This is a genomic window from Helicobacter zhangjianzhongii, assembly GCF_030249855.1.
Taxonomy (GTDB): Bacteria; Campylobacterota; Campylobacteria; order Campylobacterales; family Helicobacteraceae; genus Helicobacter_B; species Helicobacter_B zhangjianzhongii.
The window spans coordinates 115344-173014 of the sequence record NZ_JANURN010000005.1 but is presented as its reverse complement, the minus strand read 5'-3'; the positions used below and the strand labels follow the sequence as shown (position 1 = coordinate 173014).

Sequence of the window (57671 nt, the reverse complement as noted above, 5' to 3'; positions counted from 1 at the left end):
GCTTAAATCCACCTTTGTGATAGTGCCGCCTGTGATTTGGTGATCCTGATAGCCACTAGATCCGCCATTATGCTTACCTTGATAGAATGTCCCACTAGTGATATTTAGGTTGGTAATCTCACCTACAAGCTGATGTGTTTTACCACCGCTAAGATTGAAGTCTGTTATTGTTATATTGTCAAAAACTTGCGTGTCGCTATTCTCACCGATTTGATTCAGCGTGGTGATGTTTAGCTTGTTGCTACCGCCTTTTAAATGCAGTAGGCTGGCTGTATGATTTAGAGTGTTTATAGTATTGGTTCCGCTTTGGGCTACAATCTCTAGTCGAAGTTTCCCTTCAATATTTGCCGTCCCTATGGTGGAGTTATTAAGACGGACATTACCCCACAGCCTACTTGCATCTATACCTACACCTTCTGTGCCAGCCCTAAAGCTCTCTAAAGTAACTCGGTCTAGTATTAGGGTTTTGCTCCAACCGCCATCTGTAGCAAACCTTGCCGAGTCCCCTTGACAAGATTTTTCATTACCTTTGGGGTCAATTACAAAGTTACCACCACTTGCATAGACATCGCAGTTAGCTTTTGTTACATCACCACTAAATAGATACCACCGAGCGTGGAGATCTGTCAAAGTTAAGCACGAGATACAAGCGATAGATAAAGCAACCTTTTGAGAGAATCTAGTAGAAGCATTTAGAGAGAGATTATTTACCCCCCCCCCCCCAGTTTGTGCGGGGTAGTGTTATGAGTAGCTGTTTGCATAGTATCTCCTTGGATAAAAATAGTCAAAATATGAGAGCCACATTGTAGCCAAAATCAAAAAAAAAAAAACGGCTTTTTATAATTAGACTAAATATTTACACATTGTTTGCGGAAGTTTGTAAAGGGTGTGTAAAAAATATGTCGTGCTTGTAAATATAGAGTAAAGTGGATTCTAGGGAGTATTTAGGAAGTGGGTAGAATTGTAGCAGAGATTGCCCAAGAGAGTTGCAGCCTCTCTTGGCGTAGCCTACTTTTCACAAAGGAGGTTACGATGAGTAAGATTTACCAGAAAATCTTAGTCGGCATTATACTGCTATGTATAGTAGTAGTCAAGTGCTACTAGGATAATCCATAGCCTACCTTGAAAAAGCCTTTGGTCGTTAAGGGGGTGGGCTAGTCTTACTCTACTCTCTTACTTAACGCGTGCTTCACTCTTGTTTGATTTATTCAAAATCGCTTGTTTTCTAAAGAAACTTCGCTTCGCTTGTTTTCTAAAGAAACTTCGCTTCGCTTGTTTTCTAAAGAAACTTCGCTTCGCTTGTTTTCTAAAGAAACTTCGCTTCGCTTGTTTTCTAAAGAAACTTCGCTTCGCTTGTTTTCTAAAGAAACTTCGCTTCGCTTGTTTTGGATTGCCACGCTTTGTCTTGCGCCAAAGCTCGCAATGACTATAAAAAGGGCATTATGTGAAAAAGTGGATTCTAGGGTAAAAGCCCATTTTGTAGCTAAAGGATTCTAGGATTAAAGTTAGTTTTAGAGTAAAACGATTCTAAGGATTGCGGTGGGGCTGTGGGAGCTTTGCAAAAATTGGGGAAGGTTAGCGACCTTGGCGGTCGTGCCTTTCACAAAACAAGCGACACCGCTCGGCGTAGCCGATGTTTCTTTAGAAATCCCCAAAATCTACGAAATTGCTCGCCCAAGACTGAATCGCTAGCAAGTAATCCCACTCAAAAGGCAGGGGCATAGCCCCCACGCCTTAGCGTTTAACATTTAGCCTAAATCTTAACCCAAAGAGCTTGAAATTTAGATACAATGCGAACCTAAGGCGTTTGCTATGTTTTTTCATAACAAAGCCTTTGTGAATTGGGATAGCCCCCTATCTTGGGGGCGTTGTATTATAACACTCTCTCTCAAACTCTGCTACGACTTTGCTACAAATCTGCTTGATTCTTGTGTTTTACTCTTGGCTTTGTGTTGGATAGCGTTTCTTATGCTTTTGTGTATGAATTACTAAAGAAGCTGCGCTTTGCCGCGCCGACTTCATCGGCTCGCAATGACAGAGTGGGGCATTAGTGCTAGAATCCACTTTTTGAAAAAAGGCTAGGATCTGCGTTGTGGCTTTGGCAGCTATCTTTAAGTATCTTTGGTGGATTTTCTGGCTTGGGCTAGGATATTGAGCAGCTCCACGCCAAGTGAGAAAAACATCGCGAAATACACATAGCCTCGCGGGATCTCAAAGTGGAGTCCATCTGCAAGCAGCACAATGCCAACAATTAGCAAAAACGCTAGGGCTAGAATCTTAAGCGTGGGGTAGGTGTCAATAAACTTTGAAATAACTTCAGCAGCAAACATCATCACTAGCACCGCGATGATAATAGCTAGGATCATCACCTCCAAATGCTCTGCCATACCCACAGCCGTGATGACAGAATCTAGCGAAAACACAATATCAATAATCCCAATTTGTGCGATCGTGATCATAAAGCCTGCGTGGCGAGGCTTTATCGCTTGTGTCTCTTGCGCGTGTGTGATGTGATTGTGAATCTCTTGCACGCTTTTATACATTAAAAATATCCCCCCAGCAATCAGCACAATATCGCGCCCAGAGATAGCTAGCCCAAATAGGCTAAACAGCGGCGTTGTAAGCTTGGTGATCCAAAAGAGTGCGCCAAGCAAAGCTATGCGCGTGATAAGCGCAAAGCCTAGCCCTAGAATCCTACCTTTGCGCTGCTGCTCTTTGGGCAGTCTTGCGACTAAAATGGCAAGGAAGATGAGATTATCCACCCCTAGCACGATTTCTAGCACCACAAGTGTTGCAAGAGAGATCCACGCCTGCGGATCGCTTAAAAACGCCATTATAGCCAGCCCTTTTTCTTAAAATACCAAATAGGGATCACGGTGGATACAATCATCACAATAATCACCATAGGATAGCCAAACTCCCACTCAAGCTCGGGCATATACTTGAAATTCATACCATAAATCGTGCCTACAAGTGTGGGGGGCATCATCGCCATAGTCGCCACGGTAAAAAGCTTTATGATTTTGTTTTGCTCGATATTGACGCGGCTGGCAAAGAGACTTTGGGTATTATCAAGCATATTGAGATTGACAGTGGTAAATTCTACAAGCGAGTTTAAGTCCTTTAGCACGATACTTAGGTCCTTTTTGATCTCGGGATCGACTTTGTAGCTCTTAAGCAATGCCGTGATCGCGCGCCTTTTATCAAAGAGTGAGTCTCGCACGCTTAGATTAAACTCCTGCAAGTTTGAGAGCTTGGCGAGCTGGGCGGTGTGATCGCTGGCTTCTTCATCAAAGACCGCTTTGCGAAGTAGCTTGGTAAGCTGGGCTGCACCCTCTAGCATATCGGCATCTTGTTCCACGCGCACTTCAAAAATCTTGCTTAAAATATCATAACCATCTTCAAAGCTTCTAGGGCTTAGTAGCACGCTCTGCTGGATCTCGCCAAAGACCTTAAAATCCGCATAGCGAATGGTAAAAAGTATGCCCTGGAAGAGGATAAAAGTAACGGTCTCATTCTGCAGATCCATACTCGCACTACGCATAAGGAAGTAAGTATTGATAGTGATACTCTGCGTATCCTCAAAATATCGCGCAGACTGCTCGATCTCCTCTCGCTCTTCTTTAGTGGGTATGTCAAGGGTGTAGGTCTGGGCGATGTGAGAGACCTCCGCGGTGCTTGGGTGGAGCAGATCTATCCATAGCACCTCTTGTGGGAGATCTAAACTATCTGTGCTGCTAATATCTTTCCTACAAACTCCGCCACCTTGTTTGAAAAATACATTCATCATCGCTTGCTCCTATCATCGCTCTAGAATCCTATTTTTTATCAAGCACTTCAAATGCTGGGAGGATCTTGCCCTCTAAAAGCTCGAGACTCGCTCCGCCACCTGTGGAAATAAAGCTCATATTATCTCTCTCGCCTGCACGCTCGATCGCATCGGCTGTATCGCCACCACCAATCAAGCTAAAGGCATAGGTATCTGCGATGGCGTGGGCGAGATTAAATGTCCCGCGTGAAAATTGCGAGATCTCATAGATCCCTAGCGGTCCGTTCCAAATGATTGTCTGTGAGCTTTGGATCACCTCGCTAAAAAGCTTTGTCGTAGCAGGTCCCATATCTACTGCCATATAGCCGCTTGGGACATCTTGGGCGGGGGTGATTTTGATATTTGTATGCGTAGCAATATCATCTGTGCTGACAACATCGACAGGCAGATAGATTTTCACGCCCTTTTGCGCGGCTTTTTGCAAGATATTGCGCGCTTCATCGATAAGCTCAACTTCCACAAGAGACTTTGCCATATCAAAGCCTAGAGAGGCTAAAAATGTATTGCTCATAGCACCGCCGATGATGATTTTATCTACCACATCAAGGATATTTGAGAGCAGCTCTAGCTTGGAGCTTACCTTGCTCCCACCTACGATAAGTAGCACAGGCTTTAGCGGATTAGCCAAAGCTTTGGCAAAGGAGTCGATCTCCTTTTTTAGTAGCAGTCCTGCGACTTTCTGCCCTACAAATTCCGCGATCCCGTGTGTGCTAGCGTGCGCTCTGTGGCTTGTCCCAAAGGCGTCATTGACATAGACATCGCACAAAGACGCGAGCTTTTTGCTTAGCTCTTTAGCATTTTGCTCCTCTTCTTTATAAAATCGTATATTTTCTAGTAGGATAATGCTGCCTTTAGGCGCGCTCTCTTGCAGATCTTTGACCGCTTCAATAGAATCTGCAAACATCACACTTGTCTCTAGCAATCTCTCTAAGCGTTTGATAATATGCTTGAGTGAGAATTCTGGCTGCACACCCTTAGGGCGTCCTAGGTGGCTTACAAGCACGATAGATTTTGGTTCATTGTCGATGCAGTAGTTGATCGTAGGCAGGGCTTCGCGGATACGCGTATCATCGCTAATATCACAATCCTCGTCCATTGGGACATTAAAATCCACGCGGATTAGGATATGCTTATTGCTTAGATCTATATCTCGCAAAGTTTTTACCTGCTGCATAAAGCTAATTCCAGCGACTTGCTTCATTTTTGCTCCTTAAATAATGTAATTTTATAAATAATTAAGCCGCGCATTGTAACACAAAAAGCCTTAAGATTGTTTGCGCAAGATTAGGGCGCATTCTAAGTGGTGTGTATGTGGAAATTGATCAAAAAGCGCGACATTTTCTATGCTATGTGTTTGCAAAAGCACTTGCAAATCTTTCAGTAAGCTAGCAGGATTGCACGAGATATAGATGATAGAAGAAAAGCCCGCGATAAATGCCAGCATTGCCTCATCGCCCACCCCGCTCCTTGGCGGATCGATAAGAATATGCGAGAAGCTAAAAGCCCTTATATCAACCCTCTTTAAGCGGAAAAACTCTCGCTCAAAGCGCAATGCGCTCATAGTCTCTGCCCCGCTTAAGCGCACACTTGTGATATTACTAATGCCATTTAGTGCCGCATTTTGCGCGATATGTGCGCTAGCTTTTTTCACTACTTCTGTTACTAGCACCTTATCAAAGCACTCTGCCAAAGCGATAGAGAAATTCCCATCGCCTCCATACATCTCTAGCAAGTCTTCACGCTCGTGGGAGGAGATAGCGTGCTTGACAAAAGAGAGCATACAGGCATTCATATAGGCATTTGGCTGGCAGAATTGCCCCTCTTTGCGCAGATATGTGTAGGGCTTATCGCACACTTGCACGACATCAGTGGCATAGTCTCTTATCTGCTCGCCTTGTGGCGTGATACAAAGCCGCTCATTTTTACTACGAGCAATCAGGCTAATGCGCCCTAGTCGCGCTTGCGTCTCTTTGCTCTTAGAGAGATCGCGCCTAAGCGCAAGAAGCAGATCAAGTGCTGCTTGCTCAAAGGCAAGATCCAAATGCTTGTGGTAGATTAGACTTATCACGACATCACTATGCTGGTGCGTATCTTTGACTATGGTGTGTAAGAGTGCGGAGTGGCTAGCGATTAGCACACTGGATTCTAGAGTGCTAGATTTGGGCGGTAATGCCCCTAGTGTGCTAAAGCGCGAGCCTAGCACTTCTATGGCATAGAGTTTGTGGCTTAGGACCGATACGCGCTCAAGTAGTGGCAATAATGCGTGCAAGACATCTTGCAAAGCAGGTAAGAGAATGGGGCAGTGAGCAATGGGGATATGCGTGTTTTTGCTTTTTGCACTCATTGATAAAAAAAGCTTAGGCAAGCTAGTAGAATCTAGCCCAAAAGAATCCGCCAAATCCCTAGAATCCTCACTTGTAGATTTTATATTAGGAGCTTTTTTATAGATACGAAACTCCCCCCTAGATCGATACCCAGAATCTGGCGAAGCATAGATATGTAGCGCGCTCTCTTGTAGTTTTGCCCCAAGTCGCTCATATATATCTTGCACTTTTTTCTCTAAGCTGTGATTAGCTTCACACCCACCACACACACCCACCACAGGACAAACCATAGACCACCTATATCAACAATTTTGCGATCAAGCCCAGAATCCACTAAGCCAAAGCGCAATGATACATTAAGCTTGGTATTGTGTAAAGACTATGGCGCGGGATTTGTATGGATCTAGCCTAGTGGGGCAAAGGCTAGCGAGATGGTGATAGGATCTGTCTTTGCACTAGAATCCACTTTTTCACTTACGGCTGTTGCATTGTCATTGCGAGCGGATTTATCCGCGTGGCAATCCACCTCCGCGCTAGAATCCACTTTTTTACATTGTGTGGATTCTAGGCTTGCTTTGAAGCTCCATTGCTTATGCTGCCACTCTTTTTCTAGCTTTTTTGTCCGCTCGCATTGTGGGTAGATAAGCACCACGCGGACATTTTTAGACTCTAGGCGATATTTGCTCGCATACGCCCACATTTGATAGAGATCACTCTGTGAGATTCCGTATTGTTTCTCATCAGTGCTGCTATTTGGGATTTTCCACTTGGTATCAGCGATGATGATCGCTGCGCCTTTCTTAGCGCGCATTATAATATCAGGCATTAAGCAAAAAATCTTTTTACCCCCTTCATCGCATAGGAGATATTTGCTGCTCTCTTGGGTTGTTATGCGCAAGTCTTTGTCGGCGCATTGTTTGAGCCAAAAACTCACAAAAGATTCAAATAATTTTTCCATTGGGAAGACAAATGCCACTGCCTTGTCGCTACCGCTATATGGGCTAAACGCCCGCTGCTCTAGGAATACTCTGCACCATAAAAGGATTGTCTCATATTCTTTGGCGCGGCTCATCGTAGCAGAGTGCGTGAAATCGCGCTGGATATTCTCACTCGGGCTAATATCGGCGAAAATAAAGCGCATAGTATCAAGCCGCGATCGTGTGCTAGGGTGCAGGCTTAGGCAGGCTAGGAGGCGCAGGGTGGATTGTATCAGGCGGTTTGGGGCGATGTCTTGCGTGTATTCATCGCTGCTGGTGTAAAACCGCTCTTTGTGGATAAAATTTTGCGCGATGTGGTCTTTGAACTCTAGCTTGCCTTTGAGAAACGCCCTATTTTGCGCGATATAGAGATAATCACTCTTTAGTCCCGCTCGCACTAATCGCTCGCACTCATCGATAAACATACGCACATAAATTTCTAGCAGAGGGAGGCGGAGCGTGTGGAGATCGGCTAGGTGATTGTGCTTAAAGGGCGTGTCTTTCAGCGTGGCAAGGCAGTTGAGTAAAATCGCTTTGGCGTGGCAAATAGCGCATAGGTGTTGCATAGGTGTTGGGAGGGTTTGCGGTGTTGTTTGTGTGGCGGTGGCTTGGTCTGTGGCTTGGGCGGTTTTAGCGGCGTTTTTCGTAGTTTTTGCGGTGATATGCTCGCTAAACTTGCTAAACGCTTCAAAAATCTTTTCCCTTTCAAAGCGGTATGTATGCTTGCACTGCATTTCCCTAGAATCCACTTTTTGATCGCGATCCACTTCCGCGCTAGAATCCACTTTTTTACATTGTGTGATACACTCTGCCGCAAAGGTCTTGGGCAAGATCTCTACACAAAAGCCGCTTTTAGTCTGGATCGTGCCGACATAGTTTTTGGCTTTGAGTGTGCTTGGCGTGTGGAATCCTAGGCAATTTTTGTCATACGAGGCGAAGTCCTTTAGCTCGTTAAAAATCTTTTGCGCTGTGGCTTTGGTGTCTTTGACCTTGCTAGAATCCAACGCTTGCTTTATCTCTAAAGCCCCGAAGCTTTGATACTCAGCGATATATAATGTCGGCATAGGTGAGCCTTAGCTAGATTGCGTGTCTTTATACATCGTTTGAAAAGTGTCCATACTCCACTCGCTAGAATCTGTGATTTTCCATATTTGCTTTTCACGATCCACAAAATCATCGCTTAAAGAAATTTTCACATCATTCATTGTTTGAGACTTTAGCATTCCATTATCATTTAGCACCACATTTATCTTGGCATAATCATCATAGAAATACTCTTGTAAAAGCGGCAGGATTTTATGCTTAAACACAGCTTGCAAGTCATTAAGATTTGTTGCGCCTATGAAAAATGCGTGTCCTATGCTCCGCTCCCTATCAAGCAAAAATTCTATGCGATTATTCATCGCTTCTAGCAGCTTTTGCAGATTTATGCCATCGCAATTTGTAGATAGCTTGCTAGAATCTGGCAGCATTTCTATAAACTCAAATCGCCTACGCAGCGCAGTATCAAGCAGGGCGATACTTCTATCAGCAGTATTCATCGTGCCGATGATGTAGAGATTGTTTGGCACACTAAAAGACTCTTGGCTATAGGGTAGCTTCACTTCAAGGGCTTCATCATTGCCCTTGCGTTTGCTAGGCTCAAGCAAGGTGATAAGCTCGCCTAGAATCTTAGAAATATTCCCGCGATTGATTTCATCGATGATTAGGATATAGGGCTTTAAGCGATTGTCAAAAGTGGATTCTAGGGTAGGGATTGTGCTAACTTGATAATGTGTTTTCTCAAATTCAGCGATAGATTCATAAAGTGTGAAATAATATCCAGCATTGCCGTGTCTATGGGACTTTGACTCATAGCTTGGCTTAATATCATTCCAATCTTTTATCTCGCCACTTTTAAACTTCTCATAATCTCTTTTGATAACTTTTTGCGTAAGTCTTTGCATAACGCCAGAATCTTTATTAGTCCCTATCATAATTGAGCTAAAATCTCCATTTTGCAAACGATGGACACCCTGTATTTTCATTTTCGTAGTCCATTCTTTAGGCTCAAATTTCGGCTCTTTGCCTTCCTTTAGCTCATCTTCTACATAGACTGCATACTGCTCCAACAAATCATCAAGCTCTATTTCCCGCTTGACTTCACTACTATCTTTTTGAGATTTTTCATAGTTTTCATTCGCCTTTTTACACATACTTTTAAAGATTCCATCTTTAATTTCATATTCCATTTTCTCACTTATTTGACTCTCATCATTTTCGCCACTAAGTCGCGGTCTAATCCCCTCTACAAAATCCTCATAGCCATAGCTTTGGTGGAATGTTACAAAGCCGATTTGTCCTTGCTCCATACACTCATTAAACAATGCCTTTTTCTCATCTCGCTCCTGTGGGATAGAGTCTATCTCGCCACGCTCGCATAAAATCTCCAATGCCTTATCAATCGTGTGATAAGTTTTGCCTGTGCCGGGAGGTCCATAAAGGATTTGATTAAGCGGTATATCGTATGTAGGTTTTGTGTCTAAAATATTTCCCCACATAATTGCTAAAAGCTTTTGTGGGTAGCCTTGTTTAGTAATATCTGTTAAAGTTTTTATCGGTAATTGTTTGACATTGTCATCTTTGAAAATATCCCGATCAAAATCAATATCCCACTTCCCACTACAAGTCCAATCCACTTTCCTAAAAGAAGCAAATTCATCATCAATGCTTTCATCATAAAAATAATCGCTCACCACCTTACCATAGCCTAATAATGTATTCAAGCCAGTTACAGCGATAATAATATCCCCCTTGTTAATCGTATTACACATATCCCAATTTGCAGGTTTGTCATTTAATCTTAGGCTACCATTTTTTGTTGGATACAGCTCATTAAGCTTAGATTCTATCTCCTCGGCAACTTTATATTGTCGTAAATCTCCTAGCTTGCTCCAGCCAATCCCCATAAGCCCACGCTCAAGCATAAGCTCCCATTTTGAGCCTTGCTCTCCGGGCTTATAGAGCCACACTCGCTTGCCTTGTAGAAAGTGTTTGCTTGCTTCTTGCTGCGCTGTCTTAAGGCTCTCTGGGTAGTTTAGGATAAAATCCACATATCGCTTTTCTTTGATAGATCCAACGCCGCCTTGAGGGTGAGCCATTCCAATAGAATTCATATCCGCAAGGGGTATTCGCGGATCAAAAAACTTCACCAATTCAATTTCAATCTTATTATCATCAATACTGACAATTTGCGTTTGTGCGGTAATGCACTTCTCTGGTGCAGTGAGATATAAAAAAGCAATATCGCCTATTTTCATACCATTTGCTTTGTCCCAAGTTGTTCGCTTATGCTGTTCTAGCTCGGCTATATTCTTTCGGCTTATATCGCTTGAAGCAAAAATCCAATATCTCTTATCCATTCCACACTCCTTTGTCAATGTGAGCTTACGCCCCATAAATGCCACATTGTAGCGTTTTTTTTTTCAAGTCAAGGGGGTGGCGCGGATAAAGAGTAGATAAAAGCGGCGTAGAAAGTAGCCCAAAGGAGCAGTGTAGAAAAGCCTAGCCTAGGCTTTGGAGCATTGCATTAAAGGCTTGCTTAAACGCATTTAGCCCATCAGCAAAGAGCTTTGCCTGTAAGGATTCTAGCGAGCTGCCATTGCAATCTAGGGCAGAGATAGCGCGTAAGGCTTCTTTCCTATCAAGCCAGGGGATCACACGCGCGCTAGGTGTCTGCAAAAAGGCTTGGATAGTGGCTAAAGGCGCGGTATTGACACTATGAGGGGCGATGAGATTGGTGATATAGTAGTCTTTGGCTAGTCCCGGGAGCTTCGCGCCTGTGGAGGCAAAGAGAGGGCGGATCCTAGGGTTTTCTAGCTCATTTATCGCGCCATAGCACACCATAGCATTGAGTATGCCAAGCTCTGGTTGCAGCGGCTCTGCTGGAGTGATAGCAGAGTCAAAGCGCGAGACAAAGACACTAATCACCGCGCGGGCATTGCTCTTGGCATTTTTATCCAAAATCTTCGCACACTGCGCGGCTTGCTTTTCAGAAAAGACCAAAGTCGCATTGACATTGATCCCCTCTCTAAAAAGTGCGCCCATCACTTCATAGCCTGCTTGCGTGGCAGGGACTTTGATCATCACATTTTCATAGCCTATACTCTCATACAATCGCCTCCCTTCTTCTATACTAGCCTTTGCATCATCACTTAGCGTAGGGTCGATCTCAATGCTGATATAGCCATAGTCCCTATCGGCTTCATAGAGTCCTAAAAGTGCTTGGGCAGCGAGCTTAATGTCCTCTATAGCTAGGGCTTCATAAATGTCTTTTGGGCAGAGATTGGGGGTAGATCGTAGCTGCTCTAGCTGGGCGGCGTATGCGCTAGAGTGCAAAATCGCGTTAGCAAAAATGCTAGGATTGCTCGTAGCCCCGACAAAATGCGCTTCTTGTATATGCGCACTAAAGTCTTGCTGCAAGAATCCACGCTCGATAAAATCACACCACAGGCTAAAATCTTTGACATTTGCTTTCATACAAATCCTTGAAATGGTATAAAATGCCGATAATTTTAGCAAATTAAGCCCTTTTACAACACATTTTTTTTATAATGCGCGCTTTTAGCTGCTTCTAGGTCGCCTTGGGCTAGATAGGCTAGAATCCACTTTTCTAATGTAAGCCATAAGGAAGACTATGCGGATTTTTACCACGATGTTTAAAAGGGCGGCTTGCGTGCTATGCTGTCTTTGCGCCCTAGCCTATGCGCGATCTACACCTACGCCCACAGCACAAGCACTCACAGCAAGCAAGCAAGATCCCCTAGGACAGAGTGCTACCACACTTTTACCCACGATGACACCAGAATCCAATCTCACGCAAAACTCCTTTTTCACCCATCGCTACACGACACGCTTTGATAAGCCTAATGAGATTAAAGTAATGGGACTTTATGGAGAGTCCAGCGTAAATGCCGCTGCTTCTAGGTATAGCGGAGGGGCTATCGCTTATGATGGTATCATCGATAGATACCCACTTGGGGCGTTTGTGGGCTATGCGTATGGGCAGAGTCTCTCCCCGGCTCTTGCCTCCACGCAGCTCCTAACACTTGGGATTTTTAGCGATGTATTTATTGAAAATCACCATATACAAGCATTTGCCGCACAAGGATTCCAAGCTTCATACACAAATAAGAGTGAGCAGAGCCTAGCTTCTAGGCTAGATGATTGGATCTTTGCAAGCTCGACAAACGCGCTACTATCCTATGGCTATGTGTTTGTGCTAGGATCTAGCAGCTTTCTAGAGACTTATGCGCGTTATAATCTCCACGCACTCTTCCCCATAAGCTCACAAGGCTCTGTTATGTCGCCTTATATGCTACGGACAAATATCGATCTAGGCGTGCTTTTTACGCAGTTTTTGGGGAGACATATTACACTTTCACTTGCTCCGGCATTTCGCCAAGATGTTGGGGTGATAGGGGTTGATAGACTAGCGCGTCCGCTTGTGGCTAGCCCAAATGGTGAGCTTATCATCGCCCTGCCTGATAGTAAATACCACAGCTATGGGCTGCTATCTCTAGGGCTAGAGTGGCGTGCCACGCAGGCTTGCACAATAGCCCTTAAAGCCCACGGGATCTACACAAACTCCGCATATTTATATAGTGGGAATCTAGGTGTTAGGATATTGTTTTAACGCATTTTAAGGAGCATATATGGAAGAATTTGACTACTATGAGATTCTAGAGATAGAGCGCACAAATGATAAAGAAGTCATCAAAAAGGCTTACCGCAAGCTAGCCCTAAAATACCACCCCGATCGAAATCCAGATGACAAGAGTGCTGAAGAGCGATTTAAGCAGATCAATGAAGCCTATGAGATTCTAAGCGATGATGAGAAGCGGCAAATCTATGACCGCTATGGTAAAGATGGGCTAGAGCGGCAGGGCAAGGGCTTTAGCGGAGATTTTTCTGGGTTTGGCTCGATATTTGAGGATTTGTTTGGGCAGGCATTTGGCTTTGGCGGTGGGAGAAGAGCTAGGGCTGAGCAGGAGAAATATGACCTTGATTTTTTAATGCGGCTTGATCTTAGCTTCAAAGAAGCTGTTTTTGGCTGTAAAAAATCTATCTCCATTGTCTATAAAACCCCTTGTAATGAGTGCAATGGTAGCGGTAGCGCAGATAAGCAATCAACCACCTGCCCAGACTGCAAGGGCAAGGGACAGGTCTTTATCCAGCAGGGGTTTATGGCATTTGGGCAGACTTGCCCGCGCTGTCAAGGCTCTGGCAATGTCATCACTAATCCTTGCAAAGCCTGCAAGGGAGAGGGCTTTAGCACCAAAAATGAAGAGGTAGAAATCTCTGTCCCAGCAGGCGTGGATAATGAAATGCGCCTACGCATAAGCGGCAAGGGCAATCAAGCAAAAAGTGGAGCTAGGGGGGATTTGTATCTTGTGCTGTATGTGCAAGAAGATAAGCACTTTATCCGTAATGGAAATGATGTGTATATTGAAGTGCCTGTGTTTTTCACACAGATTTTGCTAGGGGCGAAAATCCATATCCCATCACTACGCGGCGAGCCTATCGAGCTAAATCTCCCCCCAAATACAAAAGACAAAGAGCAATTTGTCTTTAGAGATGAGGGGATCGCTGATGTCAATGGCAGGGGCAAGGGTCGCTTGATCGCGCAAGTGTCTATCACTTATCCAAAAACACTTAGCAGTGAGCAAAAGGAGCTTATCCAAAGACTTGATGAGAGCTTTGGCGTGCATAGCAAGCCGTATGAAAACATATTCCAAGAAGCGTTTGAAAAGATCAAAGGCTGGTTTGGCGAGAAAAAGAGCGAGAAAAAGAGCGAGAAAAAGAAAGCTTAAGGAGAAAATAGCTGTTGAGTTTGGGGGATTGGGGGTTTTCCAAAGTGGATTCTAGGGAGGCGGTGTGGATTTTAGAATTTCTAGGACCAGAATCCACTTTTTGTGATTTTATGTCTCTCTTTGTGGATTGCCACGCTTTGCTACCGCAAAGCTCGCAATGACGGAAGGGAGAGTGGATTGCCACGCTTGTTTCACTCGCTCGCAATGACAAGAGATTTTCGCCTCAATATGACAATGTCAAAAGTGGATTCTAGGTTTTACCATTTGGGTATTCGCTAGAATCTAGCCACCACGATGGTGGGTGGGTGGAAAGAGCGTAGGTGGTGTGGTCGTAGCAAAAGTGCAGGCTAAAGGCGTGGAGGCAGAGAGTCTGTGCTAGGAGTGTGTTTCTTGGGCTAGTGTGTAAAGTGGATTCTAGGATTTCTGCTCTTTGGGTGTTTTTACAAGTGGATTCTAGGGGCTTGGCTGTTTTATGAAAAATAACATTTTCCCTAGAATCCACCTTTTTGCCAAAATCCACTTCTTGTAATTTCTGTGTTTTTTGTGCTTGTGCGGCATTGTGTGAAAAAGTGGATTCTAGGGAGACGGTGTGAAAATGCTCTTTGAGTGCGTTTAGGTAAGAATCCGCCACACAATCGCTTGCCCCATAGAGCAAATCGCCGCAAATAGGGTGTCCTATGTGGGCACAATGCAGGCGGATTTGGTGTGTCCTGCCTGTGAGAGGTCTAGCGTGGATATAGGTGCAATTATGCGCTGTGTCGATGTGTATGGGTGTAAGAAGCGTGCGAGAATCTTTCCCCTTATCACTGATACAAGAGCGGATAGAGAGATGCCCTCTTGCGTGCTTATGTGGTGTGTAGATTGGTGCGTCAATAAGAATCTCATCGCACAATATACCCCTGATTTTTGCTAGATAGAGCTTCTCTACTTGCTTGGTGGCTGCAAGATCTTTTAGGGCTTTTTCACTCTGCCTAGTCTTTGCCACAAGGATCGCCCCACTCGTCTCATAATCTAGCCTATGGACTGGCTGAGCTTGCGTGCCGCAAAAATGGCGGATAGAATCTATTAGGCTTTTGTGTGTGAAAGTGCCTTTGGGGTGGGTGAGCAATTTGGCTGGCTTATCAAAAAGGGCAAAATCTTTTGTAGAAAATATTGGAGAGAGCAGCTCACTTTGCGGATAGGTATCCACAAAGCGCGTGAGCCACACTTCGCCACTTATGAGCTGGGATTTGTGGATGGGGGTGTTATCTGGGAGTCGAAATCTAGCTTTATCGATTGTCTTTTGCGCGAGCTTTGGAGGGAAGCCCAAAGTCTTAATGAGAAAGCGCGTGGATTTTATGGGAGCTTGTATAGAGTGTCTCTCGCGGATAAAGGGCATTAGCATTCACCGCAAGAATCCAAACTATGCCATAGCATTTTTAGCGTATTGCTCACCTAGCTCAAATGCCTTTTTATTTAGCTCTACAACTTTTGCTGGCACTTTTGAAATCATCGTTTCATAGACCAAATCTCTATCAACGCATTGCGTGAAAGCCACCGTTACGCCAAGGGCTACGACTGATTGGGTAACGACATTGCCAACTTCTTCTTTGGCGATGGTAATGATAGGTATCTCATAGATTTTAAAATGCTTTTTATCTTCAGCACTAGGGGTAACAAGATTTGGCTCAACAACAATAACACCGCCTTGTTTCACGCCATTTTTGAACTGATCATAGCTCACTTGTGCAGTGGAGAGCATAAAATCAATATGCCCTTCATTGGCATAAGGATAGAGAATCTCCTTAGAATCTAGCAAAATATCTACCTTGGTAGGACCACCACGCACCTGTGAAGTATAAGTAGAAGCTTGTATGCCATAGCCACCCGCGTGGATTCTGGACTCTGCAAGAATCTCACCCGCTAGCAAAACACCCTGTCCGCCAACACCCGTAAATCGTAGTTCAGCTTCCATTCTTAATGCCCTCCTTTTTGTGCTTGTGCTTTTTCAATCACGCCCTCATACGCGCGGCAATATTCAATCCTGCTTGTATCGTGCTTTAGTATTCCTGTTGGGAATTTACCTACCTTTTCTTCTTCACTTAGCTCATCGTATTTGCGTTTGCTAATCGTGCGGGATTCTATCCATTTGAGTGTTTGCACTGCTTCGCCCATTTTGTTTTTACGCCCAAGATTGATATGGCAGTTGCTATGAATGTCAAAGAAGCTAAATCCCTCGTGTTTGAAGCCTTCATAGAGCACTTTTTCAATCTTTTTGGGATCAAGCACGGATTCTCTAGCGACAAATGTCGCACCTGCTGCATCGACAAGCTTACACGGATCAAAGCTATTTTCGATATTGCCAAATTGCGCTGTTACAGTCCACATACCTTGCGGCGTAGTAGGAGAAGTTTGAGAGTTTGTAAGTCCATAGATAAAGTTATTGACAAGGACATAATTTAGATCGATATTGCGTCTGCTGGCGTGGATTGTGTGATTTCCACCAATGGCAAGCGCATCGCCATCGCCACTTACGACAATGACATGCTTTTTAGGGTTGGCAAGCTTGATCCCTGTGGCATAGGCAAGAGCCCTGCCGTGTGTAGTATGCACAGTGTTACAATTGACATAAGAGCTCATTCTCCCACTACACCCAATCCCACTTACCAAGCATACATCATCCATTTTCCAGCCCAAAGCATCGATTGTGCGGATGATTGATTTTAAAATAACGCCATCGCCACAGCCCCAGCACCAAAGTGTAGGCATTTTATCCACGCGCAAGTATTCATCGTAATTAAAAGCCATTTTACATCTCCTTAATTCTATCGATAATTTGTGTAGGCGATATGCTGCGCCCATTAGCCTGTCCCATAAACTCTACTTTGCGCTCAAGGATACGCTCAATTTCTTCTAAATACTGCCCTTTGTTTAGCTCGATCACAAGGATTTTTTTGTAAGTTTCTCCAAGCTGCTTGAGTCTTGTCTTAGGACTTGGCCAAAGAGTAATCGGGCGGAATAATCCTACTTTTTTACCCATTTTCTTTAGCTCAATCATCGCTTCTTTGACTGATAGTGCCGTAGAGCCATAGGCGATGATAGCAATCTCTGCCCCCTCTAAATCAAGCTCTTCATTTTGGCAGATATAGGACTCTTTAGACTCGATTTTATTATAAAGTCGATCGATCAAAGCCTGCCCCATTGTCGCATCTTCTGTGGGGAAGCCTAGTGGTCCGTGGTGAAGTCCTGTGATGTGGTAGCGATAGCCTTGGAAAAATGGATTCAAAATCGCCCCTTCATCAGGCTTGACATCATAGGGCTGATAGCTCTTGGGGTCGCCTGTAAAAGTGCGGCGATTGATAATGCTTTTTTGCACCTCTTCAATATCTGGAATATAGGTTTTGCCATACATATGCCCGATAGTTTCATCAAGGAGCAAAAATACAGGAGTCATCAGCTCTTCTGCAAGATTAAAAGCACGGATTGTTTGCGTGTAAGATTCTTCAAGATTGCCCGGCGCAATAGCGACAGACTTAAAATCCCCGTGTGTGGGGTGCTTCAAAAACCCTACATCACCTTGCGCCACGCGTGTAGGCATACCTGTTGATGGACCTGAGCGCATAACATCAGCGATCACCAAAGGCACTTCCGCCATAAAGCCAAGCCCGATTTGCTCCACCTTTAGCGAGATCCCCGGACCAGAGCTACCTGTCATAGATTTTACCCCACTCATCGAGGCACCAAGCGCAGCGCAAATCCCGCTAATCTCATCTTCCATTTGGATAAAGTGTCCATCGTTTTTAGGGAGAAGCACGCTCATCTCGTGCATAATATCAGAAGATGGTGTGATAGGGTATCCACCATAAAAACGACAGCCCGCATCAATTGCGGCTTTTGCTACAAGCTCATTGCCACCAGAAATTACCTCTCGCATACTTACTTCCTTTGTGTATTGATATGTAAAGCCATAAAGTTATTGCTACGCACCTTTTGCGCTCTCTCTTGCGCTTCGGGGGTGATTTTGGCGAATTTAAACTCTTTCCTATCAGCGACATAAATCGCAAAATCAGGGCAGTGAAGCTCACACTCTTGACAGCCTATACAGCTCTCAGGATGCGCTACTTCAATCACCTTGCCCAAAACTTTATGGGGATCTAGGCGCATACCAAGCACACCAGCAGGACATAGCGATACACAAATATCACAAGCCTTGCAACGCGCCTCATTGACCCAAACAGGAGTTTGACTAGGGGCAACCATATTTGACATATTCTCTCCTTTAGGAAGCTTTATGAAACTTTGATAAACCAAAATACCAGCACTAGAATCTAGCCTTGCTAGAAGTCCTATCTAGAATCTTGAACGCGTGCAAGTTTGATATAAAACAACTTAAATATCCCTTTATTTTTTGATTTTGGTAAAAAATTTTTTTACTTCTAAGCCTAATAAGCAAAACACAATTACATAGTAAATATATAAAGAATAGGATTCTAGAAATTTAGGATATGCGAGATTGGATTAGCTCATCGCACCACGCACGCACTTGGGCATCAAGCGAGGCAATCGCGTGATAAGAATCTAGCTCTGTAAGCCTAGGGGCAAATACACTAAGGGCTTGTTCTACAATCTCACTCAATGCGCCAAATTTGATCCTATCTTGCAAAAAATGCGCGATGGCTTGCTCATTGCTTGCATTGACAATCACGCCAAGCTTTGGATCCTCTAGCAGCATATCTTTAAGTCCATAAAGCGGATAGCGATCAAGCCCAATAGGATCAAATCGTATCGATAAAATCTGGGATAAATCCATAGGGGGTATGATAGCAGTTGCCGCAGCTTTTATAGGATCGATCGCATAGGCAATAGGCAAGCGCATATCCGGCAAAGCAAAATGCGCAGTCGTGCTACCATCGACAAACTCTATAAGCGCATGCACGCTTGAGCTTCGCTCGATAAAGGCTTCAATCTCCTTGTAGCCAAAGAGCCAATACGCCTCTAAGATCTCAAAAATCTTATTCATCATACTTGCAGAATCTATGGTGATCTTCTGCCCCATTTGCCAATTTGGGTGCTTGAGTGCGCTAGATTTTGTTTGCTCTTTGATAGCGTGGATAGGAGTATCGCGGAATGCCCCTCCACTAGCTGTGATGACAAGTCTCCTTATCGCGCGATTTGTATGCAAATACCATAAGCCAAAATGCTCACTATCAATGGGCGTAATTGCTTTAGTATCAAGCAGCCAGCCCCCTGCGACAAGGGATTCTTTATTAGCAAGGGCTAGAGTCTTTTTGCAATATTGCGTATGCAGTGATGGCTTAAGCCCAGCAAAGCCCACAATGGCATTTATCACCAAAGAAGATGATGCTATCTCTAGCATTTCACAAATCCCATCTCCACCCACAAATACCCTAGCCCCCCTAGCCTCCAAGCCTCCTAGATCACGCTCATCAGCGATAGCGACAAACTTTGGGCGATAAGTAGCGATCTGCTGATTAAGCAAGGAGATATTGCGCCCTGCAGCAAGAGCTTCTACTTCACGAGAAAATGCGCTAGCAATCTCTAGTGCCGCTACACCAATAGACCCCGTGCTACCTAAGACAATCACAGCAGTCCCGCATCTAAAATCGAGCATTTAGTGCAGGCAAACTCATCAAAAAACATTAAGACAAAATGCATTCCAACAGCACCAAACAACACCGCATCAAAGCGATCTAAGATCCCGCCGTGTCCGGGCAAGATCGCGCCAGAGTCTTTAACCTCTGCCCTGCGTTTAAGATAGCTTTCATACAAGTCGCCAAACACCCCACAAAGCGCGACAAACAAGCTCAAAGCAATCGCAAGGAAAAAGTGCGTATTAAGCATTAAAATCCCAGCAATACTACCGATGACCACCGCCACCGCTAGCCCGATAATCACCCCTTCTAAAGTCTTTTTAGGGCTTGTTGGGCTAAAGGGTGTTTTCCCAAAGATTCTGCCACCAAAATATGCCCCTATATCGCATAATGCCACGATCAAGATCAGCCACACCACGCGCAGCACACCAAAATCCACATACACACTATACAATGCTAAAAATGGCAAAGTTGGGTAGAGAAATGGCAGGATAGATTTTGGGCTAAGGTGTTGTTTATAGGCTACTACGCTTGCTAGAATGATACAGGCTATAAGAGCAGATTCTATGGGGCGTGCGCTGAAAAATGCTAGAATCCAAACGCCCACTGCAAGGGCATAAAGCCACAAATTTTCTTCAAGTTTATATAGGCTAAGAGATTCTCTAAAGCTTAGCATAAACGCCACGCCAAGCACCGCCCAAATCACAAGAGCGTTGTTCCAAATAAGCAAAATCGCAATGCCCGCGACAAGTAGCGCAGCCGTGATATAGCGCGCACTCTCACTTGCGAATTTCTCCTTAGCTAAGTGCAATCGCCCAGTGTGCGTGCTAGCGTGGGCATTAGAAGTCTGCGTAGTAGAATCCACATATTCCTCGCTAGCTGGGCTGGATTGTGCATTAGACCCTACATTAGACCCTATATTAGATTCCACATTAGATTCTGGCATATCAGGCTGCTGCTTGGCTGGCTGGTTGAGTGATTGATCATTTGGCTGCTCCATTGGCTACTCCTATATTTTACGAGATCAAAGCATTTTGTATTATAGCAATACACTTGCAATGATTGTGTATAATGTCGCATATTTGTTTTGGAGTTGTTGATGATTGCGACATTACACACAAGCCAAAGTGGCTTTACTCAAGCATTTCAAGCTATCCTTAATAGAGGGCAAGAAGATTTACAAAATGCCCAAAGTATTGTGCTGCCATTGCTAAATGAGATCCGCACACAAGGGCTAGAAGCTTTGCTAGCGCAAGTGGCGCGATTTGATGGCTTTGCTCCCAAAAATCTAGCCGATCTTGTAATTACACAAGAAGAGTGTAAAAGCGCGTATGAAAAACTGGATTCTAAGACAAAAGAAGCCCTACATATCGCCTATGATAGAATCCACGCATTTCACACAAAGCAGAAGCAAAAATCGTGGTTTGATAGCGATGAGCACGGCTCTATACTTGGGCAAATTTATACGCCCATAGATCGCGCTGGGCTTTATATCCCCGGTGGGAAAGCTGCTTACCCAAGCTCTGTGCTTATGAATGCTATCCCAGCACTTGTAGCAGGGGTGCGTGAGATCATTGTCTGCACGCCCACACCACAAGGCTATGCAAATCCACTATTGCTAGCAGCCTTGCATATTTGTGGCATTACAGATATATATCGCGTAGGTGGGGCTAGTGCGATAGGGGTATTTGCATACGGATTGCACGAAAAAGGGCAGCAGATTATGCCCAAAGTTGATGTGATCAGCGGACCGGGCAATGTCTTTGTCGCCACGGCAAAAAAGCTTGTCTTTGGGCAAGTGGGGATTGATATGATCGCAGGACCAAGCGAGATTGCTATCATCGCGGATTCTAGTGCTAATCCTGCATATATCGCTAGGGATTTGCTCTCCCAAGCCGAGCACGATGAAATGGCTAGCTCCTTGCTCTTTACCACAAGTAGCGATCTAGCCAAGCAAGTAGCAAACAAGCTAGCAGAGCTTCTCCCAAGCTTGCCAAAATCCGCTATCGCCACAGCTTCTATACAAAATCGCGGTGCTATTATCATCTGCAAAGACTTGCAAGAAGCCATAACACTCTGCAATGACCTAGCTCCAGAGCATTTAGAGCTATTGTTTGATAATGCTTTCACATATTTGCCAAAGATCAAGCACGCAGGAGCGATATTTCTCGGTGCAAATACACCAGAAGCTATAGGAGACTATCTCGCAGGACCAAATCACACACTCCCTACAGGAGGAAGCGCGAAGTTTTTCTCCCCGCTTAGTGTCGATACTTTTATGAAAAAAAGCTCATTGATCGCCTTTAGTCAGCAGGGCATTAACGCACTTGCTAAGCCTTGTGCGCATTTAGCAGAGCTTGAAGGGCTTGTAGCACACAAGCTCTCTGTCCTAGAGCGTGTGGCACCGCACGCCAGCCATCAAAAGTAGATCTAATACAATCTTTACAAGGAGTGATTATGTGGGAAGAATGGAATGATTTAGAAGTGCTAGCAGGAGATCCTGTGCAAAAATGGAGCGATATTGTGCTGCACGCTTCACCGACACTTGCGAAAAAAGAGCTTGATAGGCTGCTAGAGCTTTTGGCGATCTATGAAGTAGCATTTGAAGAGAGCGGGGCTGATTTGCGGAAGTTTATCCACACACATAAAGAAGCCATAGAAGCGCAAAAGCGCAATATCGCCATAGAATCTAGCGCGAAAATCCTAAGCGAAAACGAATAGCACAAATGCTACAAGTGGGGATTTGTCGCTATTTTTGCGCGCTTTTCATTGCCTTGGCACTAGGTGTGCAAGCCTATGGAGCAAAGCCTGCTTGGGATATGCAAGAGCAGCTATCGTTGAAAAAGGATGAGATCTATACGCAAGAGTTTTTGCTCTTGGGCGTGCCTAAAACACTTAAGCTTTATTGGACTTTGTATAAAAACTATGGGCTTGTGGTGCATTTGCAATATGATAGATTCCCATATCAGTTTGTGCTTTATACAGATTATAAGCGAAAAAGTTTTACACTTCCACTCTCGCAAGGTCAAGACATTGATAAAACAGCCTATTTACTTCTTAGTTTTCAAGATTTTGATGAGCAAGAGAAAATAGCCCAGCTTGGACTCTTTATAATGCTCCCTAAAAAATCACCAAACTAAGCCCAAAGGACTGCTAATGAGCAAGGACACTACAACACTAAACGAGCAAGCAATCTTACAAGCCATACAAAATCGCACAAATACTTGGATAAACGAGCAAGATTGTGTGCATATTAGCTCTATGTATGCAGCAATGAGTCAGGGTAAGATGCTACGCTCAAAGCTGATCCTAGCCATCACTGCCAAGCATTTTTCTACACATCAGCAAGCCATCATCGACCTTTGCGCCATTATCGAGCTTATCCAATGCGCTTCTTTACTGCACGATGATGTGATAGACTCTGCTACTTCTAGGCGCAATCGCCCTAGTATCAATGCGCAATTTGGCGATAAAAATGCCATTATGCTAGGCGATGTGCTATATAGCAATGCCTTTGTCAAGCTCTGCGACTTCTCTCCTAAAATCGCCCGCTGTGTAGCCCAATCTGTCAGCCTGCTATCAAAAGGCGAGATTGAAGATGTCGCTTATAGCAAGGAGTTTCAGCCAAGCCTAGAAATCTACTACCAAATCCTAGCTGATAAAACTGCCTCTCTCATTTCCGCAAGCGCACAGGCAGCGGCTTTGCTTGTAGGGCTTGATGATAATGCCTATAAGCAATATGGACATAATCTAGGTATGGCATTTCAAATTGTCGATGATATTTTAGACATCACCCAAGATGAGCAGACCCTAGGCAAGCCCGCGATGAATGACATCAAAGAGGGCAAAAGCACTCTGCCCTATATCTTGCTCTATCACAAACTGGATTCTAGCGCAAAAGAGTCATTCCTGCGTGCCTTTACTCGCGCAAGCGATGAAGACATAGCTCAAATCAAGCAGCTTTTACACACATATTCTATCATCACTCACGCCAAGCAAATCGCCAATGACTTTATCCATAATGCCCTAGAATCTATCGCTAGTGAGCAAAACACCGCGCTAGAATCTATCGCCAAAGCCCTTATTGAAAGGACGCACTAATGCCAGCCCACTATCTCTCCCTAAGCTTCTCGCACAAAAGCACGCCCATAACCTTGCGCGAGAAGCTTGCCCTACCCCAAGATAGAATCCAGCCATTTGTCAAATCTCTGCGCGACACTATCCCAAGCCTGCAAGAAGTGCTACTCCTTAGCACCTGCAATCGCGTGGAATTCTATCTCTACACGCGCGCACCGCAAGAATGCATAGTTGCCGTGCTAAATCTCTTTGCCCAAGAGCTTGGGCTTACGCTACACACGCTAGAATCCCACTGCCAAAGCGCGCTTGATGAAGAAGCCGTGCATCATATCTTTAGCGTGGTAAGCGGGCTTGATAGCATTGTGCTAGGGGAGACGCAAATTGTAGGGCAGATGAAAGAAGCCTATAAAGCGTGCTTTGAGCTAGGAGCGTGCGGACAGGAGATCACACGGCTTATGCACTTTGCTTTCCGCACAGCTGCCAAAGTCCGCACACAAACCACCATTGCCAAAACTTCTCTTTCTATAGCCTCTATCGCGGTGAAAAAAGCCCTAGAATCCACCCCAAAATCCGCGCTTGTCATAGGAGCTGGAGAGATGGCGCAGCTTGCGACTAGACATTTACTAGATTCTGGCGTAGCAGTATGTATAAGCAATCGCAGCAGCAATCGCGCCATTAGCTTTGCTACTACACTTTTGCAAGAGAGGAAAATCACAAATATCGCTCATATCACCCCAGATACTCCGCTAAATACGCTAGATCCTAGTGCGCTTCACTTGCTTGAGTTGGAGAATCTCCCAGCAATGTTGAATGATTTTGAGATTATCATCAGTGCCACAAGTGCGCAAGAGCCCATTATCTATAAGCAAATGTGTGCTAGCAGAGAGTATAAGCGGCTATGGTTTGATCTAGCAGTCCCTAGAGATATACAATCCACTTGCGCAGAGTGTGGCATAGAGGTGCTATGTGTCGATGATTTGCAGCAAGTCATACAAGAAAACCGCGCACTCAAAAAAACCCAAGCCCACCAAGCCTATGGGCTTATAGGCGTGGCTGTGGTGGAGTATTTCCACTGGCTACAAAGCCTTGATGTCTTGCCACTTATCAAATCTATGCGCGAGCAGGCAAAGCAAGCTTCTATACAAGAAGTCGCCCGCGCGGTGAAAAAGGGCTATCTCCCCAAAGAGCAAGAAGAAGAAGTGCTTAGGATCTTGCACAATGCTTTTAATGTCTTTTTGCACAATCCCACGCTTAATCTCAAAGAGCTCTCCCACCACAAAGAGGGAGATACCATTATCCAAGCATTGCAAAAAGTCTTTACGCAAAATGATAAGCCAAAGCTTTTAGACCGCTATAAATGCGAGTATGATGATATATCTTTATAAGGAGTTTTTATGCTGCAATCTCGCCTACTAATCCCCACAAGCAAAGAAACCCCAAAAGATGCCGTGCTAAAAAGCCACAAGCTCCTTGTGCAAGCAGGCTATATCCACCAAAGTGGCAGTGGGATTTATAGCTTGCTACCACTTGGCAAGATCGTCTTAGATAAAATCGCTAATGTCGTGCGCAAGCAAATGAACAAAGCCGGGGCGCAAGAAGTGCTATTAAGCTTTATAACCCCGGCGGAGCTGTGGCAAGAATCTGGGCGATATGAGTTCTATGGTAAGGAGCTTTTGCGCTTTAAAGATCGCAAGGATAATGAGTTTGTCCTAGCACCAACACACGAAGAGAGTATCACAGAGCTTGTGCGCTCTTATGTCAAATCCTACAAAGCCCTCCCGCTTAATCTCTATCAAATCCAGCTGAAATTCCGCGATGAGCTGCGCCCGAGATTTGGGCTTTTGCGCACGCGAGAATTTCTTATGAAAGATGCATATAGCTTCCATAGCTCTAAAGAGGACTTGATCAAAGAATTTGACAATATGTATCACGCATATAGCGCGATTTTTAGTGAGCTAGGGCTGGAGTTCCGCTCGGTAGAAGCGGATTCTGGGGCGATTGGCGGAAGTGGCAGCAAGGAGTTTATGGTGCTAGCAGATTCTGGTGAAGATACGCTTGTAGTCTGCACACAATGTAGCTATGCTGCAAATGTAGAAGCTGCCAAACGCGCCAAAAGAGTGGGTCCAGACTCTGCGCCTAAGGCACAATTTGCTCGCTTCCCTACGCCAAATGTCAAAACTATCGATGATGTATGTGCGCTGTTTCATATTAGCCGGTATTATGCACTCAAAGCAGTGGTAAAGGCTTATACCATCTCTGGGGATTCGGCTTTGGGTGAGCAATGCGGCAGTGTTGCGGATTTTGTGAAAGGCACGGACGGGGAGTCCGCTAACCTTCCCCAAAATCCGCAAAGCTCCCACAGCCCCACCGCAACTCCTAGAATCCTTGAAGAAGACAATCAGGGCGATTTTGAAAAATCTGCTTCATCGTCATTGCGAGCTTTGCGTAGCAAAGCGTGGCAATCCACACAAACAAAGACACAAAACCTAGAATCCACTTTTTCACACAATGCCGAAAAATCACAAAGCGCAGCTTCTTTAAAAAAAGTGGATTCTAGGGAAAACGCCAAAGGGGGTCTATCGACACAGCGCGGCGAAGAAACCCACGATTTATCGCGCAAAGCCGAATCCACCAACCAAAATGTGGTGAAAAAATTTGCCGTTTTTTTCTTGCGCGGTGATGATGTGCTAGAAGAAACCAAAGCCCTAAATGCCCTGCGTGCTAATGGCTATCAAGCTTTAGAGCTACTTGATGCAAGCACACAAGAGCTAGAATCTCTAGGGCTTATAGCAGGCAGTATTGGTGCGGTTGGGATTAGTGCGATTATGGGCGATGCGCCTGTGATTTTTGATGAAGATTTACGCGATGGCAGGGATATTATCTGTGGTGGCAATGAAAAAGACACGCATATCGTAGGGGTGGATTTTAGCGAGTTTGCCAATATGGTGTATGCGCCATTGTGCGCTGTGCGAGAGGGTGATATATGTGCAAGCTGTGGTGGGACACTCATACATAAAAAAGGCATAGAAGTAGGACATATCTTCCAGCTAGGTGATAAATACTCAAGCGCACTCAAAGCACAATATCTTGACCAAGACTCGCAATCAAAGCCCTTCATAATGGGCTGCTATGGGATCGGGATCTCGCGCTTGCTGCCTGCTATCTTAGAGCAAAAAGCTGATGAGAAAGGCTGTGTATGGAGCAAGGCTAGTGCGCCGTTTTCTGTGCAAATCATCATCGCAAATACCAAAAACGAGCAGCAATCGCGCTATGCCTTAGAGCTGTATCAAGCCTTGTTGGCAAAGGGTGTGGCGGTGTTGTGTGATGATAGGGACTTGCGCTTTGGGGCAAAAATGGCGGATTTTGAGCTAGTGGGCGCGGCATTGTATGGGATAGTTGTAGGCAAGGGACTAGAATCCAATGTGATAGAGTGTATTACGCGCGATAGATTGCAGAAGCAAGAGCTAGAAGCTAATGATATACAAGCAGTGTGTGCGGCTATTATAGAGCGATTGGAGAAATAATGCGTGCGATTGCCTTTTGGGTTATTTTGGGATATATAGTGTTAGAGATTATTGGGCTTAGTCTATTTGTCGAGCGTTTTGGGCTAGTGCTTGGGGTAATGGAGGTGTTTTTCTCCGCTGGCTTTGGGCTATGGCTATTGCGCAAAGCACTAGCGCAAATGGGAATGCTAGCGTTATTTGGGCAAAAAGATATTTTTAGCCTTTTGCGTAGTGGTATGTTTAGTAGTATTGGGGCAGTGCTTTTGATTATCCCCGGGATTTTTAGCGATATTATTGGCGTGGTTTTGGTGCTTTGGGGACTGCTCCCGTCCCACAAAACTAAGCAATCTCCCTACGACCAAAACACGCAAGCCCAATACCAAAAAGACTTTGGCGAGTATTTTGCTAATGCGCACAATCCAAAAACACGGCAAGAAGATGAAATCATCGATGTAGAGGTGATAGAATCCACCCCAAGCTCCGTTGCTAGCCAGAAGCAATCAAGGAGCAATCAATGAAAAAGCTAGTCATCGGCACAAGAGGGAGTGCGCTAGCTTTGTGGCAAGCCCGCTATATCCAAGATCGCCTATTGCAAGAATGCGGAGTAGAATCTCGCTTAGAAATCATCAAAACCAAGGGCGATAAAATCCTTGATGTCCCCCTTGCAAAAATCGGTGGCAAAGGGCTTTTTACCAAAGAATTAGAAGAGCAGCTTCTCACAAGACAAATCGATCTAGCCGTGCATTCACTCAAAGATGTCCCCATCGATCTCCCAGAATCCTTGGTGCTTGCTTGTATCACGGAGCGTGAAGATGTGCGGGACTGCTTTGTAAGCTACACCTACCCCACCCTAGACTCTCTCCCTAAAAATGCCAAAGTCGGCACCACTTCCTTGCGCCGAAGTATGCAGCTTAAGGCTAGGCGTGCGGATATTGCTTGCCTATCTTTGCGTGGCAATATCCAAACGCGTCTAAGCAAGCTAGAATCCGGCGAGTTTGATGCCATAATCCTAGCCTATGCTGGACTAAAGCGACTTAATATCACGCATATCCCCTACATAGTGCCACTAAGCACGACAGAGATGATCCCAGCTATGGGGCAAGCAGCTCTAGGGATAGAGTGTAGGGCTAGCGATAGTGCATTACACGCGATCTTAGAGAATCTTGCGTGCAAAAAGACCGCGCTTTGCACACAGGCAGAAAGAGCGTTTATCAAAGTGCTTGAAGGTGGATGTCAAGTGCCTATTGGCGTGCATTGCACACTTATAGGAGAGATAGAGACAGGCAAGGTGCAAATCAGTGCCATAATAGGTCTGCCTGATGGCAGTAATATCCTGCAAGAATCCCTAAGTGCTAGCACGCAAGAAGCAGACATTTGTGCTAAGGAGCTAGCCCATAAGCTTATCGCCAAAGGTGCTAGACAGATCCTAGCTAAAGCGCAGCAGTTTTTTGGTTAGGGCGACTTGGGCAGTGCAAAGCTTCCTAAAAGCGCGTATAGGCAAATAGCATTAGCCCATATTGTGCCTTAATATTCTTTAGACTATAATCACGCTTCTCTAATTATAGAGATACACAACACAAAGGATAACTATGGAAGTGAAATTTAAAGGCTCTCCAGCCAAATTAAGCGCAAATACAATCAAGCTCGGCGATACCGCCCCACAGGTCAAGCTCATCGCCAAAGACTTATCGCAAGTAGAAGTAGGCGGAGCTAGCGGAAGCTATCAAATCATCAATGTCGTGCCAAGCCTTGATACAGGCGTATGTGCGACACAAACGCGTAAGTTTAATGAGACAGCAGCAAGGCTAGCAAATGCAAAAGTGTATGTTGTATCTTTGGATTTGCCCTTTGCTCAAGGGCGATTTTGCAGCACAGAAGGGATCGAGAATCTAACCACACTCAGTGATTTTGCAAACAAAGATTTCGGCAAAGCCTATGGCGTGATCCTAGAATCTTCCCCTCTTGCTGGGCTACTGACTCGCGCGGTGATTGTCGTTGATCCTAGCGGTAAGGTCTCTTATGTAGAAGTGTGTGAAGAGATCACAAATGAGCCAGATTACGACAAAGCCCTTGCAAGCATTAAGTAGGGCGCAATGGATCTTACACTGGTAGAAATAGGCAAGATTCTAGATCTTGGGGCGTTTTATCTTGGCACAAAGGGCACTTGCGGGAATCCACGCGTGCGCCCTATGCGCTCTAATATCGTGCATAATGGCAAGCTATACATCGGCACTACGCCTAGCAAAAATCTCTACAAACACATCACACAGCATAGTGGCGTGGAGATTTGCATAAGCACAGCAGATATTCTAGCACTTCGTGTGCGTGGAGAAGCTAGAGTGGTCAATCATATCGACGCCAAAGAAGCCCTTATGGCAAAGTATGATCGCATAGCAAAGGTGTTTGATAGCAACCCCAATCACCCGGATTTCGCAATTTTCTACCTTGAAAATATCAGCGCGAGATTGCAAGACTTTGATGGCAATGTTTTTACTTATAAAGAGTAAGAGAGATAAAGCATAAAAGACAAGTGGTCGGAGTAGCGGGATTCAAACCCACGACCTCACCCACCCCAAGGGTGCGCGCTAATCAGGCTGCGCCATACTCCGCTACAAATCCCTAAAGATTTGCAAACGCGCATTATAATGCACTTTTCTTTTATCATCGCTTAAAAATGCTATGATATATCTTCTATCCAAAGGACAATTATGCACATCATACCACTTACCCCAATCAACAAGCAAGCCCTAGAATCCATAGGTCTTAGCTGGCATACCGATCGCGACACTACGGATTATATCGCGCCAGAAATGGTAGAGATCACCCAAGAAGAAGCAGAGAGATTCTACAATGCAGGCAATGAGCTCTATGAGATGTTTTGCGAAGCGGGGCAGTATGTCATTGATAATAACTTATTTTTTGACCTAGATATACCCGTATCGCTTATCCCTATGATCAAGCAGAGCTGGGAGCAAGAGGTGCATTGGCATTTATATGGGCGATTTGACTTTGCTGGGGGGCTTGATGGGCTGCCATTAAAGCTGCTTGAGTTTAATGCCGACACCCCTACAATGCTCTATGAAAGCGCGGTTATCCAATGGGCTATGCTTAAGGCTAATGGGCTTGATGAAAACGAGCAGTTTAATAATATCTATGAAGCACTGCAAGAAAATTTTAAGCGCATTATCACGCTTGGGGCAGATACAAGCCGATTTAGCGAGATTTATGAGGGCTGGAAGATACTCTTTAGCTGTGTGAGTGGCAATGATGAAGAAGAGCGCACGACCAGATTTTTACAAGAGATCGCTAGGAGTGCGGGCTTTGAGACGGAGTTTGCCTATATTGATGAAGTGCGGTTCTCCCAAGATCAAGGGGTGTTTTTTAATGAGTGCAATTATGAATTTTTATTTAAGCTGTTGCCGTGGGAGAGTATCGCTATCGATGAGCCAGAGCTAGCTATGCTTATGCGCTCTATTATGGAGAGCAAGGCTGGGATTTTCCTAAACCCAGCCTATACGCTACTTTTCCAAAGTAAAAGAATGCTAAAAATCCTATGGGATCTCTTCCCCAATCACCCCTTGCTGCTAGAATCCAGTTTTGAGCCACTACAAGGCAAGGCGCAGGTGAGCAAGGCTAGCTTTGGCAGAGAGGGACAGGGGATAGAGATTTTTGATGAAAGTAGCCAGATCATAGCGCAAAACACTAGCGAGTATCAAAACTGCAAGAGAGTCTATCAAGCCTACCACGAGCTAAACAAAAATGGCGAGTTCTACTATCAGCCAAATGTGTTTTTCGCCTATGAGTCGTGCGGGCTGGGATTCCGCAAGGGCGGACTGATTTTAGATAACTATGCAAAATTTGTGAGCCATAGTATCCGCTAGAATCCACTTTTTACACTAGCGGTGTTGTTTTCTATCATTGCGAGACACTTGCGAAGCGTAGCTTCTTTAGTAATCTACTCCACGCCCTCTGTCATTGCGAGCGAGTGAAACGAGTGCGGCAAAGCGCAGCTTCTTTAGTAATCCACACAATCCGCGAAAGTGGATTCTAGTATGATTATCTGCTAGCGCAGAATATGGATTGCCACGCAATCGCTATCGCGTGGGCTTGCAATGACAGAAAAAAGGGCGTTATCGCTAGAATCCACTTTTTTGGATTGCCACGACTTCCTGCGGAAGTCTCGCAATGACTTTGGGGGCGGTGCTACTAGAATCCATTTGTGAAAACACAGAATTACAAAAGTGGATTCTAGGGGGTTTGGCTTGTTTATCACCGCTATGGATACCCAAAGCTGTATCGTCCCTTTGAAAAGTGGATTCTAGTAGATCATAGGGGTGATTTCTCCTGCGCGGATCATTGCCCTAAGCATAGTGATAGTTTGTGTGATTGCCTCTTGCTCTTCTTCGGGGCTTATGTGTTTGGCTAGCGTGTGCAGAAATACATATTTTTTATTATGCGTAGCCCAGCGGCGCGTGTCGTATTCTGGATAGAGGGCGATTGTAGGGACTCTCTGGTTGCACGCTAGGTGCAGTGTGCCTGTGCTAGGGCTTATCACACAGCTAGAGTGAGCCACCCACGCTGCAAGCTGCAAGAGATCATCGCCATTGCGATAGACTATGGGCTTTATAGGTGGATTTTGTGTAAGGGGGGGGGCAGCGATATGGCTCAAATTATGATTAAAGTAGGATTCTAGGGCTTGTGTGAAGTCTCTATGCACTTTGTCAAAAGTTATCACAAGTGGGATACACTCTGGGATTTGCGCCACTGCATTTATGAGCCTAACAAAGCCCTGTTTGGTTAGCGAGTAGGGGCAGGCATTGTTGAAAGGATTTATCATTATAAGATAGCGCGGCGTGCTAGAATCCACTTTTTGCCCTGCTAGCTCTAGATAGTCTCGCACCACTTGCGCGTGGCTCTTGCTATAAGGGATCTTGCTTTGTGTGAGATCTATGCTAGGGAATCGCTCATCATAGAGCTTGGGGCTGATCCTGCGCACAAACGCTAGCAAGATCTCGCGCTCATCGTAGTTTCTATACTTTTTCCATAGATAAATCCCCACGCTCTTGCACCGCCAAGAAAATAGGCTTATAAACTTTGTCGCACAAATGATACGCTTGGCATTGGTGGAGAGTGCGAAGCGGATATGCGCACTTTTAGAGTTGGTAAGCAAGGCATAATCACAAGCATACGCATCAATAGCCTGCTTTGTGCAAGGCTCTATGGCATCGACAAAGTCGCATTCACGCAAGAGATTTTGCAAAGTCGGCTGGGCAAACACCACAAGCCTGCACGGGTAAATATACTTAATCGCATACAAACTCTCAAAGCCTATCACACACTCGCCCAAGGCATTTTGGATAAAAATCACGCCAATAGTCAAAGGCTGTTTATCTATCATTGTATCCCCTAGCTGCAAATAGCGTATTATAGTAGGATTTGTCGCGCTAGGGGGAGGTTGTTGTTTGTCATAAAGTGGAATTTATTGTGGATTTTGCGCAAGCTATAAAAAAGCTCGCGCGAGAGATCAAGCCCTACTTTTTGCTCCTCTGCTTTTGGATCGTGGCTTTTGTGTGCCTTTTCTAATCGCAAGATCCACGACTCTGGGATAAAGACCCCGGGCATTTTATCGCGCAAGAATACCGCGCTTTTATAGCTTACCACAGGGAAAAACCCCAGCACCAAAGACACTTTCGTGCCTAGCGTGCGATTGGCAGACTCTAGGCTATCTAGGAGCGTGTGGGCAGACTCTATGCTATACACAGGCTGGCTAAAAAACGCGCTAAGAGCGCAGCTAGAATCCACTTTCGTGCTTTTGATCTTTTTGATCATTTTGCTTTCAATAGTTTTGGTATTGATAGCATAGGAGTTTATGACATTGCAGTTATAAATGCGCTTTGGCGTGGATTTTAGGGTATTGCCCGTGAGATCAAGCCCTGCATTTAGAGCGTTGATGATGGCATTAAGCCTAGTGGAGTTGTCCTCAAACACGGCTTTAGAATCTGTATTGCCAAGCTTTGTAGGATCACCTGTAAGGCTCAAAAACGCCCGCAAGCCAAAGGCATTTGCCCCTAGGATTTCACCACATAGTGCAGTAGTGTTTCTATCTCTCATAGAAAGCGTGCAGATAAGTGGCGTTTGCAAAGCATTTTGCAAGGCAATGCTACTTAGCACCGATGAAGGCTTGAAGCGTGCTAGCGGAGAATCTGTGCAGACAAAGCTATCAAAAAGCGTGCAATCTCGCAGCTCATCTAAGGTGTCTTGGGCTAGCACTTGCGCACCTACAAGGGGCGTTAGCTCAAAGCTCACAAAGTCCCCACTACTCTCTAGCTTGCTAAAAGCCGCAGTAATTTTGCTATCTAGTGTCGCGCTCATAGATTCTCCTTAAGGCTTTGCCTTGCGCTTTTGCTCTAGCTTGCCTTATAGCCCTGCCCTACTGCAAAGTGTGCAGGACATTTTTTGTCGCTTTGACAAGATTGGCTAGGCTAGGCTTGACTTCTTCCCATTTGCGTGTCTTTAGCCCGCAGTCAGGGTTGATCCATAGCTGCTCTTTGGGCAGCACTTCAAGTAGCGCGCGGATCTGCCCCTCTAGCTCCTCTACACTTGGGATCCTAGGGCTATGGATATCATAGACCCCCGGTCCTATCTCGTGTGTGTAGCCCACTTCTTTAAAGACTTGTAATAATCTATTACCACTGCGAGCAGTCTCAATGCTAATCACATCAGCATCAAGGGCTTCAATGGTTTTAATAATGTCATTAAACTCGCTATAACACATATGCGTGTGGATTTGCGTGCTGGACTCTGCTATGGCAGTAGCAAGCTTGAAGCATTCTAATGCCCAGCTCTCATACTCAGCGATATTTTCAGCCCTAAGCGGATAGCCCTCTTTAAACGCCGCTTCATCAACTTGGATAATCTTTATCCCAGCTTTTTGTAAATCATCTATCTCATCGGCAATGCCTAGGGCGATCTGCTTGCATACCACAGAGCGTGGCACATCATCACGCACAAAGCTCCAATTCAAAATCGTAACCGGTCCGGTTAGCATACCTTTGACAAGCTTTGTAGTAAGGCTTTGGGCATAGGTGATCCACTCAAGTGTCATAGCCTTGGGGCGAGAGACATCGCCATAGATGATAGGGGGCTTGACACAGCGGCTACCATAGCTCTGCACCCACGCATTTTGGCTAAAGACAAAGCCCTTCATCTGCTCGCCAAAATACTCCACCATATCATTGCGCTCTGGCTCTCCATGCACAAGCACATCAAGCCCGATTTCTTCTTGGAATGCAATGCAGTCTTTGATATATGCCTTAATGCCATCATCATACTGCTCTTTGCTAATCGCGCCCTTTTTGTAGCCTAGACGCAAGGTGCGGATCTCTTGAGTTTGTGGGAAAGAGCCTATTGTCGTTGTGGCTAGATTGGGGTAAGCAAGCGCGGCTCGTTGCGCCTTTATCCGCGCCGCAAAGCTCTCATCTCGCGCGGTTTTAAGAGTGGATTCTAGGCGAGCTTTGATCGCGCTATCGTGGATTTTGCAAGAGCTTTTGCGTGCGGCAATTAGGGCTTGATTGTGCGTAAGCTTGGCGCGGGCTTCATCGCTAGGAGCTTTAAAAAGCGCGTCTAAGACCAAAAGCTCTTGCACCTTATCCAGCCCAAAGGAGAGCCAGGAAAGAATCTCGCTATCGATCTTTGTCTCCGCACTCTTGCTATAAGGCGCGTGTAAAAGCGAGCAAGAAGAAGAGATGATAACGCGCTCTTTAGGGATATGCGTGGCGATTTGCTCTAGCAGGGCAAGCTTAGATTCTAAATCAGCGATCCAAATATTGCGCCCATCAATCACCCCGGCAAAAAGCAGTTTATCACTCTTTGCCAAGGCTGGGAGGATCTGCGTATTTTTCTCCCCATAGACAAAGTCCAGCCCAAGCCCGTAGATTTTGGATTCTAGCAGGATTTCGCTAGCTTCATTGCTATGCTCAAAAAAGCTCGTAACCACCGCTTTAATGCCCTTATTTGCTATGGCATCATAAGTAGGCTTGATAAGATGATAAAACCGCTCATCAACCCCGCGCGTGAAAATCGGCTCGCTAAATTCAATTAGCACACTAGAATCCAGCTTTGCTAGCTCATCTAGCAGCGTGAAATACGCGCTTTTGACAGCGTCAAAGACTTCTGCAAACTCCCCTTGTGTGATCGTGCTTAGCGCGACAAAGGTAAAGAGCCCTACCAAGGCGATTTTAGGCTTATAGCCTAGAGCTTTGGCTTCTTTATATTGATCGATAATCGCGCTTGCATTGACTTTGTAAGTATCACTGCTACTAAGCTCTGGCACGACAAAGTGGTAGTTGGTATTAAACCACTTTGTCATCGCGCACGCTTGCCCATCTTTATGCCCTCTAGCCATAGCGAAATACCCCTCTAGCCCACTTAAATGCTGGAATCTCGCAGGCTTTGCCCCAAGTGCGTAGGCAAGATCTAGGACATTATCATAGAAGCTAAAGTCATTGACACAGACATTTTCTAGCTCCTTTTGCTCTGCCCAGTGCTTTGCTCGCAGCTCTTTGGCGACCTTTTCTAGCTCATTTTGGCTGATCTTGCCAGCCCAAAAGCTCTCTAACGCTCTTTTTAACTCTCGATTCTCTCCAATGCGTGGGAATCCAATAATTTGACTCATATCATTTCCTTTCCGTAGTTGATATAGGAGAATTATAGGCAATTTTTGATAAATACATATTGTGTTTATAGATTTTTTGCAAATTTTTTGCAAGTTTTGGTGAGATTTCGCCTAGAATCCACGCAAACAAGGGCTTTGAATCATTATCCACCAAACGATACAAAAAGTAACAAACACATATTGTGTTTATGGATTTATCCAATCTAGGGGCATAATATCGCGATAAACAAACACCATAAACCCCCAATAACCCCCTAGGATAACGCCAGACAACAAGCCACCACCAAGCACACAACCTTAGCAGAGCTACAAACCCTATCGCAAGCAACGCTACATAAGCTCCTAGAGCAGCACTCTAGCCCTACCCAACCCTAGCCGCTAAAGCACACGCCCATAAATTTCTCTCCCAAGCCCCCGCCCAGAAGCTGGCGCACGCGCAAGGCTTGGCTTTCATACTCGCTAGGATATGCTTCAAGCAAGCTTTGCAGCAGCTCTATAATGCCAAACTCCACGAGCAGGGCATTGAGCCGAGATTGGAAAAGCTTGTGCGCACCATTGCTAGCAAAGAGTCTTTCAAGTAGCGTAAAATCGACATTATAAGTGAGATCAATCTCGCCAAAAAGCAGCGAGACATCGCGCATAATCTCTGTAAAATCAAGCACCCTATGCGCCCTAAACCCCCGTAGAGAAAGCCCACCACTCCCCAAAGGCGCGTAATCAAAGCTAAGAAACCGCCAGAGCTTTGCCCGCTTAGCAAAGCTGCAAAGATCCCGCACAAAGCCCTCCCAAGCAAGCGGGATCTCCCCGGTCCTAAGCCCATACTCACGCATAAATCGCTTAACCTCTTGCACCCTTTGTGCCAAGCCGCTATGCCGCAGCGCAGCCATATCGCACCACTCTAGGCGCAGCGACCCTCTAGAATCCACCTTCCCCACCACACTAGAATCCACCTCCTCCCCCTCGCTATCCAATCCCTTAGAATCCACTTCACTAGAATCCACTTTTTGCCACTCTCCCACGCCACAGAGCATTTGCGTGCGCCCTTGAGCCTCACGCACCACCTCACACGCAAAGGCGTCAAAAAGCTCATTACTAAAGATAAACACACTCTCACCCCCACCCAATTCCACCGCATCAAAGTCGCTCACCTGCGCGATCGCACGCGTGGCTAGATTCTCCCTAGCGGCGATGCGCAAGGATTCTAGCGGCTCAATGATACTAAAGCGTGTTTGCTCCATCACCCCCACACTCAAAACGCCCAAAAAGTCATACACATCGCACATAAGCTCGCCGTGATGTGCGCCGATCTCTATGATATGTAGCGGCAGTGTGAGCTGGCTGGATTCTAGGAGCGTGATGATATGTCTTGCAAGTGCGCCGCCAAAAAGCCTAGAGACATTTACTGCGGTATAAAAGTCTTTGCCTATGTGTGCTTTGTGGTAGTAGCCATTTTGCCCATATAGCCACTGCTGCATTATCTCGCCAAAGCTATATTGCATACCAATCACTTAGAATCTATACATATACGAAAAGCCCAAGCGTAAATGCCTAGGATAGCGCGAGGTAACAAAGGTAGAATGCGTGTTTTTCACCTCTAAGTTAGCATACACCGGTATCCCAAAAAACACTTCAAAATAATGATGTCCGCGCCCTTCAAAGCCTATCCCGATCCGCGGCATAATCTCTTGCAAAAGCAATAGATCACTCTCTTTTTTGTAGTAGTAGGCAGTGTATTCTGCGCCAAAGACCGCACTCCAAGCAAAATGCTCTTTTAAGTAGAAGCTCCACTCATACCCAAGTCCCACGCCACCTTTGGCACCGCTTAGCTCAAACAAGCTAGAATCGTAGTTGTTACTAAAGGCTATTGATGAAAATCCAAAATGCACTCCATAGCGCAAAGTATGTCTAGGAGCTATGCGATATAGCCCACCCACAAGCCCTATGACACCGCCATCTTTAGCGTGGAATCGTTTGGTAAAATTGCTCGCAGAATCTTTCTCAAACAGCACGCCATCACCGCTGAAAATGCTCGCCCCTAGATACCACGCGTGCTTTTTCTTGGGCTGGATTGGGCTGGATTGGGCTGGATTGGGTGTATTGGGTGTATTGGGCTGGGAGTCTTGCTCTGCTTTAGCACACATATCATCATCACACACAGAAGTAGTCTCAATGGCAGGCTGGGCATAGCCTATAAGCAATATGCTAGCGATGAGTAAGATAATGCGCACAACAAGCCCCTATAAAAAGATATAGCATTATAACAGAATCTAGCGCGTGTCAAAGTGGATTCTAGGATCAATGAGCGTATAAGCAATATCACTCAAAATCCCAAACACAAGTGCTAGGAGTGTGAAAATATATAAACTCCCAAACACCACAGGATAATCCCTACTTAGCAAGCTCTCATAGCCCAAAAGCCCTAGCCCATCAAGGCTAAAGAGCATTTCAATCATCAAGCTCCCGCTAAGAAACATTCCTAAAAACGCGCTAGGAAATGACGCAATCACTAGCAGCATAGCATTGCGGAAAATATGCCCATAGAGTATGCGCGCTTCACTCACGCCCTTTGCCCTAGCGCACAGCACATAGGGCTTATGTAGCTCATCGATGAAAGAATGCTTGGTAAGGAAAGTAAGCCACGCTAGAGAGCCAAGTGAAAGGCATAGCACCGGCAGTGTGATATGATGCAAATAATCAAGCACCTTGCCAGCAGGGCTTAATAGCTCAAAATCATCGCTTACTAGCCCACGCAGTGGAAATATCTCCCACATACTTGCTAAAAACACTATCCCCACCACGCCAAACAAAAACGGCGGCACAGCATTGCACACCACGATGATAAATGAGCTTATGCTATCAAAGCGCGAGCCATTGTGATAGGCGTTATACACGCCAAGCGGGATAGCAAGCAGATACATAAGCAGCGTGCTAAACACCCCTAAGCTTATAGATACAGGTAGTTTCTCACAAATGATCTCCCACACAGGAGCCTTGCGGTAGTAGCTCTGCCCAAGATCAAAGACCACATAAGATCTAAGCAGCAGCACAAACCGCTCCCATAAGGGCTTATCAAAGCCGTATTGCACTCTTAGCTCTTCTATCAGCGCACTAGGCACGCCTTTGCTAGCTTTATACTCACTAGGCTTAATGCCAGCTCCAGCTTCGCTTATATGGCTAGATTCTAGCTTGCTTATCATCTGCTCCACAGGACCGCCCGGAGCTAGCTGGATAAGCAGGAAATTAAGCGTGATAATGCCAAAAAGCGTGGGGATAAGCAGCCCTAAACGCTTTGCTATGTAAATAAGCATAAGCCCCCTTTGTGCTAATGTGCAAGCTAAATGCAAGAGCGCATTATACTAGAATCCACTTTTTGACAACGATTTTTTGCCATTGCGAGAAAATCCGCAAGGATTTTCGTGGCAATCCACAAAGAAAGGCACACAAACACAAAACGCGGATTCTAGCAATCAAGCCCATTTTCTATCATTGCAAGCAAGCGCGATAGCGGTTGCGTGGCAATCCATATTTTGCGCTAGCAAAATAACCTTATACTAGAATCCACTTTTGTGTGTTGTGTGGATTACTAAAGAAGCTGCGGCTTTGCTTGCTTTGCCGTGCTAGCATAATTTCGCAATGACAGCAGCACAGCCCACACAAGCAGAAACACCGCTTACAATGACGGAAAAACTGCCATTGCAACTTGTAAGCCCAGCGACTCTCACACTCCGCACGCGTGGCTATGCCTACCGCGCTCGCACTATGGCTGCGATCGCTTGGCTCGCAGTCTCTTTATGCGATCAAGTAAATGTAGCTTAAGTAGCACCCACTTTACCGCTAGCTTTAGGGCGGTAAATAGTGGCTTGTCAGTATGGGCGATATTAAGCGACTCTAGCCACTTGCTGCGCTCCTCCCACACCGCATAATGCACCATATACAGAGGCGAAGTCGCATTGCCCAAAAAGCCATACGGAAGGCTTGAAACCTTATCTTTATGCACAAATACTAAGAGATTTTGCCGATACCACCATAGCACAGATTCTTCGCTCCAGATTCTAGGGCGCAAGCAGTCAAAGCACTCATAGCCACACTGCCTAAACAGCTCCGCCCAATACCCCGGCTCACGCTCATTGATATGACACACACCACCTTGATAAGGAATCGCGGCAGAAAATAGCACAATGTCTGCACAAGAAGTAAGGAGCTTGACAAATTTTAGCGCGTATTGCTGGTCTAAATGCTCGGCGACTTCAAAGCTTTGCGCTAGGGCAAAAGGCTTAGAAAGCATAGCTAGATCATCTGGACTAGAATCGGGGCTTTGCGCTTTTGATTCCACTTGCTCGCAGTGGGATTTTTGAGCTTGTGTCTGTTTTTTATTAACGCTTTTGGATTCTAGGATTGTGGAGCTAGAATCGGGGCTTTGCAGGCTTTCTGGTGCGACCTGCTCGCGGTGGGATTTTCGTGCTAAAAATGGGGCTTTGCAAGGCGATTCAAGGGATTTACCTTGAGTGGTAATGAGCGCAGAATCGCCGTAGCGATCGCCATTTTTAGCCGGAAAGCCTACGCGCTTAAGTTGTCCCCCCCCCCCCCCCGATTTTAGCGCGATAGCTCGCGCGAGAGTCTGCGTATAGTCCTGTGTCAAATCCACTTGCGCATACGCACTTTTAGGGATAAACCGCTCGCTATCTTCCACGGCATTGCCATCAAGCCCTGCTATAAGCACGCTAGAATCCAGCTCCTGCCATACCTTGAGCCAAGTCCCAAGCCCACAGCCCACATCGACAACACTACTAGGCTTATATGCTTGATAGACAAGCCCTAGCACCTTTTGGGCTGATTTGTAAGCCTCTTGCTGATCGCCGTAAAAGTCCTTATTGTAAGTTTGTGTCAAGTCCATAACTTCTCCTTGCAGTATAAATAGGCAAGGATTCTAGTATGAAATTGATTAAGGCTTATTGAATGATGAGTCTTCTTGCTTATGGTAGCTGTATTTGGGGTCATTTGCTAGGTCTTCTAGGGATTTTTGCGTGCGTTTATAGGCTTTGTAAATATTTAAAATCGCAGCTGCCACACCCCAAAATACCCCAACTCCTAGCCCCCACACACTACCACTAAGCTTTTGCAGCAAGATACCAATGCCAAGTCCTAGCAGCACTGCTACGACAATGGATATGCCTAGGCTTAGATCATAGGCACTATTGATGAGCTTCTGTGCTTTTGGCGTGGGTTTGTCGGTGCTTGTGCTGCTTGCTTGCTCGCTGCTAGTAGAATCCACTTTTTTTGCGTTCGCCCCGCTTTGATCGTCAAAAGTGGATTCTAGGGGGCTTGGGGTGAAATCCTTGCTCATCGCTCGCCCTTTGTGATATAGGCAAAGCTCTCGCTTGCTGCTTGCAAGGCTTCATCGATGATTTTTTCACTCATTGGCGCACAGATAAAGCCACTCTCAAACTGCGAGCAAGCCAAATACACGCCACGATACAACATCTCTTGATGAAACCGCGCAAACATCGCGCTATCAGCACATTTTGCATCATCAAAATTCCTCACAGGCTTAGAGGCAAAAAACAAGCCAAACATACTCCCACGCACTTGCGTTTGCAGTGGGATATTATGCGCCTTTGCGCAGGATTCTAGCCCTTGCGTAAATCGCCTAGCTAAAGCCTCAAGCCGCGCATATAGCCCCTTATCTTTGGCAAGCTTTTTTAATGTAGCAAGCCCAGCGGCAGTGGCGATTGGATTACCACTTAGTGTGCCTGCTTGATAGACTGCGCCTTGTGGGGATAGCATATCCATAATCTCCGCCCTACCCCCAAAGACTGCCAAAGGCATACCCCCGCCCACCACCTTGCCAAAGCACACAAGATCAGGCTCTATTGGCACGAAATGCTGCACGCCATTAAAGGCTGCGCGGTATCCGCTCATCACTTCATCAATGATTAGCACGATATTTTGCTCGCTACAAAGCTTACGCAAAGAGAGCAGAAACTCTGCCTCTGCAGGCACAAGCCCCATATTCCCCGCGATTGGCTCGATGATTATCGCGCCTACTTGCCCACTTGCTTCAATGCACTTTTGCACAGAATCTATGTCGTTATAGCGTGCTACTAGCGTGTGCTTGCTCACATCGCTTGGCACACCCGGCGAGCTAGGGCTGCCAAAGGTCGCGCACCCACTCCCAGCACTTACGAGCAGGCTATCGCTATGTCCGTGGTAGCAGCCATCAAATTTGATAATATCACTACGCCCGCTAAAAGCTCTTGCTAGGCGGATAGCACTCATTGTAGCCTCTGTCCCAGAGCTTACAAAGCGCACTTTTTCTACGCCTTCATAGCTAGCGATGATCGCCTTTGCTAGCAATGTCTCTGCTCTTGTGGGTGCGCCATAGCTTAAGCCATTTTGCACAGCTTCTTGCACCGCTTGTAGCACATCACTATCACTATGCCCTAAAATCAGCGGTCCCCAGCTCTGCACAAAGTCTATATAGCTATTGCCATCATTATCGATGAGATAGCAGCCCTGCCCTTTTTGGATAAAGATGGGCGTGCCACCCACACTTTTAAACGCCCTTACAGGAGAATTCACCCCGCCGGCGATGACTTGCTTGGCTTCATTGAAGTCGTTGATACTTGTATGTATGCGGTCTTCTTTATCGATTTGGGCTTGATTGAGTCGTGATTTTGGAAAATGCTCCATACTATCTCCTTAAAGTATTGATTAAATATAGTCGATTTCTTTGGGCTTTTTTGACTTCATAATGAGCCTACGCACATCACCTATACCCTTAGAAGTGCCGATCATTAGCAATTTACACTCACTAGAAATCACCGTATCTTCATCAGGCATTGCAAAGTATTTGCCATCTTTTTGCGTGATACCTACGATAAAGACCTTGGCAAAGTCGCGGAAATGCCCATCTTTAAGCTTTTTTAACACAAGCCACGAGTATTTAGGCACAAGCACTTCTTCTAGATCTAATCCGCTGTTGTTTTTGTAGGCAAATCGCTCTAGGAGATTTTGCATATCTGGGCGCAAAGCCATAGCACTAATGCGCTGTGCCATAAGCTTTGGCGCGGAAATCACCGTATCAGAGCCGAGTTTTTGCAGCTTCTGGACTTGCTCTTCAGAATCCGCACTTGAGATGATATACAAGGGCTTGCGCTTAAGCTCTTGGGCAAAGAGCTTGGCAGAGACGATGAGCGCGATATTGTCGGAGAGATTTTTAGAAAATGTTACAACCCCTCGTGCTGTGGATAAACGCGCCTTTAGCATAGCGGTGTTGGTATGGGGATCGCCGATGATGTAGTAGGGGTATTTATGCACCAAAGCTTGCTTCTCAAAATCCGGGCTAGAATCCACTACGACAAAGGGGATTTGTGCTTCGCGGAATTGCTTGGTTAGCTCGATGGTGTATTCATTGTGGTAGCAGATCACATAGTGATTGCGCAAGCGCGCGATATTACTTATCATCTTTTTCTCCTTTAAAAGTCCTGTCAAAACACCTGTATTTACGATACTAACGATAAACGCCACACTAAAGGCAATAATCGCCGCGCCACTTATCATCAAAAATGTTGTAAAAAGGATCGCTAATGCGCCAAACTCCTTTTCATTCAGCGCGCCAAAACCGGTGTTTGTAAAAGTATAAGAAGATTGGAAAAAAGCTTGGACGATATTGTAGTCTTCTAGGAGAAAATACCCTAGCGTGCCGACCAAGATAAAGACTTGGATCAGCACAAGCGGAAATCTAAAAGCCTTAAACTGCTCATAGAGCTGTGGGGAGAGATCAATATCTGGCTTTGATGAATTCCCCCAATGCAGAAGTTTTTTGAGTTTGCTAAGCAATGGGATCGCCTTACACGCTAGGCGTGCTTTTTCATAGTCCTTAGTGTAGAGGCGGCGACTTTCACGCGCATAGATGTGCCATCACTTAGCTTGATGCGAATGCTGCGGAGATTAGGGAGAGATCGCTTTTTAGTTTTGTTGTTTGCGTGGCTTACATTGTAGCCGACCATTGGACCCTTACCTGTGAAAAAACATTTCCTTGCCATAGTTGCTCCTTAGAAATAAATCGCTTAAATCACAAATTTCAAGCAAAATAAGTGGGGATTGTAGCACAATCTTTATATCCATAGACTTAAATTTGCCAAATATGCCACCAAAAGCGCACAAGATCTAGCATAAGCACAAGTGGCAGATGGGCTACTTCTGCCCTATGAAAAATCGCGCAAGCCACAAAGCCAGCAGCGCACCAGCAAGCTTGCCTAGCATAATTGGCACAATAAGACTAGGCTGAAAATTCGCACTAAAAGACAAATGATCGCCAATCAAAAACCCACCACACACGCTAAAAGCGACAATTTGGATTCTAGCTTTGGGCGAGAGATTAGCTAGCATAGGGTATGCAGCTAGGACATTGCTCGCACAAGCAAGTATCCCACCAAATAGCAAAGCATTGGGCTTATGCGATAGCTTTAATGCGGTGTTTAGCAGCGCACATAAAACAAATGTCCCAGATAGCACAAGCCCGGTATATCCAGCAATCTCTAAGGCTCTCATTGTATCGCTCTCATCTGCAAACACCGGATCAAAGGGAAAGCCCCCAAACACATAGCTAATCCCACCGCTAAAATGCTCTATAAGCAGCAGTGTAAGAAATACCTTGCCCCACATATCTACCACAAACCCAAGCACATAAAACCCCACAAGCATTACTTTTCTCACATAATATAGCCCCAAAGAAACCACTAGGCAAAAGACAGCAAGTGGCATAAGATTCCACACAATAAATGGCAAGCTAAAATCTAGCAAATAAGTGGGCTTTCCTTGTGTGGCGATATGATCTCGTATAAGCACAGGATCTAGCATAATAAACAAGCAAGACACAAGCACCCCAAATGGAATCCCTAAAAACCCAATCATAATCCCAAGTGCAAAATCCTTATGCGCTGCCTTTGGGATTATCCGCAAGCCCACAGGTATGCTAAAGACTATCGTAGCCCCAGCCATAAACCCAACAAACATCGCCATAGTCGCGCCCTCTAGGCTCTTTGCGCTTTGCATAGCGACTTGATAGCCGCCCATATCTATGGCAAGTATGCTTGTGATCGCTAGGCTTGGATCGATATGAGCTAGGCTATATAGCGGAGATACGATAGATTCTACCAATGATACGATATAAGGGATACTTGCAAAGATCCCAGCAATAGCTACAAAAATATGCCCTATGGCATAGAATCCATTCATATATGCTTGGGCTAGTGCGGACTCTCTAGCGATGATTGAAGCCACACAGCCGATCACCCCACAAGCAAGCACCACATAAAGCGCGATATTTCCAATCCACTCCATACAGTCACCCTAGAATCTAGGATCGTGCATATCCAAAAACTGCTCCAAGCAAAAGAGCTGCCACTTTTGATCCCCGCTTAAGCCCTTATGCGCCCCTGCTATAAACTCATCTCTACTAGGCTCATAGTCCCTAAGCCAAAACTCCACCTCTCTTGGCATAGGGATTTTATCTGGGATTGCTATGCCCTTATATCGCCTTGCAAAAAGCTCGCGCACCATATATTTTGGGCTGCCATTTCGTATCTTTTGCAAATCAAGGGGCTGCGCCATTTTCACCCTTTGGCAAGGGTCAAGATAGCCCATAGCGTTTTTCTCAAATATATGCCAATATGAAGTGCTAGACTCTATGGCAAAAATCTCATCAATAAATCGCACAAAGTCGATTTTCTCTCCCTGCCTATATGGCTCAAAGACTGCTTTAGTATCGACATATTCCTTTAGCACTCTTTTAGGGTCTAAAAATGTATATCGCTCTACAAACTCATCAAAGCCCCAATCCTTTGCCAAAAGCTTATCCATACCGCCAAAGACTAGATCAAAGCTCTCGCCTAGGCACATTGTCCTAACGCCCATAGATCTTGCTGTGCTTAAGCAAATATCAATAAGCGGCTCTATGCTATGGCAGGGCACGCCATCAAAGCTAAAAATACTAGGCAAACGCGCTAGAATCTCCTCCCAATAAATTGGCACGATGATATGCTCAAGCCCATAATGCTTAGCATAGAGCGCGGCTTGCTTTGTCTCATCAATGCTAGTAGGCAAAGCGTTGCAGCGCATTGTAAAAGCCTTAGCACCCTTAGGCAGATAGGAAGCTACCACAGCAGAGTCTATCCCCCCACTAAGCATAATGCCCGTGGTGCTAGGATCTAGCCCTTGCATTTGCTTTGCGATATAGAAGTCTAGCTCATCGACATTAGCGATAAGATCGTGCGTGAAACTTGGCGTGAAATTACGATGAGATAAATGCGGGAAGAAGTTTTTACTCTCATCAGCGATATAGCGGAAAGCTAGATAATGACTCATACAATAGGTTTTGTTGTCCATTTTTACTCCTTGTAAGTGGTTTGGGCGTTGGCTTTGCGCGAAAAAGCAGGGAGTTTGCGGCTCGCGGCGTCGATAGACCACAAGTCTTATCTCCTTGCTCGCCACTGCACAACCCTGCTTTTTCATCACAAAACAAGCGAAGCGAAGTTTCTTTAGAAATCCTGCCGCCTGCGGCTTGTTTATCAAACGCACTTTGAGCGTTTTTATCCCTAGAATCCACTTTTTTATTGTCATATTGAGCCGTAGGCGAAATATCTCCGTCATTGCGAGCAAGCGCGGTAGCGATTGCGCGGCAATCCATTTGCGTTTTTTCAAAAGTGGATTCTAGGGGGTTTGTGTTTTGGGCGTTTTTCTTAGAATCCGCTTTTTTATTGTGGATCGCCACGCCTTGCTGTCGCAAGACTCGCGATGACAATAGGGGGTTGGTGTGGCACACGGCTCGCGATGACAGAAAAGGCGCATTATGTGAAAAAGTGGATTCTAGGATTTTAGGACTAGAATCCACTTTTGAAAACGCTAAAAATGCAAGCGAGCCTGCAAAGGATTCTAGGGGTTGGGCGTTGTTTGTGATTTGTGCTTTAGTGTCGCTTTGGGATTCTAGGATTTGTGTCTTTGTTTGTGTGGATTGCCACGCCGACAAGTCGGCTCGCAATGACAGAATAGGGGAGTTGGCTTGTGATGTAAAAGTGGATTCTAGGATTTTTGAGCTAAAAACGGCGTTTTTTGGTGTAGAGCTGCTCGCGCTTGATTTACTAAAGAAACTGCGGCTGCGCCTTGTTTTGTGCTTTTGACTATCGGTATAGGATTCTAAGATTGTGGAGATAGAATCGTGGCTTTTCAAGCCGCGCAAGGAAGATAAGACTAGTGGTCTATCGACGAAGCGCGGCGATGAAATCCGCGATTCTAGCCCACAAGCTGAATCCCTTAAATATTTACCCCCCCCCCCCCCCGTTTGTCTGCGATACCCCCCAAACACCTCCACAAACGCATTAAGATTATAGATCATAAACTTTTCCCACGCATTGCAGCAGCTCAAATCATCGCTTTTAAACACACTAGAATCCACTTGTATATCAAAGGCTTTTTGCTTATCCCACAGGGCAAAAGGCACGGGGAAGCCCTTTTTCTCCCTAGTGATGATAGAGCTAGGCAGGTAAGATTTGGCGATTTTCTTTAGCAAAAACTTGCTCTCACAATGCGTATCGCTAAAGCTTTTATAGTCTTTAATCGGTATTTGCACGGGGGCTTTTGTATGCAGCTTGTAAGAAAAGGGCAGATTATTGACAAAATCAATAAGACTAGAATCCAAAAATACAAACCCATCATTAAAGCCATAAAAGCGCAGGGCATTAGCCCCTCTTTCTATAAGCCCCCTTGTGTGCAGGGCTTGGATAAAGTAGAGCATATAATCGCGCAAATCTTTTGGCGCATTGCTGCGAAATATTGGCGCGATCATAGCAGTATCATCGGCTATATATTTATCGTGGATTAGAGATCGCATAGTGGAGTATGAAAAGTAGCGATAATGCTCCAAAATATAGGCATAAAATTTCTGCGGCTCGCCCACATAGCTGGCATAGAGCATAAGATTATGCGAATACCCGCCAAAGACATCATCAGCCCCCTCGCCACACAGCACCACATCGCAGCAGTCCTTGCGCGCTTGGGCTTGTGCGTAAGCTAGAGGCAGCTCATTGGGGTGCAAGGGCGCGGCTTTTTGCTTGATAAGTGCCTTTAGCCAAGAATCATCGCCAAAAAACTCTTTATACCCAAGCGTCTTTTCATAATGCTTGGTGGCAAATTTCTTTGCCACTTTTCTTGCGTATTTAAACTCATCATCGCCATAAAATCCTATGCTATATGTGTAGATGTCTCTGTGTGGATACAATGCCCTGCACATCGCTACAATCAGCGAGCTATCTAGCCCACCGCTTAAGGCTATACCTATCCTCCTAGCATTTGCTACCTTTTTTTCAATGGCTTGTAGCAGCAAAAATTCTGCTATCACTTTGGCTTGCTGCATATTTGTGTATCTGCCCTGCCCAAAGGATAAAGTGGATTCTAGTCCTCTATATTCATCGCTTCTTTTAAAGCCTGCAAACATCGTGTGATGCAAAATTGGATAACGGAAGCTTAAAAAGCTTGTAACACCCTCTGGGCTAAAATCATCAAACCCACTCTCGCACACAGCCCTTGAGAGATCGTTAAAGCTAGATTCTAGCCCCACTTTGTAAAACTCATTCTCCAAGCCAAAAAGCCTTCTATGCTCTAGGCGCATTGATCTTGTCTCCTTTGCTCCATTGTAATTGTGATGGTTGTGATAGTTGTGGTAATTGTGTCTGCTTGATTGCTTCTAGCTGCTCTTTGCTCATTTGCACTCCGGGCGTTACCTGCACACCCTCGCTGCCATAGCAATAGTAGCACGCTGTGATAGGCTGATGATCTGTGATAAATCTCTGCAAGCTTTTGTAGGTAAAAATCGGCAAAGATTCCCCCCCCCCCCCGTTTGTCTGTATTTATCTGCGTTTGCTTCGTTTGCTTCTAGGTGGATAGTCTCAAAAGCTCTAGCCGCACTAGGGCGCACCACCACCCCATCGCCCCCACCAAGCCTAAAGCCCTGCATAATATGCGCGATCGTCCCCCTAGAGCAGCGCGTGATAAAGCCATTTTCCATAGTCAAGCACTCTTTGGCAAAGGTGCAAGAGTCAAAGACTTTTTGCATAGCTTTTGAGGGGAGTTGTTTTGTGTCTTTATCGCCACATTTACTCCACAGCCCTGCCCCACGATAAGTATTGCGCAAAATCACTGCTATGCCCCTTGCTTGCAGGACTTCTTCTAGCTTGGTGGCGGTTTTGGCATTCACTTGCCCATAGTTAGAGATACGCACGATTACTTTAGGGCTTGCAAGAAGCTCTAGCATAGAGTCTTTGGGGATTATCGTGGCATTTGTAGCGATACAAATAGAGTGGATTCTAGGGCTTTGCACAGCAAATGCTAGAATCTCCCTAGCATCTGGGTGGTAGAAAAACTCTCCACCTTGAAACTGCAAATACGCAATCTGCGCTTCTTTGATAAGCTCTTGCATATCAGCGATAATCTCTTGCGCTGGGTAAAAGGGCAGAATCTTTGATAAATACGGCGAGAAATTCGCGCAGTCTTGGCATTTTAGCGTGCAGTTTTGCCCCACGATTACGACAATATTGCTAATCACATTGACATATCTTTTCATCAATGCTTCTTTATAGGTGGATTCTGGTAGCTTGGCGATCGCCACTCTTGCTAGCTTGCTATATAGTCGTTTTGCTAATGATTTTTTCATCATTGCTCCTTTGTTTGAGATTCATTGCGCAATTGCACTAAGACACTATTGAGTAGCGTAGAGCTTGTGCCTTGCGTATAGGGGAAATACACAATCCTAACGCCCCTTTTAGCAAACTCTGCTTCTATACTCTGCCATTTTGGCGTGGCAAACCAATCATCACCCACAAACATCACATCAAACTTCAAGCGATCGTGCATAGCAAGCTTATCCATACTATCTTGCGGGATCACCGCATCGACAAAGCGGACAGAGCGCACGATCTCCATTCTCTCGGTAAATGGGATCACAGAACGCTTGTTTTTGTAGCTCACAAGCTCATCTGTGGTAACGCCCACAATGAGCTTATCGCACATTGATTTGGCATTGCGCAAGAGATTCAAATGCCCTATGTGAAATAAATCATACACGCCTGTGGTATAGCCTATTATCATCGTTTGATCCTTATGTATTGTGGTGGTAAGTCTGTGGGACATAAAGCACTCTCTAAGTGTTTAAAATCCTTATCTAGTGCTTTTGCTTGGGGGCTAGTTTGGCTCATATCGCTAAGGATACTATCTCGTATAATGGCACTAGCCCCACCTTTGGGGAAGTAGAAATTCTGCTGCAAAATCCAATCGCGCGAGATGATCTTTGGCATAAAGGCTTGCTGTAAATTAGCGCATAGATCGCGCAGGACTTGTAGTAATTCTTGCTTGCTTGTAGCGATAAACACGCCTTGTGCCACGCGCAACGCCCACGCGCAAATCTCTGCCATATCATCGCCTTGCGTATAAATCGTAGGCTTGCCGCTAAGAAAGGCATAAATAAGCATAGAGCTTGTATCGCTGATGATAATATCACTATCGCTAAAAGACTCCATAATGCTTGGGCGAGTATCCCAGAATCCATATTTTTCAACGCAATCTTTTATGCCCTGCCATTGCTGCTTGGATAGAAGATTGGATTCTACTAGGTGGTCATACATATTGGGGTGAGGGCGGAAATGCAGGCGGAAATGCCCTTGCTTGGCTGCTTCAATAAGCGGCTCAATATAGCGCGAAAAAGTCGAATGCGTATCTTGCGCCGCCCATCTAGGCACATACAGCACGCGCAGAGGCTTGGCGTGAGGCTTGTGGCTTGCTAGGGATATAAGGCGTTCAAAATACGCACTGCCAGAAAGCATTATGCGCAGCAAGCTTTTGGCTCCTTGCTTAGAGGCACTAAGCTTGGCGTGGAAAGGTGTGGGCGCAAAGTAATAATCATAGAAGCGCAGCAATCTATAATCATACGCGCTAATCTCATCAAAAGAAGAAAACATATACACACCATACTCGATATAGCACAGCTTAGAAATTTGGGCTATGCGTGGATTGCTCCAAGCTGCAGGGCGAAGCGAGTCATAAGGGCGCGTGGTGAAGCAATAATGCGCAGCCAAATCTTGCGGCGTGATGGGGGCATTTAGCGCGGTATCAAAGCCTATGAGACAAAGGGGCTTAGAGTTTGTAGCAAGGGTGGATTCTAGCCATTGCGCAAGCTTGGTAGCGTGCAAAGACTTGGCACGCGCCAAACTAGAATCCAAATCACTAGAATCTAGAATATCTTGCACCAAGATAGCTTGAGTCTGCACTTTTTGCGCGAAGCTCTGTGTGGATAAGCTTGCATTAAGATCATAAAACGCGCTAGATTCTACCCTAGAAGGCATAGCAAGCACGATGACTTCAAAGGCAGGATCGCCACTTAGGACTAATGCTAGAGGCTCTAACGCCTCCCAGCTATTGCCCCAATCATTGTAGAAAAGCACGCGGATTTTTCGTGCTTGTGTGGCGTGGGGCGAGCTGGGCAAATGGGATAAATGGGATAAGCGCGGCAAGAATGCAAGCGGTGGGGCGACTTTACGCGCAAGATAGATCCGCTCAAACGCCCTATCCGCGCGATATTTATAGAGATATGTGGATAGGGATTTTCTTATAGGGGGGGGGCAGCACACCTTGAGACAGGATTTCAGGGCTTTTTTAGCTTGTGTGCAGAGAGATTTCATAGCATTACCACTCAAATATTGTTTTAGCGCGTTTGATTGCAGCGTAGGGGATAAAGCCATTAGAATCTAAAGCACTTACACCATCCAAATCCCTAGAATCCATCTTTGCTACATCAAGCCAAACTCCACTATCGCTAACTTTCACCAGCACACCCACAATCTCCTGCTTATCAAGCAGTCTAATTTGCACCATCTCCCCACAAGAGAGCATAAAATGCCTAGGATTTTTCAGCACGCGCTCAATACCCGGCGAGCTTACTTCTAGCGTGTAGGCATCTTTAATCACATCTTTTACATCAAGAAATGGTGAGATAGATTGCGATACAAGCTCACAATCATCAAGACTCACCCCCCCATCTTTAATAATACTTATGCGCAAAATCTGTGCTTCATTTTCTCTAAGCACGCTCACATCATAGAGTATGCAGCCGCAAGACTCTACAATCTCCTCTAGCTCTGCCATTATAGAATCCACCCACATTATCACGCCTTTTTCTCCGCCTCATTCTCTTGGGCTATGCTTTGAAATATCCGCTCTAGGCTCTGCGCCCTAGCCATACTCTCATCGACCACAAACTCTAGCTTCGGGCATTTATACCACCCGCTATTGCTTAGCACATACTCGCGTAAAATCCCACTTGCCTTGCGCAATGCCTTTAGCACCATAGCCCTATCTTCACTATCTGTATGGATAAAAACTTGGGCGTTATATTTACCCCTAGAGCAAATCACATCAGTAATGCTTACACTACTAATCCTACTATCTTCTAAGCTGCTTAGTGCCTCTATTAAAAGCTCCTTTAGCAGGCTTTGCGTGCGCTCTAAATGCACCGACATCATACACTCCTAGAATCCTTAGTTTTGTATTTTCATTGCTTGATTTTTGGGCTTGATTTGGGGCTAGATTGTTTGTGCCTTTTGCACTTCGATAAAAGACTCAAACACATCGCCCACTCTAACATCATTGTAATTTTCTAGCATAATCCCACATTCATAGCCCTTGGCGACTTCTTTGGCGTCATCTTTAAACCGCTTTAAGCTTGCCACACTGCCTGTGTGGATCACCACGCCATCGCGGATTAGGCGGATTTTCACTCCGCGCAAAATCTTGCCATCTGTTACCATACACCCAGCGATTGTGCCGACTTTTGCAATGGTAAATATATCGCGCACTTCTGCTTGCCCTGTGTCTTCTTCTTGGATAAGTGGGGACATAAGCCCAGAGATTAGAGCCTTGACATCATCGATCACATCATAAATCACAGAATAAGTTTTGATCTCCACGCCAGATTCTTTAGCTTTAGTTTTGACAATCCCTGTGGGTCGCAGCCCAAAGCCTAGGATCATACTATTGGCACTAGCAGCAGCTAAAGCCACATCACTCTCGCTAATCCCCCCTACCCCAGAGCCTACAACACTTACTTTCACTTCATTATTGCTAAGTTTTTGCAAGCTCTGCGTGATTGCTTCAAGGCTACCTTGTGTATCGGCTTTGATGATAAGCGGGATATTTTTAAGCTGTCCTTGTGCGACCATTTCACTAAGCTCATCAAAAGAGACCTTCGTGGATTTGCTTAACTCTTTTTGCCGTAGATATGTAGCTAGCTTCTGGGCTTTCTCCCTTGCTTGACTATCACTCTCTACCACATAGAGCATACTCCCAGCACTTGGCACTTCAGATAGCCCAGCGATAGATGCTACACTTGAAGGTGTAAGCTCTTTAACCTCTCTGCCCATATCATCAACCATAGATCGCACGCGCCCATACGCCGTGCCAGCATAGATTGGATCACCTACTTTGAGCGTGCCTTGCTTGATGATGATAGTCGCCACAGGTCCCCTGCCCTTTTGCATACTGCCCTCTAGCACCACACCTTGCGCGCTTGTCTTTGGGCAAGCCTTTAGCTCTAGCACTTCAGCGTGGAGCAAAATCGTCTCAAGCAGCACATCAATGCCATCTCCGCTTTTTGCCGAAATAGGGATAAACTCATACTCCCCACCCCAATCATTGGGGACAAAGCCAAGCTCCGCGCACTCGGATTTTAGCTTATCGGGATTGGCACTTTCTTTGTCCATTTTATTCATAGCGATGATGATTTGCACATTCGCCGCTTTGGCGTGGTTTAGAGCTTCAATCGTTTGCTGCTTGACACCATCATCTGCAGCAATCACAATGATAGCAATATCTGTAACCTGCGCCCCACGGCTACGCATTTCACTAAATGCTTCGTGCCCGGGCGTATCGATAAAGCTAATAAACTTGCCATTTTTCTCCACCATATATGCACCGATATGCTGTGTGATCCCCCCTGCCTCACCGCTAGCTACGCGAGATTCTCGAATCCTATCAAGCAAAGAGGTCTTGCCGTGATCGACATGCCCCATAATCGTTACTACAGGTGGTCGCTCTGCTAAGTCTTTTTCATCAAGCAATATTTCTTGCACTTCTTGCTCTTGAGCTTGGATAGAGATAGAGATTTGAAACTCTTCTGCAAGGATCTCTATGGCATCTTTATCTAAAAAGTCATTTTTGGTTACCATAAGTCCTAGCCCAAAAAGCACTTTAATCACCTCTGTAAGCGGTCTACCGGCAGATTCTGCGAACTCATACACGCGAATTTCTTCTGGGATTGTGATCGCACTTTGAGCTACCTTGCTTGTATCTACCTGCTGTCTTTGGGGCTTTTTACGCCGCGATCGGCTAATGGAGCGATGCTCATTTAGCCACGGATTTTTGCGCTGGATTTTTACACGATCTGTGATAGCTTGACGCTCTTGGTTTTCCTTATCTTCATCGACAATCTCACGCTCACTAAAATCAAAAAGCATAATTTCATCTTGCTCTTCATCATAATCGCTTCTATGCGTGCCAAAGTCTCTATCAAGCAGCTCGATTTTCTGCTCATTACCCCTGTGCGCTACCGCGGCTTTTTTGGGAGACTTTTTAGACTTCCTAGCTCTAATTGGCTCATCTATGTCTTGATCTTGCCCCATAAGCTCTTGGATAGAGGGGGCATAGGTCTGAGACTTCTTGCTTGATGTATCTTGGCTGGCGGCTGGGCTAGCGGTCTTTTTCACAATGCGGATACCAATGTTGCGCTGGGCAAGGGTAGAATCCTTTTTAAACTCTACTTCTTGCTTTGGCTCTTGTGGGGCATTTTGCTCTGTGGTGGCTTGTGTAGGTGGGGATTTTTTAGATGATTTGATTTCTTTGACATCATTAGGCGTATCGGGAGATTCTTTGGGCTTGGGGCTTTTCTTGGCTGCTGGCTTATCTGTCTTGGTGGTTTTGGTAGCAGTCTTTGTAGTTTTAGTGGCTTTAGTGCTAGATTTTGCTGCTTTGGGCTTGGGTGGAGAGGGCATTTTATTGACACCTGTTGTAACAAACTCTGCAAGAATCTCTGCGGTTTTCACATCGACTGAGCTAGTCGTGTTTTTGACATCAAGCCCAAGCTCCTTAGCCTTCTCAAAGACTTCCTTAGGTGTCCTTGCAATATCTGCTGCAATATCTATAATCTTTACCTTATCACTCATACTTTGCCATCTCCTGGATTATTTGTAAGCTTTGGGGTGTATCTTTGATCGCACTAAATCGGCTAAGGGCTTTTAGCACTCGCTTTTCACATACCGCACAAGACCTACACACATAAAAACTCCTACCACACCTAGTCGCGTATGTAAAGCCGCTAGCCACAAGCCCATCGCGCACACAAAATCGAAGCAAAACACTCTGAGCTAAGCGAGAGCGACAGACCACGCACATACGAGTAGGCTTATAGCAAGATGTGCTAGACATACAACCTCTATTTGCATTTAGTGTGGCGCATTCTAGCTAATTTTTCTTAAAAATCCCATAGTGAAGTATGCTAACACGAATCAAGCTGTAAGCAAGGTGCAGGTGCAGCTTCTTCAAAAAGTGATCCACAAGCAAAAGTGGATTCTAGAGACAGGAGCGATCATCGCTCCTTGCGCAATTCTTTTGCCGATGGATAAACAAAAAATGTCTTGCGCTCTACTTGGATACTCTCATCATCAACCGCATAGGCGCGTATCTTGATATTTTGCAGCAAGTCCTTGTCCTCCAATGCAGAATCCAGCGGGTTTTGCGCCCTAATCGTTACGACAAGCTTGCGCTTATTGCCCTCTTTGACTACCACTGGCTCACGCGGCGAGATGATCTGCAAGCCATCATCGCCTAGAATCTCAAAAGTAAAGCTATGTGCCTTAGAGTCGGTATTTTGCACCAAAAATGTATAGTCATTATCCACCGCACCGCTCTTGCGTATGGAGTAGGCTTGGGTATTTCTATCGATATTTAGCAGCATACTCTCCTTGCCACTTCCTACAACAAGCAAGATAGAGAAAATGACCGCCAGCACCGCCACATAGCCGATCGTTTTTGCCCTCACATATCGCACCTTTGATTGCGAGCTTACCGCATTTGGCGAGCTCCATTGCACAAGCGAAGGGCGATTGTAATGCGCCATTACAGAGGTGCAGGCATCGACACATTCAAGGCAGTTGATACACTCTAGCTGCATACCTTTTCTAATGTCTATGTGCGTTGGGCATACTTTCACGCAAGCCACGCAGTTTGTGCATTCATTGGCAACATTTTGCTTCTTAGGTGCTAAGGGGTTTTTGCTCCCATCTGGCGCATACACAGCCCCACCGCGCTTGGGATCGTAGATCGCTATAATCGTGTCATTATCATAAAGCACACTTTGCACGCGTGCATACGGACACACATAAACACAAAAATTCTCCGCCAAAAGCGTTACATCAAAGAGCAAAAATAGCGCGATCCCCAGCCAGAATCCTAACAAGATTTTGTGATTTAGTGGATCACTCACATAGGCAAAAAAATCACTCGGCGGCACGAAAAACCACAAGAAATTCGCCGCTGCAAGCAGTGCTATCACAGCAAATATAGCCATAGCCAAAAGCTTCTTAAGCTTTGTGCTAAAGAGCGTGAAATCGGGCTTTTTTTGCTTGTTGTCAATGCGCTTGCGTAAGCCTAGTAGCTTTGTCTCAATCCCATCGCGATAAATCACACGGAACATCGTCTGCGGACAGCCCCAGCCGCACCACACGCGCCCCCCTAATGTCGTCATAAAAAATATCCCCACAAAGAGCATTATCAATAAAAATGGCATTAGATACAGCTCTTGGACACTAAAGACAACTCCTAGCAAATGCAGCTCTTTATGATCAAATGAGAGCAAAAAGATTTGATTGCCATTGATTTGGATAAATGGCAATGACAAAGCGATGATCGCCACACAGACATAAATCGCATATCGCCTAAAACGATAGGGTAACCCACGCTTATGCGTAGGATTTTGCACAGAATCAGTAGTTTGCATTATCTCTCCTTGACAAAACTTCCCAAATCACGATAACCAAGGCTAATGTAGCCATAATGACAGCCAAACAGCCAAATGACAGCCGAGCGAGATATGGATAGCCTTGATTCCCAAAAATTATAATATCTTAATAAAAAAAGTCAATGTAAAATCCTAAAAATATACCAAAATGATAAAACAACTAAGCATTGCGATAGCGAGAATCTGCATTGATATGCTACAATCACGCCTTTACTTCACAAGTTTATCTGCAAGGACACACAATGCTACAAACAATCAATCTTTCAATGCGTTACGCGACAAAAAAGCTCTTTGAAAATGTCAATATTAAGCTAGATTCTGGCAAACGCTATGGGCTTATCGGGGCAAATGGTGCGGGGAAATCGACATTTTTAAAAATCCTAAGCGGAGAGTATGAAGCAAGCAACGGAGAAGTTACCATAGAAAAGGGCTTAAAAATGGGCGTTTTAGGGCAGGATCAATATGCTTTTGAAGAGCTTAGTCTAAAAGATGCGGTGCTGCTAGGCAATAAGCGATTATATGACGCCATAAAACGCAAGGAATATCTCTATGAAAATGGCGATTTGAGCGATGATAAGGTCAATGCCGAGCTAGGTGAGCTAGAGATGATTTGTGCTGAAGAAGATCCAATGTATGAATGCGAAGTGGTGATTGAAAAAATACTAGAAGATTTGGGCTTTGAATCTAGTAGTCATAATGAATTGATGAAAACCCTAACCGGTGGGGATAA

55 protein-coding genes, 1 tRNA gene and 1 pseudogene (2 of these 57 cut by a window edge) are annotated in these 57671 nt (G+C 45.4%); 17 read left to right on the top strand and 40 right to left on the bottom strand.

All coding sequences use genetic code 11. The annotated features are described in order from the left end of the window. The 9 genes from NYG90_RS06785 to NYG90_RS06745 all read right to left on the bottom strand — a co-directional run. Positions 1–630: part of a hypothetical protein coding region (locus NYG90_RS06785; protein ID WP_285264868.1), annotated on the bottom strand (this coding region is incomplete at its 3' end). Its footprint begins 2521 nt before the window's first position; the window shows 630 of its 3151 annotated nt. Positions 631–1208: 578 nt separating this feature from the next. Continuing rightward, positions 1209–1397 carry a hypothetical protein gene (locus NYG90_RS06780; protein WP_285264867.1) on the bottom strand — a complete coding sequence of 63 codons (189 nt, stop codon included), beginning with the start codon at positions 1395–1397 and terminating at the stop codon, positions 1209–1211. Positions 1398–2111: 714 nt separating this feature from the next. After that, complete coding sequence (locus NYG90_RS06775; RefSeq protein ID WP_434062732.1) at positions 2112–2834, bottom strand: TerC family protein; 723 nt, start codon at positions 2832–2834, stop codon at positions 2112–2114. Beyond that, positions 2834–3790: a magnesium/cobalt transporter CorA gene (corA, locus tag NYG90_RS06770; RefSeq protein ID WP_115011903.1), complete on the bottom strand. Its 957-nt coding sequence runs from the start codon at positions 3788–3790 to the stop codon at positions 2834–2836. The genes NYG90_RS06775 and corA overlap by 1 nt, the downstream gene beginning before the upstream one ends. Positions 3791–3818: 28 nt before the next feature. Further along, complete coding sequence (locus NYG90_RS06765; RefSeq protein WP_115011904.1) at positions 3819–5030, bottom strand: phosphoglycerate kinase; 1212 nt, start codon at positions 5028–5030, stop codon at positions 3819–3821. Between the two features lie 63 nt (positions 5031–5093). Next, the gene (locus NYG90_RS06760) at positions 5094–6443 is read right to left on the bottom strand and encodes a hypothetical protein (protein ID WP_285257213.1); all 1350 of its coding nucleotides are present in this window, start codon (positions 6441–6443) and stop codon (positions 5094–5096) included. A 113-nt stretch (positions 6444–6556) separates the two neighbouring features. After that, positions 6557–8194 (bottom strand): McrC family protein, encoded by a 1638-nt coding sequence (locus tag NYG90_RS06755; RefSeq protein WP_285264866.1) that lies wholly within the window; start codon positions 8192–8194, stop codon positions 6557–6559. 9 nt (positions 8195–8203) lie between these two features. Continuing rightward, on the bottom strand, positions 8204–10531 hold the full coding sequence (locus NYG90_RS06750; RefSeq protein WP_285257211.1) for an McrB family protein: 2328 nt from the start codon (positions 10529–10531) through the stop codon (positions 8204–8206). 142 nt (positions 10532–10673) lie between these two features. Beyond that, the gene (locus NYG90_RS06745; protein ID WP_285257210.1) at positions 10674–11648 is read right to left on the bottom strand and encodes a transaldolase; all 975 of its coding nucleotides are present in this window, start codon (positions 11646–11648) and stop codon (positions 10674–10676) included. Between the two features lie 157 nt (positions 11649–11805). On the opposite strand from NYG90_RS06745, the gene NYG90_RS06740 reads away from it, so the two are divergent. From NYG90_RS06740 to NYG90_RS06730, 3 genes are read left to right on the top strand one after another with little or no spacing between them, the layout of a single operon-like run. Continuing rightward, complete coding sequence (locus NYG90_RS06740; protein WP_285257209.1) at positions 11806–12804, top strand: hypothetical protein; 999 nt, start codon at positions 11806–11808, stop codon at positions 12802–12804. A gap of 19 nt (positions 12805–12823) precedes the next feature. Next, the gene (gene dnaJ / locus NYG90_RS06735; protein ID WP_285264865.1) at positions 12824–13981 is read left to right on the top strand and encodes a molecular chaperone DnaJ; all 1158 of its coding nucleotides are present in this window, start codon (positions 12824–12826) and stop codon (positions 13979–13981) included. Positions 13982–13995: 14 nt separating this feature from the next. Then, on the top strand, positions 13996–14142 hold the full coding sequence (locus tag NYG90_RS06730) for a hypothetical protein (RefSeq protein ID WP_285257207.1): 147 nt from the start codon (positions 13996–13998) through the stop codon (positions 14140–14142). Positions 14143–14231: 89 nt separating this feature from the next. Here the strand turns inward: NYG90_RS06730 and NYG90_RS06725 are convergent, their stop codons facing one another. The 7 genes from NYG90_RS06725 to NYG90_RS06695 form a co-directional block, all read right to left on the bottom strand. Next, a complete protein-coding gene (locus tag NYG90_RS06725) occupies positions 14232–15365 on the bottom strand; it encodes an RluA family pseudouridine synthase (protein ID WP_285264864.1) in 1134 nt (377 codons plus the stop codon). Between the two features lie 18 nt (positions 15366–15383). Continuing rightward, on the bottom strand, positions 15384–15935 hold the full coding sequence (locus NYG90_RS06720) for a 2-oxoglutarate:acceptor oxidoreductase subunit OorC (protein WP_285264863.1): 552 nt from the start codon (positions 15933–15935) through the stop codon (positions 15384–15386). A gap of 2 nt (positions 15936–15937) precedes the next feature. Next, positions 15938–16768 carry a 2-oxoglutarate ferredoxin oxidoreductase subunit beta gene (locus NYG90_RS06715; RefSeq protein ID WP_115011912.1) on the bottom strand — a complete coding sequence of 277 codons (831 nt, stop codon included), beginning with the start codon at positions 16766–16768 and terminating at the stop codon, positions 15938–15940. A 1-nt stretch (position 16769) separates the two neighbouring features. Continuing rightward, positions 16770–17894: a 2-oxoglutarate synthase subunit alpha gene (locus tag NYG90_RS06710; RefSeq protein ID WP_285264862.1), complete on the bottom strand. Its 1125-nt coding sequence runs from the start codon at positions 17892–17894 to the stop codon at positions 16770–16772. 2 nt (positions 17895–17896) lie between these two features. Continuing rightward, positions 17897–18229: a 4Fe-4S dicluster domain-containing protein gene (locus NYG90_RS06705; RefSeq protein WP_115011914.1), complete on the bottom strand. Its 333-nt coding sequence runs from the start codon at positions 18227–18229 to the stop codon at positions 17897–17899. A 229-nt stretch (positions 18230–18458) separates the two neighbouring features. Next, positions 18459–19565 carry a 1-deoxy-D-xylulose-5-phosphate reductoisomerase gene (dxr, locus tag NYG90_RS06700; protein WP_285257226.1) on the bottom strand — a complete coding sequence of 369 codons (1107 nt, stop codon included), beginning with the start codon at positions 19563–19565 and terminating at the stop codon, positions 18459–18461. Continuing rightward, complete coding sequence (locus tag NYG90_RS06695) at positions 19562–20572, bottom strand: phosphatidate cytidylyltransferase (RefSeq protein ID WP_285257202.1); 1011 nt, start codon at positions 20570–20572, stop codon at positions 19562–19564. The genes dxr and NYG90_RS06695 overlap by 4 nt, the downstream gene beginning before the upstream one ends. A gap of 99 nt (positions 20573–20671) precedes the next feature. Between NYG90_RS06695 and hisD the strand changes: the two genes are divergently transcribed. From hisD to NYG90_RS06640, 11 genes and pseudogenes are all read left to right on the top strand, one after another. Then, positions 20672–22000, top strand: coding sequence for a histidinol dehydrogenase (gene hisD / locus NYG90_RS06690; RefSeq protein WP_285257201.1), 1329 nt, complete (start codon positions 20672–20674; stop codon positions 21998–22000). Positions 22001–22029: 29 nt separating this feature from the next. Further along, a complete protein-coding gene (locus NYG90_RS06685; RefSeq protein ID WP_115011918.1) occupies positions 22030–22293 on the top strand; it encodes a DUF2018 family protein in 264 nt (87 codons plus the stop codon). 5 nt (positions 22294–22298) lie between these two features. After that, on the top strand, positions 22299–22712 hold the full coding sequence (locus NYG90_RS06680; RefSeq protein WP_285257200.1) for a hypothetical protein: 414 nt from the start codon (positions 22299–22301) through the stop codon (positions 22710–22712). A 16-nt stretch (positions 22713–22728) separates the two neighbouring features. Beyond that, the gene (locus tag NYG90_RS06675; protein WP_285257199.1) at positions 22729–23673 is read left to right on the top strand and encodes a polyprenyl synthetase family protein; all 945 of its coding nucleotides are present in this window, start codon (positions 22729–22731) and stop codon (positions 23671–23673) included. Further along, the gene (hemA, locus tag NYG90_RS06670) at positions 23673–25034 is read left to right on the top strand and encodes a glutamyl-tRNA reductase (protein ID WP_285257198.1); all 1362 of its coding nucleotides are present in this window, start codon (positions 23673–23675) and stop codon (positions 25032–25034) included. Before NYG90_RS06675 ends, hemA begins: the two co-directional genes overlap by 1 nt. Before the next feature lie 9 nt (positions 25035–25043). Continuing rightward, positions 25044–26810, top strand: a pseudogene (gene proS / locus NYG90_RS06665) (proline--tRNA ligase); the annotation flags it as partial. A gap of 63 nt (positions 26811–26873) precedes the next feature. Continuing rightward, a complete protein-coding gene (locus tag NYG90_RS10600) occupies positions 26874–27173 on the top strand; it encodes a His/Gly/Thr/Pro-type tRNA ligase C-terminal domain-containing protein (RefSeq protein ID WP_285257225.1) in 300 nt (99 codons plus the stop codon). After that, positions 27173–27670 (top strand): FxsA family protein, encoded by a 498-nt coding sequence (locus NYG90_RS06655; protein WP_285257197.1) that lies wholly within the window; start codon positions 27173–27175, stop codon positions 27668–27670. The genes NYG90_RS10600 and NYG90_RS06655 overlap by 1 nt, the downstream gene beginning before the upstream one ends. Further along, positions 27667–28608 carry a hydroxymethylbilane synthase gene (hemC, locus tag NYG90_RS06650; protein ID WP_285264861.1) on the top strand — a complete coding sequence of 314 codons (942 nt, stop codon included), beginning with the start codon at positions 27667–27669 and terminating at the stop codon, positions 28606–28608. Before NYG90_RS06655 ends, hemC begins: the two co-directional genes overlap by 4 nt. Positions 28609–28741: 133 nt before the next feature. Further along, a complete protein-coding gene (gene tpx, locus NYG90_RS06645; protein ID WP_285257195.1) occupies positions 28742–29239 on the top strand; it encodes a thiol peroxidase in 498 nt (165 codons plus the stop codon). A 6-nt stretch (positions 29240–29245) separates the two neighbouring features. After that, on the top strand, positions 29246–29659 hold the full coding sequence (locus NYG90_RS06640; protein WP_115011926.1) for a pyridoxamine 5'-phosphate oxidase family protein: 414 nt from the start codon (positions 29246–29248) through the stop codon (positions 29657–29659). A gap of 24 nt (positions 29660–29683) precedes the next feature. On the opposite strand, the gene NYG90_RS06635 is transcribed toward NYG90_RS06640, so the two are convergent. Further along, positions 29684–29761: transfer RNA gene (locus NYG90_RS06635), tRNA-Pro, on the bottom strand. A 99-nt stretch (positions 29762–29860) separates the two neighbouring features. On the opposite strand from NYG90_RS06635, the gene NYG90_RS06630 reads away from it, so the two are divergent. Further along, complete coding sequence (locus NYG90_RS06630) at positions 29861–31033, top strand: glutathionylspermidine synthase family protein (protein WP_285257193.1); 1173 nt, start codon at positions 29861–29863, stop codon at positions 31031–31033. 182 nt (positions 31034–31215) lie between these two features. Here NYG90_RS06630 and NYG90_RS06625 read toward each other — a convergent pair whose 3' ends face one another. The 7 genes from NYG90_RS06625 to NYG90_RS06595 all read right to left on the bottom strand — a co-directional run bounded on the left by NYG90_RS06625 (position 31216) and on the right by NYG90_RS06595 (position 39134). Then, the gene (locus NYG90_RS06625) at positions 31216–31425 is read right to left on the bottom strand and encodes a hypothetical protein (protein WP_285257192.1); all 210 of its coding nucleotides are present in this window, start codon (positions 31423–31425) and stop codon (positions 31216–31218) included. 45 nt (positions 31426–31470) lie between these two features. Beyond that, on the bottom strand, positions 31471–32550 hold the full coding sequence (locus tag NYG90_RS06620; RefSeq protein WP_285257191.1) for a glycosyltransferase family 9 protein: 1080 nt from the start codon (positions 32548–32550) through the stop codon (positions 31471–31473). Positions 32551–32576: 26 nt separating this feature from the next. Next, positions 32577–33524, bottom strand: a complete 948-nt coding sequence (locus NYG90_RS06615; protein WP_285264860.1) for a methylenetetrahydrofolate reductase — start codon at positions 33522–33524, stop codon at positions 32577–32579. Positions 33525–33582: 58 nt separating this feature from the next. Then, positions 33583–35826, bottom strand: coding sequence for a 5-methyltetrahydropteroyltriglutamate--homocysteine S-methyltransferase (metE, locus tag NYG90_RS06610; RefSeq protein WP_285257189.1), 2244 nt, complete (start codon positions 35824–35826; stop codon positions 33583–33585). A gap of 371 nt (positions 35827–36197) precedes the next feature. After that, the gene (locus NYG90_RS06605) at positions 36198–37325 is read right to left on the bottom strand and encodes an SAM-dependent methyltransferase (RefSeq protein WP_285257188.1); all 1128 of its coding nucleotides are present in this window, start codon (positions 37323–37325) and stop codon (positions 36198–36200) included. A 9-nt stretch (positions 37326–37334) separates the two neighbouring features. Further along, positions 37335–38054 (bottom strand): hypothetical protein, encoded by a 720-nt coding sequence (locus NYG90_RS06600; protein ID WP_285264859.1) that lies wholly within the window; start codon positions 38052–38054, stop codon positions 37335–37337. 39 nt (positions 38055–38093) lie between these two features. Then, a complete protein-coding gene (locus NYG90_RS06595; protein WP_285257186.1) occupies positions 38094–39134 on the bottom strand; it encodes an ABC transporter permease subunit in 1041 nt (346 codons plus the stop codon). A gap of 76 nt (positions 39135–39210) precedes the next feature. Here NYG90_RS06595 and NYG90_RS06590 point away from each other — a divergent pair, with 76 nt between their 5' ends. Further along, positions 39211–39381 carry a hypothetical protein gene (locus NYG90_RS06590; RefSeq protein ID WP_285264858.1) on the top strand — a complete coding sequence of 57 codons (171 nt, stop codon included), beginning with the start codon at positions 39211–39213 and terminating at the stop codon, positions 39379–39381. Positions 39382–39583: 202 nt separating this feature from the next. Here NYG90_RS06590 and NYG90_RS06585 read toward each other — a convergent pair whose 3' ends face one another. From NYG90_RS06585 to ccoG, 16 genes are all read right to left on the bottom strand, one after another. Then, positions 39584–40720 (bottom strand): hypothetical protein, encoded by a 1137-nt coding sequence (locus tag NYG90_RS06585; RefSeq protein ID WP_285264857.1) that lies wholly within the window; start codon positions 40718–40720, stop codon positions 39584–39586. A 48-nt stretch (positions 40721–40768) separates the two neighbouring features. After that, complete coding sequence (locus NYG90_RS10545; RefSeq protein WP_350338550.1) at positions 40769–41170, bottom strand: AtpZ/AtpI family protein; 402 nt, start codon at positions 41168–41170, stop codon at positions 40769–40771. Further along, complete coding sequence (gene hemL / locus NYG90_RS06575; RefSeq protein ID WP_285257181.1) at positions 41167–42516, bottom strand: glutamate-1-semialdehyde 2,1-aminomutase; 1350 nt, start codon at positions 42514–42516, stop codon at positions 41167–41169. The genes NYG90_RS10545 and hemL overlap by 4 nt, the downstream gene beginning before the upstream one ends. Positions 42517–42537: 21 nt before the next feature. Further along, complete coding sequence (locus tag NYG90_RS06570) at positions 42538–43665, bottom strand: potassium channel family protein (RefSeq protein WP_115011941.1); 1128 nt, start codon at positions 43663–43665, stop codon at positions 42538–42540. Positions 43666–43682: 17 nt separating this feature from the next. Continuing rightward, complete coding sequence (gene rpmB, locus NYG90_RS06565) at positions 43683–43871, bottom strand: 50S ribosomal protein L28 (RefSeq protein WP_023930576.1); 189 nt, start codon at positions 43869–43871, stop codon at positions 43683–43685. 151 nt (positions 43872–44022) lie between these two features. Further along, complete coding sequence (eutH, locus tag NYG90_RS06560; RefSeq protein WP_285264856.1) at positions 44023–45171, bottom strand: ethanolamine utilization protein EutH; 1149 nt, start codon at positions 45169–45171, stop codon at positions 44023–44025. Positions 45172–45180: 9 nt separating this feature from the next. After that, positions 45181–46215 carry an asparagine synthase-related protein gene (locus NYG90_RS06555; protein WP_285264855.1) on the bottom strand — a complete coding sequence of 345 codons (1035 nt, stop codon included), beginning with the start codon at positions 46213–46215 and terminating at the stop codon, positions 45181–45183. After that, entirely contained in the window at positions 46160–48493 is a 2334-nt protein-coding gene (locus NYG90_RS06550) for an asparagine synthase-related protein (protein WP_285257178.1), read from the bottom strand. Before NYG90_RS06550 ends, NYG90_RS06555 begins: the two co-directional genes overlap by 56 nt. 108 nt (positions 48494–48601) lie before the next feature. After that, on the bottom strand, positions 48602–49534 hold the full coding sequence (locus NYG90_RS06545) for a radical SAM family protein (protein ID WP_285264854.1): 933 nt from the start codon (positions 49532–49534) through the stop codon (positions 48602–48604). Beyond that, positions 49534–49968 carry an FAD synthase family protein gene (locus NYG90_RS06540; protein ID WP_285257176.1) on the bottom strand — a complete coding sequence of 145 codons (435 nt, stop codon included), beginning with the start codon at positions 49966–49968 and terminating at the stop codon, positions 49534–49536. Before NYG90_RS06540 ends, NYG90_RS06545 begins: the two co-directional genes overlap by 1 nt. Further along, complete coding sequence (locus NYG90_RS06535) at positions 49965–51614, bottom strand: hypothetical protein (protein ID WP_285257175.1); 1650 nt, start codon at positions 51612–51614, stop codon at positions 49965–49967. Before NYG90_RS06535 ends, NYG90_RS06540 begins: the two co-directional genes overlap by 4 nt. Next, on the bottom strand, positions 51559–52035 hold the full coding sequence (rimP, locus tag NYG90_RS06530; protein WP_285257174.1) for a ribosome maturation factor RimP: 477 nt from the start codon (positions 52033–52035) through the stop codon (positions 51559–51561). Before rimP ends, NYG90_RS06535 begins: the two co-directional genes overlap by 56 nt. Before the next feature lie 2 nt (positions 52036–52037). Beyond that, positions 52038–52391, bottom strand: a complete 354-nt coding sequence (gene rbfA / locus NYG90_RS06525) for a 30S ribosome-binding factor RbfA (protein ID WP_285257173.1) — start codon at positions 52389–52391, stop codon at positions 52038–52040. 63 nt (positions 52392–52454) lie between these two features. Beyond that, a complete protein-coding gene (infB, locus tag NYG90_RS06520) occupies positions 52455–55088 on the bottom strand; it encodes a translation initiation factor IF-2 (RefSeq protein WP_285264852.1) in 2634 nt (877 codons plus the stop codon). Continuing rightward, positions 55081–55317, bottom strand: a complete 237-nt coding sequence (locus NYG90_RS10540) for a YlxR family protein (protein WP_350338552.1) — start codon at positions 55315–55317, stop codon at positions 55081–55083. Before NYG90_RS10540 ends, infB begins: the two co-directional genes overlap by 8 nt. Before the next feature lie 193 nt (positions 55318–55510). Then, complete coding sequence (gene ccoG, locus NYG90_RS06515; RefSeq protein ID WP_285264851.1) at positions 55511–56920, bottom strand: cytochrome c oxidase accessory protein CcoG; 1410 nt, start codon at positions 56918–56920, stop codon at positions 55511–55513. Between the two features lie 263 nt (positions 56921–57183). Between ccoG and NYG90_RS06510 the strand changes: the two genes are divergently transcribed. Further along, a protein-coding gene (locus tag NYG90_RS06510; protein WP_285264850.1) for an ABC-F family ATP-binding cassette domain-containing protein crosses the window boundary here: on the top strand, positions 57184–57671 show its 5' end (the start). 1123 nt of this gene lie beyond the right edge of the window; the window shows 488 of its 1611 coding nt (coding positions 1–488); it begins with the start codon at positions 57184–57186; its stop codon lies off the right edge, out of view.

Coding starts and splice junctions, on each gene's coding strand:
- NYG90_RS06595 (WP_285257186.1), bottom strand. CDS start 39,134: ATGCTTATTTACATAGCAAAGCGTTTAGGGCTGCTTATCCCCACGCTT.
- NYG90_RS06725 (WP_285264864.1), bottom strand. CDS start 15,365: ATGCTAATGCCCTTTATCCGCGAGAGACACTCTATACAAGCTCCCATA.
- NYG90_RS06685 (WP_115011918.1), top strand. CDS start 22,030: ATGTGGGAAGAATGGAATGATTTAGAAGTGCTAGCAGGAGATCCTGTG.
- NYG90_RS06740 (WP_285257209.1), top strand. CDS start 11,806: ATGCGGATTTTTACCACGATGTTTAAAAGGGCGGCTTGCGTGCTATGC.
- dnaJ (WP_285264865.1), top strand. CDS start 12,824: ATGGAAGAATTTGACTACTATGAGATTCTAGAGATAGAGCGCACAAAT.
- NYG90_RS06775 (WP_434062732.1), bottom strand. CDS start 2,834: ATGGCGTTTTTAAGCGATCCGCAGGCGTGGATCTCTCTTGCAACACTT.
- NYG90_RS06750 (WP_285257211.1), bottom strand. CDS start 10,531: ATGGATAAGAGATATTGGATTTTTGCTTCAAGCGATATAAGCCGAAAG.
- hemL (WP_285257181.1), bottom strand. CDS start 42,516: ATGGAGCATTTTCCAAAATCACGACTCAATCAAGCCCAAATCGATAAA.
- NYG90_RS06755 (WP_285264866.1), bottom strand. CDS start 8,194: ATGCCGACATTATATATCGCTGAGTATCAAAGCTTCGGGGCTTTAGAG.
- NYG90_RS10545 (WP_350338550.1), bottom strand. CDS start 41,170: ATGAGCAAGGATTTCACCCCAAGCCCCCTAGAATCCACTTTTGACGAT.
- hemA (WP_285257198.1), top strand. CDS start 23,673: ATGCCAGCCCACTATCTCTCCCTAAGCTTCTCGCACAAAAGCACGCCC.
- rbfA (WP_285257173.1), bottom strand. CDS start 52,391: ATGTCGGTGCATTTAGAGCGCACGCAAAGCCTGCTAAAGGAGCTTTTA.
- NYG90_RS06705 (WP_115011914.1), bottom strand. CDS start 18,229: ATGTCAAATATGGTTGCCCCTAGTCAAACTCCTGTTTGGGTCAATGAG.
- NYG90_RS06695 (WP_285257202.1), bottom strand. CDS start 20,572: ATGGAGCAGCCAAATGATCAATCACTCAACCAGCCAGCCAAGCAGCAG.
- NYG90_RS06715 (WP_115011912.1), bottom strand. CDS start 16,768: ATGGCTTTTAATTACGATGAATACTTGCGCGTGGATAAAATGCCTACA.
- rimP (WP_285257174.1), bottom strand. CDS start 52,035: ATGTGGGTGGATTCTATAATGGCAGAGCTAGAGGAGATTGTAGAGTCT.
- NYG90_RS06710 (WP_285264862.1), bottom strand. CDS start 17,894: ATGCGAGAGGTAATTTCTGGTGGCAATGAGCTTGTAGCAAAAGCCGCA.
- NYG90_RS06555 (WP_285264855.1), bottom strand. CDS start 46,215: ATGGACAACAAAACCTATTGTATGAGTCATTATCTAGCTTTCCGCTAT.
- NYG90_RS06620 (WP_285257191.1), bottom strand. CDS start 32,550: ATGATAGATAAACAGCCTTTGACTATTGGCGTGATTTTTATCCAAAAT.
- NYG90_RS06550 (WP_285257178.1), bottom strand. CDS start 48,493: ATGCGCCTAGAGCATAGAAGGCTTTTTGGCTTGGAGAATGAGTTTTAC.
- NYG90_RS06675 (WP_285257199.1), top strand. CDS start 22,729: ATGAGCAAGGACACTACAACACTAAACGAGCAAGCAATCTTACAAGCC.
- NYG90_RS06605 (WP_285257188.1), bottom strand. CDS start 37,325: ATGCAATATAGCTTTGGCGAGATAATGCAGCAGTGGCTATATGGGCAA.
- NYG90_RS06745 (WP_285257210.1), bottom strand. CDS start 11,648: ATGAAAGCAAATGTCAAAGATTTTAGCCTGTGGTGTGATTTTATCGAG.
- NYG90_RS06615 (WP_285264860.1), bottom strand. CDS start 33,524: ATGAGCGCGACACTAGATAGCAAAATTACTGCGGCTTTTAGCAAGCTA.
- NYG90_RS06585 (WP_285264857.1), bottom strand. CDS start 40,720: ATGGACTTGACACAAACTTACAATAAGGACTTTTACGGCGATCAGCAA.
- corA (WP_115011903.1), bottom strand. CDS start 3,790: ATGATGAATGTATTTTTCAAACAAGGTGGCGGAGTTTGTAGGAAAGAT.
- rpmB (WP_023930576.1), bottom strand. CDS start 43,871: ATGGCAAGGAAATGTTTTTTCACAGGTAAGGGTCCAATGGTCGGCTAC.
- NYG90_RS06765 (WP_115011904.1), bottom strand. CDS start 5,030: ATGAAGCAAGTCGCTGGAATTAGCTTTATGCAGCAGGTAAAAACTTTG.
- NYG90_RS06680 (WP_285257200.1), top strand. CDS start 22,299: ATGCTACAAGTGGGGATTTGTCGCTATTTTTGCGCGCTTTTCATTGCC.
- tpx (WP_285257195.1), top strand. CDS start 28,742: ATGGAAGTGAAATTTAAAGGCTCTCCAGCCAAATTAAGCGCAAATACA.
- hisD (WP_285257201.1), top strand. CDS start 20,672: ATGATTGCGACATTACACACAAGCCAAAGTGGCTTTACTCAAGCATTT.
- NYG90_RS06655 (WP_285257197.1), top strand. CDS start 27,173: ATGCGTGCGATTGCCTTTTGGGTTATTTTGGGATATATAGTGTTAGAG.
- NYG90_RS06720 (WP_285264863.1), bottom strand. CDS start 15,935: ATGGAAGCTGAACTACGATTTACGGGTGTTGGCGGACAGGGTGTTTTG.
- NYG90_RS10540 (WP_350338552.1), bottom strand. CDS start 55,317: ATGTGCGTGGTCTGTCGCTCTCGCTTAGCTCAGAGTGTTTTGCTTCGA.
- NYG90_RS06535 (WP_285257175.1), bottom strand. CDS start 51,614: ATGGCTTTATCCCCTACGCTGCAATCAAACGCGCTAAAACAATATTTG.
- eutH (WP_285264856.1), bottom strand. CDS start 45,171: ATGGAGTGGATTGGAAATATCGCGCTTTATGTGGTGCTTGCTTGTGGG.
- NYG90_RS06640 (WP_115011926.1), top strand. CDS start 29,246: ATGGATCTTACACTGGTAGAAATAGGCAAGATTCTAGATCTTGGGGCG.
- NYG90_RS06540 (WP_285257176.1), bottom strand. CDS start 49,968: ATGATAATAGGCTATACCACAGGCGTGTATGATTTATTTCACATAGGG.
- infB (WP_285264852.1), bottom strand. CDS start 55,088: ATGAGTGATAAGGTAAAGATTATAGATATTGCAGCAGATATTGCAAGG.
- ccoG (WP_285264851.1), bottom strand. CDS start 56,920: ATGCAAACTACTGATTCTGTGCAAAATCCTACGCATAAGCGTGGGTTA.
- hemC (WP_285264861.1), top strand. CDS start 27,667: ATGAAAAAGCTAGTCATCGGCACAAGAGGGAGTGCGCTAGCTTTGTGG.
- NYG90_RS06630 (WP_285257193.1), top strand. CDS start 29,861: ATGCACATCATACCACTTACCCCAATCAACAAGCAAGCCCTAGAATCC.
- metE (WP_285257189.1), bottom strand. CDS start 35,826: ATGAGTCAAATTATTGGATTCCCACGCATTGGAGAGAATCGAGAGTTA.
- NYG90_RS06760 (WP_285257213.1), bottom strand. CDS start 6,443: ATGGTTTGTCCTGTGGTGGGTGTGTGTGGTGGGTGTGAAGCTAATCAC.
- NYG90_RS06545 (WP_285264854.1), bottom strand. CDS start 49,534: ATGAAAAAATCATTAGCAAAACGACTATATAGCAAGCTAGCAAGAGTG.